The organism is Streptomyces sp. NPDC049813, from assembly GCF_044465085.1.
Lineage (GTDB): Bacteria > Actinomycetota > Actinomycetes > Streptomycetales > Streptomycetaceae > Streptomyces.
In genome coordinates this window covers 346,029-402,756 of record NZ_JBITLI010000005.1, presented here as the reverse complement: position 1 = coordinate 402,756, position 56,728 = coordinate 346,029, and the positions used below count along the sequence as shown (strand labels likewise).

46 protein-coding genes and 3 pseudogenes (2 of these 49 only partly in view) are annotated in these 56,728 nt (G+C 72.4%); 31 read left to right on the top strand and 18 right to left on the bottom strand.

Annotated features, from left to right (window positions below):
* The 4 genes from ACIBW6_RS14445 to ACIBW6_RS14430 form a co-directional block, all read left to right on the top strand.
* On the top strand, positions 1-1,298 hold the 3' portion of the coding sequence (locus tag ACIBW6_RS14445; RefSeq protein ID WP_399059602.1) for a sensor histidine kinase. 97 nt of this gene lie to the left of the window's left edge; 1,298 of the gene's 1,395 nt are visible here — the last part of the coding sequence; its start codon lies off the left edge, out of view; it ends in the stop codon at positions 1,296-1,298.
* Positions 1,299-1,313: 15 nt separating this feature from the next.
* Positions 1,314-1,988 carry a response regulator gene (locus ACIBW6_RS14440; RefSeq protein ID WP_399059601.1) on the top strand — a complete coding sequence of 225 codons (675 nt, stop codon included), beginning with the start codon at positions 1,314-1,316 and terminating at the stop codon, positions 1,986-1,988.
* Between the two features lie 175 nt (positions 1,989-2,163).
* Positions 2,164-3,294 (top strand): alpha/beta hydrolase, encoded by a 1,131-nt coding sequence (locus tag ACIBW6_RS14435; RefSeq protein WP_399059600.1) that lies wholly within the window; start codon positions 2,164-2,166, stop codon positions 3,292-3,294.
* Positions 3,291-4,520 carry an acyltransferase gene (locus ACIBW6_RS14430; protein ID WP_399059599.1) on the top strand — a complete coding sequence of 410 codons (1,230 nt, stop codon included), beginning with the start codon at positions 3,291-3,293 and terminating at the stop codon, positions 4,518-4,520. Before ACIBW6_RS14435 ends, ACIBW6_RS14430 begins: the two co-directional genes overlap by 4 nt.
* 141 nt (positions 4,521-4,661) lie before the next feature.
* Here ACIBW6_RS14430 and ACIBW6_RS14425 read toward each other — a convergent pair whose 3' ends face one another.
* Both ACIBW6_RS14425 and ACIBW6_RS14420 read right to left on the bottom strand, forming a co-directional pair.
* Positions 4,662-5,705: an aldo/keto reductase gene (locus ACIBW6_RS14425; RefSeq protein ID WP_399059598.1), complete on the bottom strand. Its 1,044-nt coding sequence runs from the start codon at positions 5,703-5,705 to the stop codon at positions 4,662-4,664.
* A gap of 64 nt (positions 5,706-5,769) precedes the next feature.
* Positions 5,770-6,310, bottom strand: a pseudogene (locus tag ACIBW6_RS14420) (MerR family transcriptional regulator).
* A 94-nt stretch (positions 6,311-6,404) separates the two neighbouring features.
* On the opposite strand from ACIBW6_RS14420, the gene ACIBW6_RS14415 reads away from it, so the two are divergent.
* Together ACIBW6_RS14415 and ACIBW6_RS14410 are read left to right on the top strand one after the other, a co-directional pair.
* Entirely contained in the window at positions 6,405-6,872 is a 468-nt protein-coding gene (locus ACIBW6_RS14415) for a GNAT family N-acetyltransferase (RefSeq protein WP_399059597.1), read from the top strand.
* A 128-nt stretch (positions 6,873-7,000) separates the two neighbouring features.
* Positions 7,001-7,810, top strand: a complete 810-nt coding sequence (locus ACIBW6_RS14410) for a serine hydrolase domain-containing protein (protein WP_399059596.1) — start codon at positions 7,001-7,003, stop codon at positions 7,808-7,810.
* A gap of 58 nt (positions 7,811-7,868) precedes the next feature.
* On the opposite strand, the gene ACIBW6_RS14405 is transcribed toward ACIBW6_RS14410, so the two are convergent.
* Positions 7,869-8,534, bottom strand: a complete 666-nt coding sequence (locus tag ACIBW6_RS14405; protein ID WP_399059595.1) for a pirin family protein — start codon at positions 8,532-8,534, stop codon at positions 7,869-7,871.
* 27 nt (positions 8,535-8,561) lie between these two features.
* Here ACIBW6_RS14405 and ACIBW6_RS14400 point away from each other — a divergent pair, with 27 nt between their 5' ends.
* From ACIBW6_RS14400 to ACIBW6_RS14380, 5 genes are all read left to right on the top strand, one after another.
* A complete protein-coding gene (locus tag ACIBW6_RS14400) occupies positions 8,562-9,851 on the top strand; it encodes a PucR family transcriptional regulator (protein WP_399059594.1) in 1,290 nt (429 codons plus the stop codon).
* A gap of 89 nt (positions 9,852-9,940) precedes the next feature.
* Positions 9,941-10,855, top strand: coding sequence for an ACP S-malonyltransferase (locus tag ACIBW6_RS14395; protein ID WP_399059593.1), 915 nt, complete (start codon positions 9,941-9,943; stop codon positions 10,853-10,855).
* Between the two features lie 18 nt (positions 10,856-10,873).
* Positions 10,874-11,905 (top strand): ketoacyl-ACP synthase III, encoded by a 1,032-nt coding sequence (locus tag ACIBW6_RS14390; RefSeq protein WP_399059592.1) that lies wholly within the window; start codon positions 10,874-10,876, stop codon positions 11,903-11,905.
* A 99-nt stretch (positions 11,906-12,004) separates the two neighbouring features.
* Entirely contained in the window at positions 12,005-12,253 is a 249-nt protein-coding gene (locus ACIBW6_RS14385) for an acyl carrier protein (RefSeq protein ID WP_399059591.1), read from the top strand.
* An 88-nt stretch (positions 12,254-12,341) separates the two neighbouring features.
* Positions 12,342-13,613, top strand: a complete 1,272-nt coding sequence (locus tag ACIBW6_RS14380; protein ID WP_399059590.1) for a beta-ketoacyl-[acyl-carrier-protein] synthase family protein — start codon at positions 12,342-12,344, stop codon at positions 13,611-13,613.
* Positions 13,614-13,801: 188 nt separating this feature from the next.
* Here ACIBW6_RS14380 and ACIBW6_RS14375 read toward each other — a convergent pair whose 3' ends face one another.
* Entirely contained in the window at positions 13,802-14,296 is a 495-nt protein-coding gene (locus ACIBW6_RS14375; RefSeq protein WP_399059589.1) for a DUF3145 domain-containing protein, read from the bottom strand.
* A gap of 361 nt (positions 14,297-14,657) precedes the next feature.
* On the opposite strand from ACIBW6_RS14375, the gene ACIBW6_RS14370 reads away from it, so the two are divergent.
* On the top strand, positions 14,658-15,578 hold the full coding sequence (locus ACIBW6_RS14370; RefSeq protein WP_399059588.1) for an SGNH/GDSL hydrolase family protein: 921 nt from the start codon (positions 14,658-14,660) through the stop codon (positions 15,576-15,578).
* 31 nt (positions 15,579-15,609) lie between these two features.
* Positions 15,610-16,605 (top strand): aldose epimerase family protein, encoded by a 996-nt coding sequence (locus ACIBW6_RS14365; protein WP_399059587.1) that lies wholly within the window; start codon positions 15,610-15,612, stop codon positions 16,603-16,605.
* Positions 16,606-16,844: 239 nt separating this feature from the next.
* Here the strand turns inward: ACIBW6_RS14365 and ACIBW6_RS14360 are convergent, their stop codons facing one another.
* Complete coding sequence (locus tag ACIBW6_RS14360) at positions 16,845-19,316, bottom strand: beta-glucosidase (protein WP_399059704.1); 2,472 nt, start codon at positions 19,314-19,316, stop codon at positions 16,845-16,847.
* 187 nt (positions 19,317-19,503) lie between these two features.
* On the opposite strand from ACIBW6_RS14360, the gene ACIBW6_RS14355 reads away from it, so the two are divergent.
* A complete protein-coding gene (locus tag ACIBW6_RS14355) occupies positions 19,504-20,100 on the top strand; it encodes a TetR/AcrR family transcriptional regulator (protein WP_399059586.1) in 597 nt (198 codons plus the stop codon).
* Between the two features lie 72 nt (positions 20,101-20,172).
* Here the strand turns inward: ACIBW6_RS14355 and ACIBW6_RS14350 are convergent, their stop codons facing one another.
* The 4 genes from ACIBW6_RS14350 to ACIBW6_RS14335 form a co-directional block, all read right to left on the bottom strand.
* Entirely contained in the window at positions 20,173-20,502 is a 330-nt protein-coding gene (locus ACIBW6_RS14350; protein WP_399059585.1) for a YrdB family protein, read from the bottom strand.
* Positions 20,499-21,437, bottom strand: a complete 939-nt coding sequence (locus ACIBW6_RS14345) for an EI24 domain-containing protein (protein ID WP_399059584.1) — start codon at positions 21,435-21,437, stop codon at positions 20,499-20,501. The genes ACIBW6_RS14350 and ACIBW6_RS14345 overlap by 4 nt, the downstream gene beginning before the upstream one ends.
* 39 nt (positions 21,438-21,476) lie before the next feature.
* Positions 21,477-21,899: an organic hydroperoxide resistance protein gene (locus ACIBW6_RS14340; RefSeq protein ID WP_399059583.1), complete on the bottom strand. Its 423-nt coding sequence runs from the start codon at positions 21,897-21,899 to the stop codon at positions 21,477-21,479.
* 126 nt (positions 21,900-22,025) lie between these two features.
* Positions 22,026-23,051 carry an NADP-dependent oxidoreductase gene (locus tag ACIBW6_RS14335; RefSeq protein ID WP_399059582.1) on the bottom strand — a complete coding sequence of 342 codons (1,026 nt, stop codon included), beginning with the start codon at positions 23,049-23,051 and terminating at the stop codon, positions 22,026-22,028.
* Between the two features lie 162 nt (positions 23,052-23,213).
* On the opposite strand from ACIBW6_RS14335, the gene ACIBW6_RS14330 reads away from it, so the two are divergent.
* The gene (locus tag ACIBW6_RS14330; RefSeq protein WP_399059581.1) at positions 23,214-23,651 is read left to right on the top strand and encodes a MarR family winged helix-turn-helix transcriptional regulator; all 438 of its coding nucleotides are present in this window, start codon (positions 23,214-23,216) and stop codon (positions 23,649-23,651) included.
* A 39-nt stretch (positions 23,652-23,690) separates the two neighbouring features.
* Here the strand turns inward: ACIBW6_RS14330 and ACIBW6_RS14325 are convergent, their stop codons facing one another.
* Positions 23,691-24,368, bottom strand: coding sequence for a hypothetical protein (locus tag ACIBW6_RS14325; RefSeq protein ID WP_399059580.1), 678 nt, complete (start codon positions 24,366-24,368; stop codon positions 23,691-23,693).
* 202 nt (positions 24,369-24,570) lie between these two features.
* On the opposite strand from ACIBW6_RS14325, the gene ACIBW6_RS14320 reads away from it, so the two are divergent.
* From ACIBW6_RS14320 to ACIBW6_RS14280, 9 genes are all read left to right on the top strand, one after another.
* Positions 24,571-25,728 carry a mandelate racemase/muconate lactonizing enzyme family protein gene (locus ACIBW6_RS14320; RefSeq protein ID WP_399059579.1) on the top strand — a complete coding sequence of 386 codons (1,158 nt, stop codon included), beginning with the start codon at positions 24,571-24,573 and terminating at the stop codon, positions 25,726-25,728.
* On the top strand, positions 25,725-26,729 hold the full coding sequence (locus tag ACIBW6_RS14315) for a zinc-binding dehydrogenase (RefSeq protein WP_399059578.1): 1,005 nt from the start codon (positions 25,725-25,727) through the stop codon (positions 26,727-26,729). The genes ACIBW6_RS14320 and ACIBW6_RS14315 overlap by 4 nt, the downstream gene beginning before the upstream one ends.
* 30 nt (positions 26,730-26,759) lie before the next feature.
* On the top strand, positions 26,760-27,746 hold the full coding sequence (locus ACIBW6_RS14310) for a hypothetical protein (protein WP_399059577.1): 987 nt from the start codon (positions 26,760-26,762) through the stop codon (positions 27,744-27,746).
* A 142-nt stretch (positions 27,747-27,888) separates the two neighbouring features.
* Positions 27,889-29,004: a multiple monosaccharide ABC transporter substrate-binding protein gene (gene chvE, locus ACIBW6_RS14305; protein ID WP_399059576.1), complete on the top strand. Its 1,116-nt coding sequence runs from the start codon at positions 27,889-27,891 to the stop codon at positions 29,002-29,004.
* Positions 29,005-29,052: 48 nt separating this feature from the next.
* Positions 29,053-30,615 (top strand): multiple monosaccharide ABC transporter ATP-binding protein, encoded by a 1,563-nt coding sequence (gene mmsA / locus ACIBW6_RS14300; RefSeq protein WP_399059575.1) that lies wholly within the window; start codon positions 29,053-29,055, stop codon positions 30,613-30,615.
* The gene (mmsB, locus tag ACIBW6_RS14295) at positions 30,612-31,856 is read left to right on the top strand and encodes a multiple monosaccharide ABC transporter permease (protein ID WP_399059574.1); all 1,245 of its coding nucleotides are present in this window, start codon (positions 30,612-30,614) and stop codon (positions 31,854-31,856) included. The genes mmsA and mmsB overlap by 4 nt, the downstream gene beginning before the upstream one ends.
* Before the next feature lie 74 nt (positions 31,857-31,930).
* On the top strand, positions 31,931-33,088 hold the full coding sequence (locus ACIBW6_RS14290; RefSeq protein ID WP_399059573.1) for an aldose epimerase family protein: 1,158 nt from the start codon (positions 31,931-31,933) through the stop codon (positions 33,086-33,088).
* A 113-nt stretch (positions 33,089-33,201) separates the two neighbouring features.
* On the top strand, positions 33,202-37,899 hold the full coding sequence (locus ACIBW6_RS14285; RefSeq protein WP_399059572.1) for a DUF6531 domain-containing protein: 4,698 nt from the start codon (positions 33,202-33,204) through the stop codon (positions 37,897-37,899).
* Between the two features lie 8 nt (positions 37,900-37,907).
* A complete protein-coding gene (locus tag ACIBW6_RS14280; protein WP_399059571.1) occupies positions 37,908-38,336 on the top strand; it encodes a hypothetical protein in 429 nt (142 codons plus the stop codon).
* A 54-nt stretch (positions 38,337-38,390) separates the two neighbouring features.
* Here the strand turns inward: ACIBW6_RS14280 and ACIBW6_RS14275 are convergent.
* Positions 38,391-39,054, bottom strand: a pseudogene (locus tag ACIBW6_RS14275) (alpha-L-arabinofuranosidase C-terminal domain-containing protein); the annotation flags it as partial.
* 178 nt (positions 39,055-39,232) lie between these two features.
* Here ACIBW6_RS14275 and ACIBW6_RS14270 point away from each other — a divergent pair.
* The gene (locus ACIBW6_RS14270) at positions 39,233-39,373 is read left to right on the top strand and encodes a hypothetical protein (RefSeq protein ID WP_399059712.1); all 141 of its coding nucleotides are present in this window, start codon (positions 39,233-39,235) and stop codon (positions 39,371-39,373) included.
* 187 nt (positions 39,374-39,560) lie between these two features.
* On the opposite strand, the gene ACIBW6_RS14265 is transcribed toward ACIBW6_RS14270, so the two are convergent.
* On the bottom strand, positions 39,561-40,403 hold the full coding sequence (locus ACIBW6_RS14265; RefSeq protein ID WP_399059570.1) for an SMP-30/gluconolactonase/LRE family protein: 843 nt from the start codon (positions 40,401-40,403) through the stop codon (positions 39,561-39,563).
* A complete protein-coding gene (locus ACIBW6_RS14260; protein WP_399059569.1) occupies positions 40,400-41,173 on the bottom strand; it encodes an IclR family transcriptional regulator in 774 nt (257 codons plus the stop codon). Before ACIBW6_RS14260 ends, ACIBW6_RS14265 begins: the two co-directional genes overlap by 4 nt.
* Positions 41,174-41,338: 165 nt before the next feature.
* Here ACIBW6_RS14260 and ACIBW6_RS14255 point away from each other — a divergent pair, with 165 nt between their 5' ends.
* Complete coding sequence (locus tag ACIBW6_RS14255) at positions 41,339-41,938, top strand: hypothetical protein (RefSeq protein ID WP_399059568.1); 600 nt, start codon at positions 41,339-41,341, stop codon at positions 41,936-41,938.
* Positions 41,939-42,074: 136 nt separating this feature from the next.
* Here ACIBW6_RS14255 and ACIBW6_RS14250 read toward each other — a convergent pair whose 3' ends face one another.
* From ACIBW6_RS14250 to ACIBW6_RS14240, 3 genes are all read right to left on the bottom strand, one after another.
* The gene (locus ACIBW6_RS14250) at positions 42,075-42,947 is read right to left on the bottom strand and encodes a RimK family alpha-L-glutamate ligase (RefSeq protein WP_399059567.1); all 873 of its coding nucleotides are present in this window, start codon (positions 42,945-42,947) and stop codon (positions 42,075-42,077) included.
* Positions 42,948-43,201: 254 nt separating this feature from the next.
* A complete protein-coding gene (locus tag ACIBW6_RS14245; RefSeq protein WP_399059566.1) occupies positions 43,202-43,483 on the bottom strand; it encodes a DUF4190 domain-containing protein in 282 nt (93 codons plus the stop codon).
* Positions 43,484-43,598: 115 nt separating this feature from the next.
* Positions 43,599-44,321 (bottom strand): FadR/GntR family transcriptional regulator, encoded by a 723-nt coding sequence (locus tag ACIBW6_RS14240; protein ID WP_399059565.1) that lies wholly within the window; start codon positions 44,319-44,321, stop codon positions 43,599-43,601.
* A gap of 161 nt (positions 44,322-44,482) precedes the next feature.
* On the opposite strand from ACIBW6_RS14240, the gene ACIBW6_RS14235 reads away from it, so the two are divergent.
* Both ACIBW6_RS14235 and ACIBW6_RS14230 read left to right on the top strand, forming a co-directional pair.
* A complete protein-coding gene (locus ACIBW6_RS14235; protein WP_399059564.1) occupies positions 44,483-45,940 on the top strand; it encodes an acyl-CoA synthetase in 1,458 nt (485 codons plus the stop codon).
* A complete protein-coding gene (locus ACIBW6_RS14230) occupies positions 45,933-47,273 on the top strand; it encodes a carboxyl transferase domain-containing protein (RefSeq protein ID WP_399059563.1) in 1,341 nt (446 codons plus the stop codon). The genes ACIBW6_RS14235 and ACIBW6_RS14230 overlap by 8 nt, the downstream gene beginning before the upstream one ends.
* A 215-nt stretch (positions 47,274-47,488) precedes the next feature.
* Here ACIBW6_RS14230 and ACIBW6_RS14225 read toward each other — a convergent pair whose 3' ends face one another.
* Both ACIBW6_RS14225 and ACIBW6_RS14220 read right to left on the bottom strand, forming a co-directional pair.
* Positions 47,489-48,436: an LLM class flavin-dependent oxidoreductase gene (locus tag ACIBW6_RS14225; protein ID WP_399059562.1), complete on the bottom strand. Its 948-nt coding sequence runs from the start codon at positions 48,434-48,436 to the stop codon at positions 47,489-47,491.
* A gap of 554 nt (positions 48,437-48,990) precedes the next feature.
* Complete coding sequence (locus ACIBW6_RS14220) at positions 48,991-52,686, bottom strand: S8 family serine peptidase (protein ID WP_399059561.1); 3,696 nt, start codon at positions 52,684-52,686, stop codon at positions 48,991-48,993.
* Between the two features lie 337 nt (positions 52,687-53,023).
* On the opposite strand from ACIBW6_RS14220, the pseudogene ACIBW6_RS14215 reads away from it, so the two are divergent.
* The 3 genes and pseudogenes from ACIBW6_RS14215 to ACIBW6_RS14205 all read left to right on the top strand — a co-directional run.
* A pseudogene (locus ACIBW6_RS14215) lies at positions 53,024-54,055 on the top strand (rod shape-determining protein); the annotation flags it as partial.
* A gap of 480 nt (positions 54,056-54,535) precedes the next feature.
* Complete coding sequence (locus ACIBW6_RS14210) at positions 54,536-56,011, top strand: GAF domain-containing protein (protein WP_399059560.1); 1,476 nt, start codon at positions 54,536-54,538, stop codon at positions 56,009-56,011.
* 256 nt (positions 56,012-56,267) lie between these two features.
* Positions 56,268-56,728 carry the beginning of a putative T7SS-secreted protein gene (locus ACIBW6_RS14205; protein WP_399059559.1) on the top strand. It continues 4,234 nt past the right edge of the window, so the window shows 461 of its 4,695 coding nt (coding positions 1-461); it begins with the start codon at positions 56,268-56,270; its stop codon lies beyond the right edge, outside the window.

Sequence of the window (56,728 nt, the reverse complement as noted above, 5' to 3'; positions counted from 1 at the left end):
ATGATCCGCGCCGTACCGGCGACACGCTCACCGCGGTGGCCTCGGCCCTCGCTACCGCCGTGGGCGGTGACCGGTCCGAGCCGCTGCTGGCCCAGGCCCCCAAGCGGTGGATGCGGCTGCTGCCGTATCTCGTGGCCCTGAGCTTCGTCGCCGTCCTCATCCCCGTCACGGCGCAGGTGCTTTCGCACGACTACGGCGTGAACGGCGGCCTGGCCGGAGCCATCGCCGTCGCACAGGCCGCTCCTCTGCTTCTCGCGGTCAGCCGGCCGCTGACCGCCTGGTACCTCACGATCACCGCCGACGTGCTGGGCACGCTCCCTCTGTTCCAGGGCGACGCGCACCATCCCTCGCCGTGGACGCCCATGATCGTCGTGGGTTACGTGGTGCTGTGCATCGTCCTGGCTCTGCGGGAGAACCGGCGCACCCTCATCAGCATCTGGCTGGTCACGGTCGTCGTCAGCATCGTCCTCGGCTCCTTCCGCGACGCCAGCAGCCAGGACACAGGGGTGCTGCTCATCGTGCTGAGCGGCGGAGTCCTGCTGTTGGGGGCCCTGGTGAGGGAGCGGGGCGAGACACAGCGCAAGCTCGTCGAGCAGGAGACGATCAGCGATGCCGAGCGGACCCGCAGGACGCTGCTGGAGGAACGGACGAGGATCGCGCGCGAGTTGCACGACGTGGTGGCCCACCACATGTCGGTGATCACCGTGCAGGCCGAGTCCGCTCCGTACCGGATCCAGGGTCTGACGGAGGAGACTCGTGCGGAGTTCGAGTCGATCGCCGCGGGTGCCCGGGGATCGCTGACGGAGATGCGCCGACTCCTGGCCGTCCTGCGCAGCGAGGGCGCGGAAGGTGACCTGGTGCCCCAGCCCGGTCTCGCGCACCTGGCCCAACTCGTGGAAGCGACGGTGCGCGGCGGTGTGCCGGCCGAACTGTCGTACCCGGAGCTGGCTCTCGTCGGTGAACTGGCCGATCTGTCGCCCGCGGTGGACCTCTCCGCGTACCGCATCGTCCAGGAGGCCCTCGCGAACGTGGTGCGGCACGCCCCCGGTGCGCGGACGCAGATCTCCATCGGCCTGGACGAGGACGCCCTGTTGGTGGTCGTGGTCAACGGACCGGCCGCGGACCCCGTCTCCCCCATCGAGTCCACCGGCACGGGGCACGGTTTGATAGGGATGCGCGAGCGCGTACGGTTGCTCGGCGGCACCCTGGACGTGGGCCCGTTGCCCGCCGGTGGGTTCCGCGTCGCGGCCCGGCTCCCGCTGACCGCACCCGCTTCGCCCACCTCGTCCTCGGCGTAAAGGAACGCACCACGCATGACCATCCGCGTGATCATCGTCGACGACCAGAGCATGGTGCGGGCCGGGTTCGCCGCTCTGCTGTCCGCGCAGAGCGACATCGACGTCGTGGGCGAGGCCCCGGACGGCAGGCAGGGCGTCGAGACCAGCCGGTCGACCCACCCCGACGTGGTCCTCATGGACGTGCGCATGCCCGAGATGGACGGGCTGGCGGCGACACGGGAACTGCTGGACCCGCCGCCCGGCGTGGTGCACCGCCCGAAGGTGCTCATGCTCACCACCTTCGACGTGGACGACTATGTGTACGCGGCGCTGCGAGCGGGCGCGTCCGGCTTCCTGCTCAAGGACGCCCCGCCCGCGGACCTGATCGCGGCGGTGCGGGTCGTCGCCGCCGGCGAGGCCCTGCTCGCGCCGACCGTGACCAAGCGCCTCATCGAGGACTTCGCCCGGACCCACCCTGCGCGCAGGGACCGGTCTCCGCGGCTCAACAGCCTGACGCCGCGCGAGCTAGAGGTCCTGGAGCTGATCGCGCGCGGCCTGTCCAACCAGGAGATCGCGCGGAAGCTGGTGCTCGCCGAGCAGACCGTGAAGACCCATATCGGCCGGGTACTGGCCAAGTTGGGGTTGCGCGACCGCGCGCAAGCGGTGATCTTCGCCTACGAGACCGGTCTCGTCACACCCGGCGGCCAGTGACACCGCCTCCACCCATACGAGATCAGTGAGGTGCGGCGGCAGCCACCCCCTACTGCGGTATGAGATGCGCATACCCAGGTAGCAGCCGCGAGTTGGCTCCGCAGTGTGACGCCTCGGCCGGCGACGGCTTCCTACCTTCCCCTCGTCACAACCGACGGTGGAGGGGAGACAGGCGATGGGCCTGGGTTCTTGGAAACGACGCGGCCGCCGCACGCTGGTCGCTGCCGCACTCACGACGACGATCGTCGCGGGCACGGCAGGCTGGGCCTCGGGCCATCGGCAGAGCCCGCTCACCGGACCACCGCCGGGGACCGCGTCCTGGCGCGCGGACACCACGCTCGGGACACCGCTGCCCGACCCCGCGACTACCGGCCCGCGGCGGATGGCCGCCTTCTTCCGCGGGTTGAGCGCATCGGAGCAGCACACACTGGCCGTCCGCCATCCGTCGGTCGTCGGCAACCTCGACGGGGCGCCCGTCCCGCTGCGCTACGACGCGAACTCCCGGGCGCTGCGCGTCGCGAGGAGCGAGGCCCGCGCCGACGCGCGGGACACCGGACTGACGCCACAGGCGCGCACCACGGCACGTGTCCTGGCCGAGCGCTGCGCCGAGCTGCTCGCGCCCGGCCGACGGATCCTCGCCTTCGACCCGCGCGGGCGGGGTCAAGTGGCGGAGGTGTACGGCGACTTGCGGACGGCTCGGCATCTCTCCGTGATCGTGCCGGGCTCGGACATCGATCTGGGCTCGTTCGATCGGACCTCGGACAGGTACGGGACGCCCACGGGTATGGCGAAGTCCCTGTACAAGGCGGCACGTGGGCGGACGGCGGTGGTGGCCTGGGTCGGCTACACAACCCCGGTCGGCCTCGGCGCGGATGCCGCGACCGGCCGGCTCGCCGAGGCGGGGGCTCCCCGCCTGACCCGCTTCGTTCAGGGCCTCACAGCCACGGGCGTGCCGCAGCCCGCCGTCTTCTGCCACAGCTACGGATCGGTGGTGTGCGGGCTCGCCGCGCCTGGGCTGGCCGCCTCCGACCTCGTCGTCCTCGGCTCCCCCGGAGTGCGCGCGGACCACGTCGCCGACCTCCACACCCGAGCCCGGGTGTGGGCGGCGCGGGACGACAGCGACTGGATCTCCAAGGTGCCGCACGTCGAGTTGTTCGGCCTGGGCCACGGCGCCGATCCCGCCGACCCGTCCTTCGGCGCCCGGCGCGTACCGGCCGAGGACGCCAAGGGCCATACCGGTTACTTCGCGCCCGGCACGGACTCGCTGCGCGCCTTCACCGACATCGCCACCGGAGTCTTGTCATGAACCTCAGCACCCTGCGCTCCTCGACCGCCTCCGCCGTCGCCTCGATCGACGCGAGGACTCCGGTCCACCGCGACCGGGCCATCGACGGGCTGCGCGCCCTGGCCCTGCTCGCCGTCCCGACCGGCCACTGGCTCCTCGGCGGCTTCACCCTGGACGGTGAGGGCGCGCTGCACAACGCGAGTCCGCTCTCCGCGTTCGGCTTCTTCGCGCCCGTGTCATGGGTGTTGCAGATGCTGGGGGTCTTCTTCCTCGTGGGCGGTCACGCCTCCGTCCTCTCGTACCGGAGAGCGCGCGAGGGCGGTACGTCGACGACCCACTGGCTGCGCGGCCGACTGGCCCGCCTCGGCCGACCGGTGCTGGGAGTGACAGCGGTCTGGGCCGCCATGATCCCCGTCTTGTACGCCCTCGGCGTGCCGGGGACCACGGTGCGCACAGGGTGCACGCTGGTGATACAGCCCCTCTGGTTCGTCGGCGTGTACACCGTGATCACCGCGCTCACGCCCTGGTGCATACGAGCGTCTCACCGGTTCGGTGCCTGGGCGGCGGCACCACTGCTCGGCGCGGTCGCCACGGTCGACTTCCTGCGGTACGGGCCGCTCTCCGCCGTGATGCCGTCCTGGCTGAGTCTGCTGAATCTGTTGCCGGGCTGGATGTTCGCCTACCAACTGGGAGTCTGCTGGGGCGAGAAGAGGCTCGGCCGACGGGGCGCGTGGGTCCTGTTCATCGGTGGCACGGCACTGTTCGCGACGCTGCTCCTGGTCTTCCACTATCCGACGTCGATGGTCGGAGTTCCGGGCGAGACACGGACCAACTCGCATCCGCCGTCGCTTCTGGTCCTCGCCCTGGCCGCCGCGCAGAGCGGCGCCGCGATTCTGCTGCGGGACCGCATCAGCCGTCTGCTGCGCCGGCCCGTGCTGTGGGCGCCGGTCGTGGTCATCAATCTGTCCGCGATGACCGTCCTGTGCTGGCACCAGACGGCGATGCTCGCGGCTGCGGTCCCCGCGTCCTTCGCCGGGGAGATACCGGGGCTGACGGCAGGCCCGGACAGTTGGGTCTGGATAGCAGCCCGCGTGGCGTGGCTACCGCTGTTCGGCGCCCTGCTCGTCCTGATAGGGCGCTACGCGCGAGGCTTCGAAGCGCCCTGGAAGCGGGCTACCCGGGGGCGGCGAGCGTTGGCGGGAGTGCTCGCTGCCGGGTTCACGGTGTTCGCCTTGGGGCTGGCGTGAGAGGCCCGGGCCGGCTGTCCTCGGTCCGGGAAACCCCGTGGTCCCTGGCCCCCAGGACGGCGATCGACCGAGGGACCAGGGCGAAGGGAACGCAGGCGGCTGCGGTCAGCAGCCGCCCGAGAGCAGCGGAGGTGCGGCTCGCTACTCGCGACCCGCCGACGTGAAGGCCATGTCGGCGTAGCGGTCGCCCGACACCTGGGAGGCGATGGGTTCGAGGAGCGCCAGTTCCTCGTCGGTGAGGGTGAGGCGGGTGGCGGCGGTGTTCTCCTCGATGCGGTGGCGCTTGCGCGTGCCGGGGATGGGGACGACCGCGAGGCCGAAGGCCTGCGCCTGCCGCTGTACCCAGGCCAGGGCGACCTGGCCGAGGGAGACGCCGTGCGCGTCGGCGACCTGGCGGACGGGTTCGAGAAGGGCGGCGTTCACGGCGGCGTTGTCGCCGGTGAAGCGGGGCTGCTGGCGGCGGAAGTCGTCCTGGGACAGTTCCTTGTCGGCGCTGACGAAGGCACCGGTGAGGAACCCGCGGCCGAGCGGTGAATAGGGGACGAGCGCGACACCGAGCTCGGCGGCGGTCGGCACCACCGACCGCTCGATGTCCCGGCTGAACAGCGACCACTCGGACTGGACGGCCGCGATGGGGTGGACGGCCTGCGCGGCTCGCAGTTCGTCGGCGGTGACCTCGCTGAGGCCGAGGTGCTTGACCTTGCCGGCGGCGACGAGTTCGGCCATCACGCCGACCGTCTCCTCGATGGGCACCTTCGGATCCCGGCGGTGCATGTAGTACAGGTCGACCGAGTCGGTGCCCAGGCGCTGAAGACTGGCGTCGATGCAGGTCCGGATGTAAGCGGGGTCGTTGCGGATGATGCGCTTGGTGGGATCGTCCGGGTCCATGCCGAGGGCGAACTTGGTGGCCAGGACGACCTCGTCCCGGTGCGCCTTGAGGAAAGGAGCCAGGAACTTCTCGTTCTCGCCGGCGGCGTAGGCGTCGGCGGTGTCGTACAGGGTCACGCCGAGTTCCAGGGCGCGCTCCAGGGTGGCCCGCGCCTCGTCGGCGTCGGTCGGACCGTAGGCCCAGCTCATACCCATGCAGCCGAGGCCCTGAATGCCCACGACGGGCCCGTTGTTTCCCAACTCAACAGTGGAGATGCGCTGGTCGTCCGCGTGCGGGGAGCGTTCCGTGCCGGTCATGTGGTCCAGGTCCTTTCAGGTGCCGCGGTCATGCCTGCCGTCGTCGTGTCCCCCGGCGTCGGCATCACTGGGCACCCGCATAGAAGTTGATCTTGTGGTCGAGTACGGCCAGGGTGTCCTGGAGTTCGGCCATCCGGTGCAGGACGTCGCGGCGGGTCGACTCAAGAAGCTCGCGGCGCTCCTCGAAGGTCTGCTCCCCGAGCCGGACGAGTTCGGCGTAGCGCACCATGTGGGCTCACCGGCATGCCGGTGAGCCGCAGCTTGCCGACGAAGGCGAGCCAGTCCAGGTCACGGTTGGTGTAGCGGCGCTGGCCGGTGTGCGAGCGGTCGACGTCCGGCATGAGGCCGATCCGTTCGTACCAGCGCAGGGTGTGCGCGGTCAGTCCGGTGAAGGCGACGACCTCACTGATCGTGTACCGGTCCTGGCCCGCCGGACGCGGATGGGCGCTCGGCGTCGTGGCGCAGGCGTCGACCTTGGTCCGGTCGGTCTGGGTCCGGTCGGCCGCGGGCCCGTCGGTCCGGGCCCGGTCTGCCGCGGTCGGGACTGCCGTGGTCGGGGCTGCCTTGGTCGGGGTGGGTGCGGGCGGGGTCTCCATCACCGTCATGACACCCACGCTAGAACCTTGGAGTGCGCTCCAAGCAAGCGGTTACGAGAATTGCCGGCGACAGCCGCCCAGTACGCGCATTAGCGTGCGGATCATGTCTCTCGTCCGCCGTGCCGTCCCCGAGGACGCCGAAGAGCTGGTCAGACTCCGCAAGATCATGCTCGACTCGATGAGCCCCAGTGCCGATGTGAGCTGGCAGCCGCCCACGATCGCGGCGCTGCGCGCCCACCTCGCCGACCCCGGAGGCGAGCTGACGGCCTTCGTCGTCGACGCGCCGGCAGCCGGAGGCGGTCTCGCGGCCTGCGCCTCCGGTGCGATCCATCGGGGTCTGGGCAGTCCGGGGAACCCGTCCGGGACCTCCGGGCACATCTTCAATGTGTGCACTGATCCGGCGCACCGGCGCCGGGGCTACTCGCGCGCCTGCATGGAGGCGCTCCTGACCTGGTTCCAGGAGCGGGAGGTGCACCGGCTCGACCTGCACGCGTCGGTGGAGGGCGAGCCGCTCTACACCTCACTGGGGTTCGCCCGCACCCCTTCCCCGGCGATGCGGCTCACGTTCTGAGGTGCGCCCGCGCTCCGGCGGACACCGAAGGGACCCGCCTGCCGGGCCTGCCGACCTGGACCGGCAACGACCTACCGCTCCCGGGGCCCGCCGGAGGGGAGCCACGCGCAGGCTCTAGGCTCGGAGGCATGCAGAGCCTCGCATTGATCGAGAACTGGCCCGTGCCGACCGCCGCCGCAGCCGTCGTCCGGGCGGACGGCACGGTACTGGGCACGCACGGTCCCACGGCCCACCGCTTCCCGCTCGCCTCGGTCACGAAGCCGCTCGCGGCCTACGCGGCTCTCGTGGCGTACGAGGAAGGGGCGATCGAGCTCGACGAGCCGGCCGGTCCGGCGGGCTCGACGGTGCGCCACCTGCTGGCACACACCAGTGGGCTCGCCTTCGACGAGCACCGCACGACCTCGGAGCCGGGCGCGCGGCGGCTGTACTCGAACGCGGGCTTCGAGGTGCTCGGGGACCACATCGAGAAGGCGACGGACATCGCGTTCGGGGAGTACCTGCGCCAGGCCGTGCTCGAACCGCTCGGGATGACGGCCACCACGCTGGACGGCTCGCCGGCCAAGGACGGGGTGTCGTCGGTGGACGACCTGGTGCGGTTCGCCGCGGAGGTCCAGGCACCGAGGCTGCTCGATCCGCGGACGGTGGCCGAGGTGATGACGGTGCAATATCCGGGGACGAAGGGCGTGCTGCCGGGGTACGGGCACCAGAGCCCGAACGACTGGGGGCTCGGGTTCGAGATCAGGGACCACAAGTCGCCGCACTGGACGGGAAGTTCGTCGTCCCCGCGGACCTTCGGGCACTTCGGTCAGTCGGGCACGTTCCTGTGGATCGATCCGGATGCCGCAGTGGCCTGCGTGGCGCTCGCGGATCGGGCGTTCGGGCCGTGGGCGGCCGAGGCGTGGCCGCCGTTCACGGACGCGGTGCTCGCGGAACTCTGACCGGGCCGAGGGGCAGGAGACGGACGCCGGCGCGCCCGGGCCGCCCGATCCCACCCCCTCAGCCGCCCATCTCCCACACCAGCAGCTCCGCGGCGGTGGACGCCAGCACCTCCGGGCCGCCCGACTCCGTGATCCGGGCGGCGTCGCCCGGCTCCAGCTCCGTGCCCTGCAGGCACACAGCGCCCTGGACGACGTGCAGGTAGACGTGGGGAGCGGACGGCAGTTCCGTGCGCTCGCCGGCGGCCAGCCGTCGCACATGGAGCAGGGCGCCCGCCTCCGGGACGTCGTACGGGGTGGAGTCGGCGATGCCGTGCACCACTTCGTAGGCGGGGTCGCCGCCCGGGTCGCGCGGGGCCAGCCACATCTGGATGAAAGTGAGGGGTTCGGTGCCGTCGTTGCGTTCGACGTGACGGACGCCGCCGGCGGAGCTGAGGCGCTGGACGTCGCCGGGTCGCACGACCGTCTCGTGCCCCGTGGAGTCGCGGTGGGTGAGTTCTCCGGTCACGACCCAGGTGACGATCTCGGTGTGGCTGTGGGGGTGCTCGTCGAAGCCGGCGCCGGGAGCGAGACGTTCCTCGTTGCAGGCGAGGACGGCGCCGAAGCGCAGGTTGTCCGGGTCGTAGTGCGGGCCGAAGGAGAACGCGTGCAAGGAGTGGATCCCGGCCTCGGGCTCGCCTCCCGGATAGCGGTCGCCGGAGCGACGGACATCGATCACGCCCTCCACGGTAGCCGCCGCCGTCGGCGCCGCGTCATGGTCGCGTCGGACCCTCCACTCCGCCGAGCCGTCCCGGTAAGGCAGTCTTGTCCCGTGCCCCAATCGGAATCAGCGAAGTCTTCAGCGAACCAACCAGCGGACCGCCGACCGGACGCCCCCGCGGCCCCCCACCCGCACGAGGCGACCCTGAAGCGCCTGGAGAAGTCATCCGGGGCGCTCGCCGCGCAGGCGATCACGCGCATGGACGAGACGCTGTCCTGGTACCGGGCCATGCCGCCGGAGAACCGGTCGTGGATCGGGCTGGTGGCGCAGGCGGGCATCGCCGCGTTCACGGAGTGGTTCCGGCGTCCGGACGCCCCGCAGGCCATTTCGACGGACGTCTTCGGCACCGCGCCGCGCGAGCTGACGCGGGCGATCACGCTGCGCCAGACCGTGGAGATGGTGCGCACGACGATCGAGGTCATGGAGTCGGCCATCGACGAGGTGGCCGCACCTGGCGACGAGAGCGTGCTGCGCGAGGCGCTCCTGGTGTACGCGCGGGAGATCGCGTTCGCGACCGCCCAGGTGTACGCGCAAGCGGCCGAGGCGCGGGGGGCGTGGGACGCGCGGCTGGAGTCCCTCGTGGTGAACGCCGTGCTCTCGGGCGAGGCCGACGAGGGGGCCATCAGCCGGGCCGCGGCGCTCGGCTGGAACTCTCCGGAGCATGTGTGCGTGGTGCTCGGGACCGCGCCCGACGGGGACAGCGAGCTGACCGTGGAGGCGATCCGGCGGGCCTCGCGCCACGCCAAGCTGCAGGTGCTGACCGGGGTGCTGGGCGACCGGCTGGTGGTGATCGCGGGGGGCAGCGACAACCCGCTGGCGGTGGCGAAGTCGCTGATCGGCCCGTTCGCGGCGGGCGCCGTGGTCGCCGGCCCCGTGGTGCCGGACCTGCTGGCCGCCACCCGGTCCGCGCAGGCCGCGGCCGCCGGGCTCAAGGCGTGCGGTGCCTGGCAGGACGCTCCCCGTCCGGTACTGGCGGACGATCTGCTTCCGGAGCGCGCGATCGCCGGCGACCCCTCCGCGCGGGAGCAGTTGGTGGAGGAGATCTACAGACCGTTGGAGGAGGCGGGCTCGGCGCTGCTGGAGACGCTCAGCGTCTATCTGGAGCAGGCGAGCAGCCTGGAGGGCGCGGCGCGGATGCTCTTCGTGCACCCGAACACCGTCCGCTACCGGCTCCGACGTGTGACCGACGTCACCGGCTGGTCGCCGTCCGACGTCCGCTCGGCGTTCACCCTGCGGATCGCGCTCATCCTGGGACGTCTGGTCGACGCGGATCCCCAGTCATAGGCTTTTGTCGGGGGTCTACAATTCCCCCTGCGGTTCTTCGTCCCTGTCCCCACGGGCGGCCCGTACCGTCCACAAGAGAGAGTGTGAGAGTGCTCGTACTCGTCGCTCCCGGCCAAGGCGCTCAGACGCCCGGCTTCCTGACTCCCTGGCTCGACCTTCCCGGCGCGGCGGACCGCCTCGCCGTGTGGTCCGACGCCATCGGACTCGACCTTGCCCACTACGGCACGCAGGCCGACGCGGACGCGATCCGCGACACGGCCGTGGCCCAGCCGCTGCTCGTCGCGGCCGGACTCCTTTCGACGACCGCGCTCGGCGATGTCACGCCGGGTGCGGTGGCGGGGCACAGCGTCGGCGAGATCACCGCGGCGGCGTTCGCCGGGGTGCTCGACGACACCGCCGCCCTCTCGCTCGTGCGCAAGCGCGGTCTGGCCATGGCCGAGGCCGCCGCGATCACGCGGACCGGCATGTCGGCGCTGCTCGGCGGCGACCCCGCGGTCACCGTGGAGCACCTGCGCAAGCTGGGCCTGACCCCGGCGAACATGAACGGGGCGGGCCAGATCGTGGCCGCCGGCACCCTGGAGGAGCTGGCCGCGCTCGAGGCCGACAAGCCCGAGGGTGTGCGCCGCGTGGTGCCGCTGAAGGTGGCGGGTGCGTTCCACACCCGGCACATGGGCCCGGCGGTGGCGGCGCTGGCGGAGGCCGCGAAGGAGCTGTCCCCGGCCGACCCCACGGTCACGTACGTCTCGAACAAGGACGGCGGAACGGTCGCGACCGGCGACGAGGTGCTGTCCCGCCTGGTCGGTCAGGTCGAGAACCCGGTCCGCTGGGACCTGTGCATGGAGACGTTCCAGGAGCTCGGCGTGACCGCGCTGATCGAGGTGTGCCCGGGCGGCACCCTCACCGGCATCGCCAAGCGTGCTCTGCCCGGCGTCAAGACCCTCGCCCTGAAGACCCCCGACGACCTCGACGCGGCCCGCGCCCTGATCGCCGAGCACACGGCCTGAGAAGGAGATCCGAGCAGCATGTCGAAGATCAAGCCGAGCAAGGGTGCCCCGTACGCGCGCATCCTCGGTGTCGGCGGGTACCGGCCGACGCGGGTCGTGCCGAACGAGGTGATCCTCGAGAAGATCGACTCGTCCGACGAGTGGATCCGGTCGCGTTCCGGTATCTCCACCCGGCACTGGGCGAGCGACGAAGAGACCGTGTCGATGATGTCCGTCGAGGCGTCCGGCAAGGCCATCGCCGACGCGGGCATCAGGGCCGAGCAGATCGGCGCCGTGGTCGTGTCGACCGTCTCGCACTTCGCGCAGACCCCGGCTATCGCCACGGAGATCGCGGACAAGCTGGGCACGGAGAAGGCGGCGGCGTTCGACATCTCCGCCGGCTGCGCCGGGTTCGGTTACGGCCTGACGCTGGCCAAGGGCATGATCGTCGAGGGCAGCGCGGAGTACGTGCTGGTCATCGGCGTGGAGCGGCTCTCGGACCTGACCGACCTGGAGGACCGGGCGACGGCCTTCCTCTTCGGTGACGGTGCGGGTGCCGTGGTCGTCGGCCCGTCCCAGGAGCCCGCGATCGGCCCCACGGTGTGGGGTTCCGAGGGCGACAAGGCCGGGACGATCAAGCAGACCGTGCCGTGGGACAAGTTCCATGTGGGCGACGTCTCACAGCTGCCCCTGGACTCCGCGGGCAACGTCAAGTTCCCTGCGATCACGCAGGAGGGCCAGGCGGTGTTCCGCTGGGCCGTGTTCGAGATGGCGAAGGTCGCCCAGCAGGCGCTGGACGCGGCCGGGATCAGCCCGGACGACCTGGATGTCTTCATTCCGCACCAGGCCAACGAGCGGATCATCGACTCGATGGTGAAGACTCTCAAACTGCCGGAGCACGTCACGGTCGCCCGTGACGTGCGCACCACCGGCAACACTTCGGCCGCCTCGATTCCGCTCGCGATGGAGCGGCTCCTGGCGACCGGCGAGGCGAAGAGCGGCGACACCGCGCTCGTCATCGGCTTCGGGGCGGGTCTCGTGTACGCCGCCACGGTCGTTACCCTCCCCTAGGCATCACGTGCGGATCACCCGGTCCGCACAGCTGTGACCGACCCGCCGCTGTCGCTGCGGGCGCCACACCCTCTGGAAACACACCGAAGGAGCGCCAACATGGCCGCCACCGAGAAGGAGATCGTCGACGGTCTCGCGGAGATCGTGAACGAGATCGCCGGCATCCCCACCGAGGACGTCCAGCTGGACAAGTCCTTCACCGACGACCTGGACGTCGACTCGCTGTCCATGGTCGAGGTCGTCGTCGCCGCCGAAGAGCGCTTCGACGTCAAGATCCCGGACGACGACGTCAAGAACCTCAAGACCGTCGGCGACGCCACGAAGTACATCCTCGACCACCAGAACTGAGCCACGCGTCTCAGTCCGTAGGTCAGTCGCTCCGCCACCCGGCGGTGGCGCCGCTGAATCCCTCGCATCCGTTGGAGAAAGAATTCCTGTGAGCCCGACCAATCGCACCGTGGTCGTCACCGGTATCGGCGCAACCTCACCGCTGGGTGGCGACGCGACATCCACCTGGGAGGGCCTGGTCGCCGGACGTTCCGGTGTCAAGCCCCTCGAACAGGAGTGGGCCGCCGACCAGGCGGTCCGCATCGCGGCGTCGGCTGCCGTGGACCCGAGCGAGGTCATTCCTCGCCCGCAGGCCCGCAAGCTGGACCGTTCCGCGCAGTTCGCGCTGATCGCCGCCAGGGAAGCCTGGGCCGACGCCGGTTTCACCGACAAGGCGGGCGACGACCCGTCGGTCGCGCCGGAGCGGCTGGGCGCGGTCATCGCGTCCGGCATCGGCGGCGTGACCACGCTCCTCGACCAGTACGACGTGCTGAAGGAGAAGGGCGTCCGCCGCGTCTCCCCGCACACCGTGCCGATGCTGATGCCCAACGGCCCGTCCGCCAACGTGGGCCTGGCGGTGAACGCCCGGGCGGGCGTGCACACGCCGGTCTCCGCCTGCGCGTCGGGCGCTGAGGCCATCGGCTACGGCATCGAGATGATCCGCACCGGCCGCGCGGACGTCGTCGTCTGCGGTGGCACGGAGGCGGCCATCCACCCGCTGCCCATCGCCGCGTTCGGCAACATGATGGCGATGTCCAAGAACAACGACGACCCCGAGGGCGCCTCGCGTCCGTACGACACCGCCCGGGACGGCTTCGTCCTCGGTGAGGGTGCCGGTGTCGTCGTCCTGGAGTCCGCCGAGCACGCCGCCGCCCGCGGCGCCCGGGTCTACGCGGAGGCGGTCGGCCAGGGCATCTCCGCCGACGGCCACGACATCGTGCAGCCAGAGCCGGAGGGCCGCGGCATCACGCAGGCCCTGCAGAACCTGTTGGACAGCACCGACCTGGACCCGGCCGAGATCGTCCACGTCAACGCGCACGCGACGTCGACGCCGGCCGGTGACGTGGCCGAGCTGAAGGCGCTGCGCCGGGTCTTCGGTGACGACACCGACCACATCGCGGTCTCCGCGACGAAGTCGATGACCGGGCACCTGCTCGGTGGCGCCGGTGGCGTCGAGACGGTGGCTTCGGTGCTGGCCCTGTACCACCGCGTGGCTCCGCCGACCATCAACGTGGAGAACCTGGACCCCGAGGCCGAGGCGGCCGCGGACATCGTCCGCGGTGAGGCGCGCAAGCTGCCCGTCGAGGGCCGCATCGCCGCGCTGAACGACTCGTTCGGCTTCGGCGGCCACAACGTGGTTCTGGCGTTCCGCACGATCTGACCCGGACGCGCCGTCCGTCCTGGACGGCGCACCCTCCGACGCGCCGGGCGCCGCCCGGAACACCACCCGGACGGGTCAATCGCGTCGCGCGTGGACGGGGTCGGCGCCCCAGGAACGAACGACGGGCCCGCCCGGGACGACCCGGGCGGGCCCGCTGTCGTAAACCGCGGGGTCGGGGCCGGCGCGGGTCACACCACCTGGTGGAGCCAGCGGACGGGGGCGCCTTCGCCGGCGTAGCGGAACGGCTCCAGTTCGTCGTCCCAGGGCTTGCCGAGGAGCCGGGCCACCTCGGACTCCAGGTCGGTCTCGCCGCCCGCGGAGCGGGCCAGTGCGGCGCGCAGCCGGTCCTCGGGGATGAGGATGTCGCCGTGCATACCGGTGACGGCGTGGAAGATGCCGAGTTCGGGGGTGGCGCTGTAGCGCTCGCCCTCGGCGCCGGCGCAGGGTTCGGCCGTCACCTCGAAGCGGAGCAGCTGCCAGCCGCGCAGCGCGGAGGCCAGCTTGGCGGCCGTGCCCGCCTCGCCGCGCCAGGAGAACTCGGATCTCCAAGTGCCCGGCGCCGCGGGCTGTCTGATCCAGTCGAGGCTGACGCGTACGCCGAGCACGCCCGCGACCGCCCATTCGACGTGCGGGCACAGCGCGCGCGGGGCGGAGTGCACGTACAGAACTCCACGTGTCGTCACCGGACCTCCAGTGTGGGTCGAGGTTCGCCTTCCCCAGCGGCCTCGCGCCCGTGCCGAGCCTTCTTCCCTCAGCGCCCGGACCGACGAGGTCGAGACAAAAAGGGACACATCTGACGTGTTGTAACTTAGCGGAACCGGTACAGCGGGGTCTCACTGGGTCGACCGGGGACCCCGGGGCGAGGCTATCGCGCAGCGGTGCAAGGAGTGTGACGTACTGTCGGTCCCGGGACACACAAACGCCGACCTTTCACCCGGCGGGGCGCAACCCCGGTCCCGCGTACGGCATCAATAGGGACAGATGCCGAGCCGGGGCCGGTGCGGGCGACGCGAGAGAGACAGCGAGCGACCGAGGGGACCACAGATGCGGAAGCGACACCAGGGGTCGGCTCTTTCCCGGGCTGCGCTCGCCTCCGTGACGGCGGCCGCACTCGGTGTCACGGCGCTCACCGCCTGTGACGCCTCCGGGGGCAACTCCCCGGGGCCCGGCGGGTCGACCGCGTCCGCGAAGCCGTCGCCGAAGCCGACGCCGCGGTGGGACACGCGTCCGGATTCCGTCGCCGCGGTGGGTGATTCGATCACCCGGGGGTTCGACGCGTGCAGCGTGCTGTCGGACTGCCCCGAGGTGTCGTGGGCGACGGGGTCCGACGCGCAGGTCAAGAGCCTGGCCGTGCGGCTGCTCGGCAAAAGCCGGGCCAAGACGCACAGTTGGAACCACGCGCAGACCGGGGCGCGCATGGCGGAGCTGCCCGCGCAGATGCGGCGGGCCGGGAGCGACCGGCCGGAGCTGGTGACGGTGATGGCCGGGGCGAACGACGCCTGCCGGCCGACGGCCGACGCCATGACCCCGGTCGCCGCCTTCCGGGCCGACTTCGAGGAGGCGCTGCGGCAGTTGCGGCGGACGGCGCCCAAGGCGCAGGTGTACGTGATGAGCGTGCCGGACCTGAAGCGGCTGTGGTCCGCGGGCCGGACCAACGCGCTGGGCAAGCAGGTGTGGAAGCTGGGGATCTGCGCGTCGATGCTGGCCGATCCGGACGCCATGGACGCCGCGGCGACCCAGCGGCGCGACGCGGTGCAGGAGCGCGTGGAGGCGTACAACGACGTGTTGAGGGACGTGTGCGCGAAGGACCGGTTGTGCCGGTCGGACGGGGGCGCGGTGTTCGGGTACCGGTTCGACGGGGACCAGTTGAGCAAGTGGGACTGGTTCCATCCCAGCAGGAACGGGCAGGCGCGGCTGGCGGCGCTGGCCTATCGCGGGGTGACGGCGAAGGAGCCGCTCGTCTGAAGGGCGAGGGAGCGGGCGTAGGGTCTCGATCATGCGCAGCGAACTCTTCGACGCCCTTCCCGACGGCACCGACGTCCACCGCTGGACCCTGGAACGGGACGGAGTGCGGGTCCGCGTCCTGACGTACGGGGGCGTCCTGCAGTCGGTCGAGGTGCCCGACCGTGAGGGGGCGCGGGCCGACATCGTGCTGGGCTTCCCCGACCTGGCCACGTACCTGGCGCGCCCCGAGCCCTATTTGGGGGCCGTGGTCGGCCGGTACGCGAACCGGATCGCGGGCGGCCGCTTCCCGCTCGACGAGCGGGTCTACCACCTGGCGCAGAACAACGGGGCGAACTCGCTGCACGGCGGTGAGCGCGGTTTCGACAAGCGGGTGTGGGACGCGGCGGCGGTCGGGGAGCACGCGCTGCGGCTGAGCCGCGTCTCCCCGCACGGCGAGGAGGGCTTCCCCGGCCGGTTGACCGTCTCGGTGACGTACGCGCTGGAGGAGGGCGGGGTGCTGCGGGTCTCCTACGAGGCAGAGACCGACGCCCCGACCATCGTCAACCTCACCAATCACAGCTACTGGAACCTGGGCGGTGCGGGGTCCGGGAACGCGGCGGGCAGTCACGAACTGCGGATCGACGCGGGGCTGGTGACGGCCGTGGACGAGGCGCTGATCCCGGCGGGTGATCCGGTGGCGGTCGACGGGACCCGCTTCGACTTCCGCCGGATCCGGAAGGTGGGGGCCGGGTACGACCACAACTTCGTGCTGGACAAGGGGGTCACGGCGACGGCCGAGGAGATCGCCGAGCTGCACGATCCGGCGTCGGGCCGGGTGTTGACGATCGCCACGACCGAGCCGGGGCTGCAGCTGTACACCGCGGACGGGTTCGACGAGTCGCTGCCGTTCGCGCCGGGGGACGGGATCGCGCTGGAGACCCAGCACTTCCCGGACTCACCGAACCGGCCGGACTTCCCGTCCACCGTGCTGCGACCGGGCGAGGTGTACCGGTCGCAGACGGCGTACGGGTTCGGTGTCCGCGGCTAGGCGGGCTTTACGGGGTCGGCGTCCGCGGCTAGGCGGGCTTTACGGGGTCGGCGTCCGCAGCTAGACGGGGTTCACGGGGTCGGCGTCCGCGGTCAGGCGGGGTTCACGGGTCCAGCGCCGCGCCGTCGTCCGCGCCGGTCGTCACTCGGCGAGGTCGTCACTCGGTGAGGCCGTCACTCGGCGAGGCCGTCCTTCAGCGAGGCCGTCGTCGCGGGCCGGTCCTCAGGCGATGCCGGTCCTCAGGCGATGAGGGTCTCGCTGACGCGGGTGTCCGTGAGGGAGCGGCCCGCGGTCAGTTCGTAGGTGCCGGGGCGGCGCGTCCAGGCGTGTGCCGTCTCGTCCCAGATCTCGAAGGCGCGGCGCGGGAGTTCGACGACGGCCTCGACGCTCTCGCCGGGGGCGGCCGTGACGCTCGCGAAGCCGGCCAGCCAGCGGGCCGGGCGGGCCGGGTCGGGTTCGGCCGGGGCGAGGTAGAGCTGGACGGTCTCGCGGCCGGGGCGGGCGCCGCTGTTGCGGACGCGGACGGTGGCGGTGGTGCCGGTGACGTCGAGGGACTCGTAGGTCCACTCGGTGTAGCCGAGGCCGTGGCCGAACGGGTAGGCGGGCGTGGCCCCGGCCCGGTCCCAGGCGCGGTAGCCGATGAAGACGTCCTCGGTGTAGTCGAGCCGCCCGTCCGTCGGCGTCACCTGGGTGACGGGGGCGTCGGCGAGCGCGCCCCAGGTGGTGGGCAGCCGGCCGCCCGGCTCCTCGGCGCCCAGCAGGACGTCGGCGAGCGCGGCGCCACCCTCCTGGCCGGGGAACCAGCCGAGCAGCACGGCCGCGACCTCCTCGCGCCACGGCAACTCCACCGGGGAGCCGGAGTTGACGACCACGACGGTGTTCGGGTTGGCGGCGGCGACGGCTCGGACGAGGTCGTCCTGGCGGCCGGGCAGGCGCAGGTCGGCACGGTCGAAGCCCTCGGACTCGACGCGTTCGGTGGTGGCGACCACGACGACGGCGGCCTCGGCGTCCCGGGCGGCCTCGACCGCTTCGGCGATCAGGGCGTCGGCGTCGCGGCGCGGTTCGAGGTGGGTGAGGCTGAAGATCACGGCGGGGAGCGGCATGGCGAGGGACGTGTCGAGCGGGTGGAGCAGGGAGACCTCGACGGGTTCGCCCTCGGTCAGCGTCGCCGTGCCGCGTTCCAGCGGGGCGCCGAAGAAGGCCTCGAAGGGGTCGGTCTCGTTGCCCATGGGCTGTACGCCGTCGTAGAGGACAGTGCCGTCGACGGTGAGGGTGAAGGCGCCGAGCCCGCGGGTGCCGAAGGCGTGGTCGCCGCTCACGCGCGGGGTGAAGGTGCCCTTGATCTCGATGCTGTGCAGCGTCTCGTAGGTGACACCGGCGGGCAGGTCGTCGCCCATCCACTGGAGGTGGCCGCTGGGCAGCGAGCCTTCGCCGAGGACGGTGCCGTCGGCGTCGCGGCAGACCGCTCGCAGGGCGAACCCCTGATCGGCGGCGGCGAGTTCGTCGCTCGGGTCGGCGCCGACGGTGTGGCTGACGGATTCCGCCGCCGCGCGCAGGCCGTCGAGCGGGGAGACGACGTGGTCGGGGAAGACGGTGGCGGAGCCGCCGCCGAGGATGCGGGCGTCGCGGGCGGCGGCGCCGATGAGGGCGATCCGCGCGTCCCCGCGCAGCGGCAGGACGCCGGTGTTGCGGACGAGGACGAAGGCGCGGCGGGCGATCTCGCGGGCCAGGGCCGCGCCGTCGGTGTCGGCCGGGAGCGCCCGCGCGGGCACCACCGGCTCCGCGCCGTCGAGGGCGCCGACGCGGGCGGCGAGCCGCAGGACGTTGCGCACGGCCTCGTCGACCTCGCTCTCGGTGGCCTCCCCGGCCCGGACGGCGGCGGCGAGGGCGGGCCCGTAAACCGTCTGCGGGCCGGGCATGGCGATGTCGAGGCCGCCGCGCAGGGCGCCGGTGGTGGAGCGGGCGGCGAGCCAGTCCGAGACGTTGACGCCGTCGAAGCCCCATTCGCCGCGCAGGACCTCCTCGACGAGGTGGCGGTGCTCGGTCATCGTCGTGCCGTTGACCGTGTTGTAGGCGGTCATGACGCCCCACGGGCGGGCGTCGCGGACGATGGTCTCGAAGGGGGCGAGGTACAGCTCGCGCAGGGCGCGCGCGGAGACGCGGTTGTCGACGGTGAAGCGGTCGGTCTCGGCGTCGTTGGCGACGAAGTGCTTGACGGTGGTGCCGACGCCGCCGGACTGGACGCCCTGGACGTAGCCGGTGCCGATGGCGCCGGTGAGCAGCGGGTCCTCGCTGTACGCCTCGAAGTGGCGGCCGCCGAGCGGGGAGCGGTGCAGGTTCACGGTCGGGGCGAGCAGGACGTGGACGCCTTTGCGGCGGGCCTCCTGGGCGAGCAGGGCGCCCGCCCGGCGCGCGAGCGCGGGGTCCCAGGTCGCGGCGAGCGCCGTCGGCGACGGCAGGGCGATCGAGGGGTCGTCGGCGGTCCAGCGCACGCCCCGGACGCCGATGGGGCCGTCGGACATGACGAGCGAGGCCAGCCCGATCTCGGGGAGCGCGGGCAGTGACCACATGTCCTGGCCCGCGAGCAGCCGCGCCTTGGCGTCGAGGTCGAGCTTGCCGAGCGCGGCCTCGACCACCGCCTCGCGGGCCGCGTCCTCGCCACCACCGGCTCCGCCGCCGCTAAAACCGTCTGCGTCTGCCTGGGTCGTCATACCGGCTCTCCTCATCGCGGTCATCGCGGTCAGCGCGGTCAGCGCGGTCAGCGCGGTCAGCGCGGTCAGCGCGGTCAGCGCGGTCAGCGGGTCCGTCAACAGCACCTCCCATCCTGCACCCGACCCTTGTAGCGCGGTAGGTTTCGTTACCCTGCCGTAATCATGCGTATCCGGAAGGCCCCGTGCGATGTCGTACGGTGACGGCATGAGCAGCACCAGAACCGCCCGGAGCGAGGAGCGCAGGGCAGCGATCCTGCGGTCCGCGTTCGAGGTGATCGCCGAGCGCGGGTACCGCGGGGCGAGCCTCGCGGCCGTCGCCGAGCGCGTGGGCCTGACCCAGCAGGGGCTGCTGCACCACTTCCCGACGAAGGAGGCGCTGCTCGTCGCGGTGCTCGCGGACCGCGACCAGTGGGACGCGGTACCGAACTCGCAGTGGCGGCTCGACCTGCTCGGCTCGCTGGTCGAGTACAACGCGATGCGGCCGGGGATCGTGCAGACCTTCGCGGCGCTGCTCGGGGAGTCCGTCACCGAGGGGCATCCGGCGCGCGGGTTCTTCACCGATCGCTACGCCGACGTGCGCGCGTCGATGGCGGAGGTGCTGCGCGCCGAGTACGGGGAGCGGCTGCCGGGCGGGCTGACCCCGGAGCGGGCCGCGCCGCTGCTCGTCGCCGTGATGGACGGCCTGCAGTACCAGTGGCTGCTCGATCCGGAGTCGGTGGACATGCCCGGCGCGTTCCGCGACTTCCTGGCGCTGCTCGGCGAGCCGGCACCACCGGAGGACTGACCGCCGCCCCGGCCGCGCCTACTGGCCCCGCCGGTTCTACTGGCCCCGCCGGCTCTACTGGCCCCGCCGGCCCTACTGGTTCCAGTGGACCGCGAGCGCCTTGCTCAGCGCACAGACCACCGCCAGAACCGCCGCCCAGACATACGCACCGGACAGGACCAGGGCCGCGACCCCCGCGCCGAACCAGACGGTCTCGAAGGCGACGCGGGTCGCGCCCCGGGTCTTGTGGGCGGCCTTCTGCGAACCGAAGAGGGCCCAGGTCGTGATCATGGCGGCCAGCCCGAGCAGTCCGTAGAGCCAGGCCAGCGGCGCGGCCACGTCGCGGGTGAAGCCGTAGGCGCCTACGGCCGCCAGGGCGGCCAGCTCTATGAGGAAGAGGACGCCCAGGTTCGCTGTCTTCATGCGGTCAACCCCCGCCGGGTCCCGGGCGCCCCATGACCGTCGGGCCCCGGGCGCGGGCCACCATCCCCGTAACCGTCGGGCCCCGGGCGCAGGCCGCCATCCCCGTAACCGTCGGATCCCGGACGCGGGCCGCCATCCCCGCAACCGTCGGATCCCGGGCGCGGGTCGTCCGTGGTCGGCCGGCCGGGACCCCGCGCCCCCGCCGCCTCCATGTCACGCACCATCAACGTCGCTCCCGCCACCGCTCCCGGCATCAGGAACACCGCCACCACCGGGACCAGGAACGCCACCGCGAGGGGCGCCCCGAAGCCCCACGCGAGGCCCTTGCGCGAGCGCAACAGGGCGAGGCGGTCCCGGAGTTGGACCCCGCGCCGCTGCAGGGCCACGGCGGTCAGCTCCTCGGAGAGGAAGAAGCCCGTCACGAAGAAGCCGAGGACCGGGACGACCGTCTGGCCGACGAAGGGCAGGAAGCCGAGCGCGAAGAGCAGGATGCCCCACAGGCAGGCCCGGACGAGGATGCGCAGGCTGTCGCGGGCGGAGATCCACAGCTCGCGCCAGAGCGGCAGGCCGGACTCCGGGGCGTGCCCGCCCTCGGCGAGGTCGACGCGCTCGGAGAGGGACTCGTAGAACGGCTGGCCGATCAGGAGCGTGACGGCGGTGAAGGTCAGCACCGCCAGGAGCAGGGCCAGGGCGAACAGGACAGCGGTCAGCAGGCCGCGGAAGAGCCCCTGCCAGGGGGACGACCAGTCGTCCGCGAAGGGGGTCGCCCAGCCGACGAAGTCGGCGCCCCATATGGCCAGGCAGACCAGGGCGGCCGCGTACAGGACGAGGGTGATGAGGCCGGGCAGCAGGCTCCAGCCGTACTGTCTGCCGTGCCGGGCGACCCAGCGCTGCCCCTTCATCAAATAGCCGAAGCCCGCCCCGAGATCACGCATGGCGCTCACCTTACGGGACGGGCCGGGGCCGTTCGACGGTCAGACCGAGAGCGTGACCGTGATGTTGCCGCGGGTCGCCTTCGAGTACGGGCAGACCTGGTGGGCCTTCTCGACGAGGGACGTGGCGGTGGCCGCGTCCGCGTTCGGGATGGTCGCCGAGATCTCGACGATCAGGCCGAAGCCGTCGTCGTTCTTGCCGATGCCGACCTTCGCGGTGACGGTCGAACCGGCGATGTCGATGCCCTCCTGGCGGGCCACGACGGCCAGGGCGCCCTGGAAGCAGGCGCTGTAGCCGGCCGCGAAGAGCTGCTCCGGGTTGGTGCCCGCGCCCGAACCACCCTGCTCCTTGGGCGGGTTGACGACGACGTCGAGCTTGCCGTCGTCGGTGGAGACGCGGCCGTCGCGGCCGTTCTCGGCGGTGGCTACGGCGGTGTAGACGACGTCGTCCTGCGTGATGGCCATACCCGTACTCCCTCATTCCAATATGCGGAAAGTTGCATCCGTCTGATGGAAACAGCGTAGCGAATGCCACCGGGAACGAAAGTGGCCCCCGTCACAGAACCGGGGGCCACCATGGAGCGCGGGCGTTCAGAGCTTGACGACCATCTTGCCCGTGTTGTCGCCGCGCAGGACGCCGAGGAAGGCCTCCAGGTTGTTCTCGATGCCCTCGACGACCGTCTCGCGGTACTTCAGCTCGCCGGAGCGGACCCAGGCGCCGACCTCCTGGACGAACTGCGGCTGCAGATCGTAGTGGTCGCCGACGAGGAAGCCCTCGATGCGGCCGCGGGTCTGGATGAGCCGGGAGAGGTTGCGCGGGCCGGGGGCCGGCTCGGTGTTGTTGTAGACGGAGATCGCGCCGCAGATGGCGATCCGGCCGTCGCGGTTGAGGCGTGCGATGGCCGCCTCCAGGTGGTCGCCGCCGACGTTGTCGAAGTACGTGTCGATGCCGTCCGGGGCCGCTTCCTTCAGCAGCTCGTGGACGTTGCCCGACTTGTAGTTGAAGGCCGCGTCGAAGCCGTACTCCTCCAGGAGCAGCTTGACCTTCTCGTCGGAGCCGGCCGAGCCGATGACGCGCGAGGCACCCTTGAGCTTGGCGATCTGGCCGACCTGGCCGCCGACCGCGCCCGCGGCACCCGAGACGAAGACGCTGTCGCCCTCCTTGAAGGAGAGCGTGCGCAGCAGGCCCGCGTACGCGGTGAGGCCCGTCATGCCGAGCACGCCGAGGTACGTCGACAGCGGCGCGGCCTCGGGGTCGACCTTCACGGCCTGCTTCGCGTCGAACGTCGCGTACTCGCGCCAGCCGAAGAAGTGCAGGACGTGGTCGCCGACCGCGACGCCCTCGTCGTTCGAGGCGATGACCTCGCCGACGGCGCCGGCCTGCATGGCCTTGCCCAGCTCATAGGGGGCCACGTACGACTTCGCGGCGCTCATCCGGCCGCGCATGTACGGGTCGACCGACACGTAGCGGTTCCTGACCAGGACCTGGCCGGGGCCCGGCTCGACGACCGGGGCCTCGCGCAGCTCGAAGTCCGTGGGCTCGGGCCAGCCGACGGGACGGCTGATCAGGGCCCACTCGCGGCCGGTGGCGGGGATCTGGGGGGTCTCGGCGGGCATGCGCTGGATCCTTCGTCGCATAGGGGAGGCGGTTCGGCGGTACGGATGAGGTACACCGCCGCGGGCGACGCGTGCGCCGCGGGGACGGCAAGTACTTCAGTACCTGAAACAACCATGCTCCTGAATATTTCATGATGTCAAGTAACTGGGTACCCTGGATCCATGACCGCCACCCGTCCGCGCCGCACCGATCCGCTCACTCGCGAAGTCGTCGAGCTGATCGGCGCCGTCGTCGCGCGCTACCACCAGGAGTACGAGGAGGCGGCCGCGCGGCACGGGCTGACCGGGGCGCAGGCCCGGGTGCTCGGCCTGCTCGCGCTCGACCCCCTGCCGATGCGGCAGATCGCCCAGCGCCTGAAGTGCGAGCCGTCGAACGTCACGGGGATCGTGGACCGGCTGGAGGCGCGCGGGCTCGTGGAGCGGCGGCCCTCGCCCGGCGACCGGCGCGTGAAGCTGGCCGCGGCCACCGAGGAGGGCGCGCGCGTCGCGGGGAGCCTGCGGGACTCCCTGGACTTCGCCCGGGAGCCGCTGAACGGGCTCGACCGGGAACAGCGCCTCGCGCTGCGGGACATGCTGCGGACGATGGTCGGGGCGCAGTGACCCCGCGCCGGTGACGTCCGGCCGCCAGGGGCTGTCCCCCTACCTGCACCACCACAGGAAGCGGTCGCACGTCTCCGTCGGGCTCGGCTCGGGGGTCGGGGACGCGGTCGTCGGGCGCGGGTCGGCGCTGGTCGGCCGGGCGCTCGTCGGGGAGCCCGGGGCCGAACCGGTGCGGGTCGTGGGCGCGTCGACCGGCCGCTGACCGCCGCCCGTGGCCTCCGCGGACGGGGAGCCGCTGTGTTGCGCCGCGCTCGGGGACGCCGAGGCCGACGGGTCCTGCGGGGACGCCTCGGCACCGGGCGAGCGGGACGCGCCGGCGGCCGGGGCCTCCTCGTCGGCGCGCGGGACGTCGGAGACCGGCGAGGTGGCGTCCGCGCCCGCCTCCGGGACCGCGGCGGCGGTGTCCGGCGCCGCCTGCGCGTCGCCGCCGCCGGAGGACTCGGTACCCAGTTCGGCGAGGCTGAGGCCGCCCGCCGCGAGGGCGAGGCCGGCCGTGACGAGCAGGATGCGTCCGCGGCGCCTGCGGTGCGCCCTGCGGGGACGGCGTCTGCTGCGCGGGCGGGTGGACTCGCCGTCGTGCTCCGTCTCCGGCTCGTCGGCCGACTCGTGCGCGGCGAGCGCCTCTGCGTAGGCGCGCACGGCCTCGGCGGGGGTGCCGCAGCCGGGGCAGGCCAGGGCGCCGTTGAGGTGCCTGCGGCACGGGTGGCAGTAGTCCATGACGTAGGGAGGCTAGGCGCCCGGCCGGTAACGGAGAAAGCCGGTGCTGTGAATCTTCTGTGCGGAACAGCGTGTTCCGGCCGGCGGAGTGCTCCGGAGAACCTCTGTCCGGACCATTGACACCCCCCTGCGGCCGTCCTTACTGTCACGCCAGCATTTCGAACGAGTGACGAAATATCGAACGGCACAGGGGGCAACTGCCTTGCGCATCACGGGAATCAGCACGCATGTGGTCGGGACGCCCTGGCGGAACCTGACCTACGTCCAGGTGCACACCGACGAGGGCATCACCGGCGTCGGCGAGACCCGCATGCTGGGCCACACCGACGCGCTCGTCGGCTACTTGAACGAGGCGCTGGCCAACCACATCGTGGGGTCGGACCCGTTCGCCGTCGAGGACCTCGTGCGGCGCATGAAGTACGGCGACTACGGGCGGGCCGGCGAGATCGTCATGTCCGGCATCGCCGTGGTGGAGATGGCCTGTTGGGACATCAAGGGCAAGGCGCTCGGCGTTCCGGTGTGGCAGCTGCTCGGCGGCAAGGTCACCGACAAGGTCAAGGCGTACGCGAACGGCTGGTACACCACCGAGCGGACCCCGGAGGCCTACCACAAGGCCGCGCGGGCGGTCATGGAGCGCGGGTACAAGGCGCTGAAGATCGACCCGTTCGGCACCGGGCACTACGAGCTGGACCACCAGCAGTCCCTGTACGCCGTCTCGTTGATCGAGGCCGTACGGGACGCGATCGGGCCGGACGCCGAGCTGATGCTGGAGATGCACGGCCGCTTCTCCCCCGCCACGGCGATCCGGCTGGCGAACGAGCTGGCGCCGTTCAAGCCCGCCTGGCTGGAGGAGCCGGTGCCGCCGGAGAACCTCAAGGCGCTGGAGAAGGTCGCCGCCAAGGTCGACATCCCGATGGCGACCGGCGAGCGCATCCACGACCGCATCGAGTTCCGGGAGCTGTTCGAGAGCCAGGCCGTCGACATCCTCCAGCCGGACGTCGGCCACCTCGGCGGCATCTGGGAGACGCGCAAGCTGGCCGCGACCGCCGAGACCCACTACATGCTGGTCGCCCCGCACAACGTGGGCGGCCCCGTGCTCACCGCCGCCTCCCTCCAGGTCGGGTTCACCTCCCCCAACTTCAAGATCCTGGAGCACTTCAACGACTTCGCCGACGCGGAGATCAAGAAGGTCGTCACGGGCGCCCCGCAGGTCGTGGACGGCTACTTCGAGCTGTCGCACGCGCCCGGGCTCGGCGTCGAGCTGGACGTCGACGCGGCGGCCGAGTTCCCGCAGCAGCAGGCCCGGTTCGACCTGTGGGCCGAGGGCTGGGAGAAGCGCGCGCCGAAGGGGTCCCGGTGAGCTCCGCCGTCGTCGTCGACGGCCCCGGCCGGCACCGCCTCGTGCCGCACGAGCCCGCGGCGCCCGGCCCCGGCGAGGCCCGGGTGCGGGTGCACGCCGTGGGGATCTGCGGCAGCGACCGCGAGGTCTACCAGGGCAACCGGCCCGAGGGGTACGTCCGGTACCCGCTGACGCCCGGCCACGAGTGGTCCGGGGTCGTCGAGACCGTGGGCGAGGGCGTGCCGGACGGGCTCGTCGGCCGCAAGGTCGTCGGCGAGGGCTTCCGCAACTGCCAGGTGTGCGACCGCTGCCACGCCGGTGAGACGACGCTGTGCGCCGCCGGGTACGAGGAGACGGGCTTCACGCAGCCGGGGGCGATGGCCGCGACGCTGGTGCTCCCCGCCCGGCTGCTGCACGTCCTGCCCGACGACGCCGACCTGAGCGCCGCCGCCCTCCTGGAGCCGGCCGCGTGCGTCGCCGCCGCGGCGCTCAAGGCCGGGGCGCGGCCCGGGGAGCGGGTCGCGGTGGTGGGCACCGGGACGCTCGGGATGTTCGCCGTGCAGTTCCTCGCCGCGCACTCCCCCGCCGCGCTGCTCGTCGTCGGCACCCGGGACGAACGGGCCGCGCTCTCGCGGCAGTTCGGGGCGACGGACTTCCGGCTGCGCACCGACCCGCTGCCCGCGGACATCGATGTCGTGATCGAGACCGCCGGTTCGGCGTCGGCCGCCCGGACCGCCGCGTCCCTGCTGCGGCGGGGCGGGCGGCTGGTGCTCACCGGCATCCCCGCGGCGGGCGCCGAGGGGCTGGACCCCACGGATCTCGTCGTGCGCCAGCTGGAGGTGCGGACCGTCTTCGGGGCCGCTCCCGACGCGTGGGCGCACGCGGTGCGGGCGTTCGGCGCCGGGCTGCTCGATCCCGCGCCGCTGGTGACGCACGAATGGCCGCTCGAACGGTTCGCGGACGCCCTCGCGTTGGTGGGGTCCGGGGATCCGAAGGTCGGAAAGGTCCTGCTGCGGCCGTAGCCCCGCCGCCGCTCGCCGGCTCCGACCCCGATGTACGCAGCTGAACGCAAAGGAACTCGCGTGACCGACTCACCCCGCCGACCCGGCGAACCCGCCCTCTCCTCCCTCGGGCTGAGCGCGCCCGCCCCGGACCCGGCGGACGCCTCCCCGCACGCCTTCCCGGACGGCGGGACGTGGCGCGTGGAGATCCCCTCCGTCGAGGGCCCCGAGGCCGTCGGCGTCGTCCTGAAGGAGGCCTCGCGGCTCGACGTCCCCGTCCACCGGATCAGCCAGGGCAGCGGCGTGTGGATGCTGCGCGACGCCGAGATCCTGGAGATGGTCGAGGCGACCGCCGAGCGCGACATCGAGCTGTGCCTGTTCACCGGGCCGCGCGGCACCTGGGACACCGGCGCCTCCGTGCGCACCGACTCGCGCGGCGCCGGACTGCGCGCCCGCGGCCACGACGCGGTCGCCGGCTGCGTCGAGGACGCCGTACGGGCGGCGGAGCTGGGCGCGAAGTGCCTGCTCGTCGCCGACGAGGGCGTGCTGTGGACGCTGCACAGGGCGCGCGCCGACGGCGTCCTGCCGGCCGACACCACGCTGAAGGTCTCCGCGCTCATCGGACCCGTCAACCCGGCCTCGTACGCCGTGTACGAGCGGCTCGGCGCCGACTCGCTGAACGTGCCGTCCGACCTGACCCTCGCGCACCTCACCGAGATCCGCCGCCTCTCGGCGGCGCCGATGGACATGTACGTCGAGGCCCCCGACGACCTCGGCGGCTACATCCGCATGTACGAGATCGCCGAACTGGTGCGCCGTGGCGCGCCGTTGTACCTGAAGTTCGGCCTCGCCAAGGCGCCCGCCATCTATCCGTACGGCACCCATCTGCGGGACGTCACGCTCGACACCGCCCGGGAACGGGTGCGGCGGGGCCGGCTCGCGCTCGACCTGCTCGATCGGCACGGGGCCGGCGGCGGCATGTCGCCGCTCGGCTCCCGGCTGCCGGGTGAACTCCGCCGCTTCAGCACGGCCCAATAACGTTCTGGACACGCAACTTCACAGAACACGACAGAGCCGCGCACAATCCAACGCACTTTGGTTCTCGGTCAACAGCCGCTCTCCAGCGGTGACTTCAGGCCCTCCGACCGGGCTCCGCTCTCACACATCAAGGATGATGACCATGCGAAACCGCCGAGCCGCCCTGGCCGCGATAGCCGCGACCGCCTCCCTCGCGCTCACCCTGACCGCCTGCGGCCAGGACAGCGAGGGCGGCAAGGACGAGGGCAAGAAGGGCGCCGAGGGCTCCACGGTCGGCATCGCGATGCCGACGAAGTCCTCGGAGCGCTGGATCGCCGACGGCAACAACGTCGTGAAGTCCCTGAAGGCCAAGGGGTACAAGACCCAGCTGGTCTTCGGCGAGGACGACCCCGACCAGCAGGTCTCGCAGATCGAGAACATGATCACGCAGGGCGTCTCCGCGCTCATCGTGGCCGCGATCGACAACAAGTCGCTCAGCTCGGTGCTCCAGCAGGCCGCCGACGCCGACATCCCGGTCATCGCCTACGACCGGCTCATCCTCGACACCAAGGACGTCAGCTACTACGCGACGTTCGACAACGAGAAGGTCGGCGAGCTGCAGGCCGGTTCGCTGGTCGACAAGCTCGGCCTGGAGAGCGGCAAGAAGGGCCCCTTCAACGTCGAGCTCTTCGCCGGCTCCAACGACGACAACAACACCAAGTACTTCTTCAACGGCGCGATGAAGGTGCTCCAGCCCTACATCGACAAGAAGCAGCTCGTCGTCAAGTCCGGCCAGACCAAGCTCAACCAGGTCACCACGCTGCGCTGGGACGGCGCCACCGCCCAGAAGCGCATGGACGACATCCTGACCTCCACGTACAAGGGCAGCACGCGCGTGGACGCGGTCCTCTCGCCCTACGACGGCATCTCCATCGGCATCCTGTCGGCGCTGAAGTCGGACGGCTACGGCTCGGGCTCCAAGCCGCTGCCGGCTGTCTCCGGCCAGGACGCCGAGGTCGCCTCGGTGAAGTCGATCGTCGCGGGCCAGCAGTACTCGACCGTCTACAAGGACACCCGCGAGCTGGCCAAGGTCGCGGTGACCATGGTCGACGACGTGCTGCACGACAAGAAGCCCGCGGTCAACGACACCAAGACGTATGACAACGGCGCGAAGGTCGTCCCCTCGTACCTGCTGAAGCCGGTCCTGGTCACCAAGGACAACTACGAGAAGGAGCTCGTCACCAGTGGCTACTACTCCAAGGCCGACCTCGGTCAGTAGGCAGCCCGGTCCGCACTCGCTCCGAACCACTAGCTGAAGGGCACGACCATGGCGGGACCCGTCCTGGAAATGCGCTCGATCGTCAAGACCTTCCCCGGTGTGAAAGCGCTCTCGGACGTCAACCTGACGGTACATCAGGGTGAGGTCCACGCCATCTGCGGGGAGAACGGCGCCGGCAAGTCCACGCTGATGAAGGTCCTCTCGGGCCTGCATCCGCACGGCAGCTACGAGGGGGAGATCCTCTTCGAAGGCGAGCCCTGCCAGTTCAAGGACATCAACGCGTCCGAGAAGCGGGGCATCGTCATCATCCACCAGGAGCTGGCGCTCGTTCCCTACTTGTCGATCGCCGAGAACATGTTCCTCGGCAACGAGCACGCCACGCGCGGGCTCATCGACTGGCGGGAGACCCTGATGCACGCCACCCGGCAGCTGCGCCGGGTGGGCCTGGCGGAGAACCCCAACACCCGGATCAGCGACATCGGCGTCGGCAAGCAGCAGCTCGTGGAGATCGCCAAGGCGCTCGCCAAGGACGTGAAGCTGCTGATCCTGGACGAGCCGACCGCGTCGCTGAACGACGAGGACTCCGGCAAACTCCTCGATCTGATCCTGGAGTTGAAGGGCCAGGGCATCACCTCGATCATCATCTCGCACAAGCTGAACGAGATCCGCCGCGTCGCCGACTCCGTGACGATCCTGCGGGACGGCCGCACCATCGAGACCCTCGACGTGCACGCCGAGGAGACCTCGGAGGACCGGATCATCTCCGGGATGGTCGGCCGCGACCTGGAGCACCGCTTCCCCGAGCGCACCCCGCACCGGGCCGAGGAGGGCGCGGCACCGGCCCTGGAGATCCGCAACTGGACCGTGCACCACCCCCTGGACCGCGAGCGCAAGGTCGTGGACGACGTCTCCCTGCACGTACGGCGCGGGGAGATCGTCGGCATCGCGGGGCTGATGGGCGCTGGCCGCACCGAACTCGCGATGAACGTCTTCGGGCGGACCTACGGCCGGTACGCGGCCGGCATCGTGCTCAAGGACGGCGCGGAGATCCGCACGAAGACGGTCGCGGAGGCCGTCGGGCACGGCATCGCCTACGCGACCGAGGACCGCAAGCACTACGGCCTCAACCTCCTCGACACCATCAACCGCAACATCTCCCTCGCGGCGCTGCGCAAGGTCTCCAGGCGCGGTGTGGTCGACGAGCACGGGGAGCGGCAGGTCGCCGAGGAGTACCGCACGTCGATGAACATCAAGGCCCCGACGGTCTTCGAACCGGTGGGCAAGCTGTCGGGCGGCAACCAGCAGAAGGTCGTCCTCAGCAAGTGGATCTTCGCCGGGCCCGAGGTGCTGATCCTCGACGAGCCGACCCGCGGGATCGACGTCGGCGCCAAGTACGAGATCTACACGGTCATCGACAGGCTCGCGGCCCAGGGCAAGGCGGTGGTGTTCATCTCCTCCGAGCTGCCCGAGCTGCTCGGGATGTGCGACCGCATCTACACGATGAGCGCGGGCCGGCTGACCGGTGAGGTCACCCGCGCGGAGGCGACGCAGGAGTCCCTGATGCGCCTGATGACCAAGGACAAGAACGGGACAGAAGAGGTAACGCGATGAGCACGGACGTGATGGACAAGTCCCCGGCCCCCGCGCCGCCGGGCAAGGACGGAGCCACCGGGCAGGGCGGGCTGCTGCGTCTCGTGCTCGACGGGCTGCGCCGCAACATGCGCCAGTACGGCATGCTGATCGCGCTCGGCCTGCTCGTGGCCGTCTTCGCCGTCTGGACGGACGGCGACCTGATCCTGCCGCGCAACGTCTCCAACCTGGTGCTGCAGAACAGCTACATCCTGATCCTCGCGATCGGCATGATGCTGGTCATCATCGCCGGCCACATCGACCTGTCGGTGGGGTCCCTGACCGCCTTCGTCGGGTCGACGGCCGCCGTCCTCATGGTCAGCCACGACATGCCCTGGCAACTCGCGGCGGTGATCTGCCTCGCGATGGGCGGCGCCGCGGGATGCATCCAGGGCTGGCTGATCGCGTACGGCGGCATACCGTCCTTCATCGTGACCCTGGCGGGCATGCTGGTGTGGCGCGGGCTCACGGAGATCCTGCTGAAGGGGCAGACCCTCGGCCCGTTCCCGGAGGGCCTCGGCAAGCTCGGCAACGGCTTCCTGCCCGAGGTCGGCCCGAACACCAACTACCACAACCTCACCCTGCTGCTCGGCGTCGTGCTCGCCGCGGCCGTGGTCGTGCAGGAGCTGCGGGACCGGCGCCGCCAGCAGGAGTTCGCGCTGGAGCTGCCGCCGTTCAACCTGTTCCTGCTGAAGCTGGTCGCGATCGTCGCCGCCATCGCCGTGGTGACGATGCTGCTCGCCAGCTACAAGGGCGCCCCGATCGTCCTGCTCATCCTCGGTGTCCTGGTCGTCGGCTACGGCTACCTGATGCGCAACTCGATCTTCGGCCGGCACATCTACGCCATCGGCGGCAACCTCCCCGCGGCCAAGCTCTCCGGCGTGAAGGACAAGAAGGTCTCCTTCTACGTCTTCCTGAACATGGGCGTCCTCGCGGCCCTGGCCGGCCTGGTCGTGGCCGCACGCCTCAACGCGGCCTCGCCGAAGGCCGGTCTCAACTTCGAGCTGGAGGCGATCGCCGCGTCCTTCATCGGCGGCGCCTCCATGAGCGGCGGTGTCGGCACCGTCCTCGGCGCGATCATCGGTGGCCTCGTCCTCGGTGTGCTGAACAACGGCATGAACCTGCTCGGCGTCGGCTCCGACTGGCAGTCGGTGATCAAGGGCCTCGCCCTGCTCGCCGCGGTCGGTTTCGACGTGTGGAACAAGCGCCGCGCGGGTTCCTGACGGCACCCGCTCCACACATGGCACGTCGCACGTCGCACGTCATCAGGCACCACTCCCCGCACTAGGAGCGTCAGATGGACACGACCAGACGTACGGTGCTCGCGGTGACCGCCGCCGCGGGCATCGCCGCCACCACCACGCTCGGCGGCGGCACCGCCCAGGCCGCCTCGCGTGGAAAGCCGACGAAGGAGCCGTTCGGCAGGCTCGCCGACGGTACGAGGATCTACCGCTGGTCCCTGTCGAACGGCACCACCCGCCTGAAGGTCCTGTCCTACGGCGGCATCGTGCAGTCCCTCGAACTCCCGGACCGGCGCGGTCGGTACGCGAACGTCTCCCTCGGCTACGACCACATCGAGGGCTACGTCACCGGGACGACCTTCTTCGGCGCGACCATCGGCCGGTACGGCAACCGCATCGCGAACGGCCGCTTCACCCTCGACGGCAAGACCCACCAGCTCTCCGTGAACGACGGCGCCAACTCGCTGCACGGCGGCGCGAAGGGCTTCAACACGCGGGTGTGGGACGTCGAGCCGTTCACGGCCGGCTCCGACGTCGGCCTGCACCTGCACTACACGTCGATCGACGGCGAGATGGGCTACCCCGGCACGCTCAAGGTGACGGTCACGTACACGCTCACCGCGCGCGGCGACTGGCGCATCGACTACAAGGCGACGACGGACAAAGCGACCGTCGTCAACCTCACCAACCACACCTACTACAACCTTGCGGGAGAGGGCAGCGGCGGCATCTACGACCACGAACTCACCCTCGCCGCGTCCCGCTACACGCCCACGGACACCGGGCTGATCCCGACGGGTGAGCTGGCGAAGGTGGCGGGCACCCCCTTCGACTTCCGCCGCCCGAAGCCGATCGGCGACGACATCCGCGTCGCTCACCCGCAGCTCGTCACGGCGAAGGGCTTCGACCACAACTGGGTCCTCGACAAGGGCAGCACGGCCCGCCCGGTGCCCTTCGCGACCCTGCGCGACCCGGGCTCGGGCCGCACGCTGCGGATCGCCACGGACCAGCCCGGAGTGCAGTTCTACTCGGGCAACTTCCTCGACGGCACGCTCGTCGGCCCGTCCGGGCGCACCTACCGCCAGAGCGACGGACTCTGCCTGGAGACCCAGCACTTCCCGGACTCCCCGAACCAGCCCGCGTTCCCCTCGACGGTGCTGCGCCCCGGTGAGACGTACCGTACGACGACGGTGCACTCCTTCGGCGCCTCCTGAGCCACACCGCGGGTCCGTCTCCGCAACCGGAGCCCCGCGGGGGAACGTCCGCCCCAGTAGGGTTCGAACGCGGATGCGGCGACGGGACCGCTCAGGCACGGGGGGCACGGGGGATGGGCTACACGATTCCGGGTTGGCTCGATGACGTCCTGGACTTCATCGGGATCAACTTTCCGAACGTGGACGAGGACGACTACCGCGAAATGGCGACCGCCATGCGGGAGTTCGCGGAGCAGTTCGAGGGACACGGCGGCGACGCGCACAAAGCGGTGACGCGCATCCTGTCCTCGTCCGAGGGCTGGGCCGTGGACTCGTTCGAGAAGCACTGGAACCAGGTGAAGGCCAGCCACCTGGAGAAACTGCCGGAACTTGCCCGGCTGTTCGCGGACGCCTGCGACGTGCTCGCCGACATCATCTTCGGGATGAAGACCAAGGCCGAGATCGAACTCGGTGCCATGGCCGCGTCGGTGGGCATCTCGGCCGGTCTTGCCGTGGTGACCGGCGGTCTGTCCGCGCTGATCGGCGCGGGTGAGGTCGCGGCGATGCGGCAGGTGGTCAAGCGGATCATCGACGAGGCGGTGGACCGGATCGTCGACGAGGTCCTCGCCAAGATCACGGAGCCGATCAACGCCAAGCTGGAGGCGATGGTCGAGGACATGGTGCTCGACCTCGCCGAAGGCGCCTTCTCGATGCCGTCCGGCGACGGCAGCGGCGGTGGCGGGCACGGCGGCAAGGGCGGGATGCACATCGCCTCGGCCGGCGGCGCCGGAGGGGCCGGAGGGGCCGGAGGGGCCGACCTCCAGCTGGCTTCCGCCGGCGGCGGGGGCAAGCGCACCAAGATCGACCACATCGAGTTCGAGGACGGCGCGGGCAAGGTCTCCAAGCACGGCGGCGAGCTGCACCTGGCCTCCTCCACGTCCCTGGGCAAGGCGCGCAGTGCGTTCGGCCGCAGCAAGGGCCGCGACCCCTTCACCCAGGCATTCGACAGCGTGCTGCACGGTGCGCTCAAAGGCTCCGAGAAGGCGCTCGGCAAGGTCGCCCAACACATCACGGAGACCGTGCCGGACCGCGCCAAGGCCACCTCCCGGCTGCACAAGGGCAACGACCACGACGTCCGGGACAAGGTCGAGGCCATCATCGGGGGCAAGAAGGACGGGGGTGGCAAGGGCGGTGACGGCCACAGCGGTTCCGGGTCCGCTCCCACGATCGACGCGGCCCGGAAGAACGATCCCGACCTGGTGGACCGGGCCAAGGACGCCCGTGCGTTCAAGGACAAGGAGTTCTGCGGGGATCCGATCGACATGGCCAGTGGGCAGATGGCCATGGCGCAGACGGACGTCGACCTGCCCGGCATCCTGCCCCTGACGCTGCGCCGCACCCACCTGAGCGGCTACGCCCACGGCATCAGTTTCGGTCCCTCCTGGGCCTCCACTCTCGACGAACGTCTGGAAAGGGACCCGGCGGAGGGTGTCTGGTGGCGCCGCGAGGACGGCTCCAGCCTGTACTACCCGCGCACCCCGGACATCGTCGGCGACCGGGTCGACCCGGCCGCGGGTGAACGACTCGCGCTGACGTACCTGTCCCAGGGCACCTCGTACGTCCTGGTGGTGCACGATCCCCGGACCGGCCTGACCCGTCACTTCGAACCCGCGGAGGAGCGCGAGGGCACATGGTGGCTGACCCGGGTCGAGGACCGCAACCACCATCACATCACCATCGAGCGGGACGAGCACGACGCCCTGACGGACGTCGCCCACTCCGGCGGCTACCACCTGACCCTGACCACGGCCCCCGGCACCCACCGGGTCACCGCCGTGCACGCCCGCACCGAGGACGGCCCGCTGTGCCTGCGTGGCTTCTCCTACGACGCCGGGTCCGGTGATCTCGTGGAGGTCCGCAACGCCGCGGACGCCCCGACCCGTTTCAGCTATGACGACGCCCACCGCGTCACGGGCTGGCGCGACAGCAACGACACCAAGTTCGCCTACGTCCACGACAGCGCGGGCCGAGTCGTCGCCACCCGGGGCAGCGACGATTTCCTGAACTCCCGCATCAGCTACGCCGACCCCCACGAAGACGGCACGACCACCGCTTCCTACACCGACTCCCTCGGCCACACCACCGTCTACCGTGCCAACCCGCACGGCCAGGTCATCGCGATCACCGACCCGCTGGGGAACACGACCACGCGGACCTGGGACCTGCGCGACCGGCTCCTCAGCTGCACCGACGCGCTGGGACACACCACGGTCCACAGCTACGACGACGAGGGCAACCTGGTCGCCGCGGTGCGCGCGGACGGAGGCGAGACGACCGCCCGGTACGGCCTGTTCGGGAGGCCCACCGAGATCACCACATCGGACGGCGGTGTCACGCGGCACACCTATGACGACCGCGGCAACCACACGTCCGTCACCACTCCGGCGGGCCTGACCACCCACTTCGGACACGACGAGGCGGGCCGCCTCACCTCGGTCACCGACCCGATGGGCGAAGTCACCACCGTCCGCTGCGATGCGGCCGGGCTGCCCGTCGAGATCACCGATCCACTCGGGGCGACGACCCGCCAGACCCACGATCCGCTCGGTCGTCCGGTCACCCGCACCGACGCCACCGGTGTGACGGTCCGCATGGAATGGACGCCCGACGGCCACCTCGCCCGGCGGGTCCTGGCCGACGGCGCCGTCGAGTCCTGGACGTACGACGGCGAGGGCAACTGCACCACCTACACGGATGAGCTCGGCGGCGAGACCAGGTACGAGTACACCCACTTCGACCTGCCGGCCTCGCGTACCACACCTGACGGCGTACGACTGGAATTCACGCACGACACCGAGCTGCGCCTCACCGGAGTCCTGAACCCCCAGGGTGCGACCTGGACATACACCCATGACGCAGCAGGCAGGCTGGCCGCGGAGACCGACTTCGACGGCCGCACGATGCGTTACCGCCACGACGCCGCAGGCCGCCTGACGGCCCGCACGAACGCGCTCGCGCAGACCACCGCGTTCGAGCGGGACGCGATGGGCAGGATCCTGCGCAAGGACGCGGACGGTCGGGTCACCACGTACGCCTACGACACCGGCGGGCGGCTCACCGGTGCCACCGGCCCTCAGGGCACCCGGCTGTCCCATGTGCGCGACTCCGCCGGGCGGCTGCGCACCGAGAACGTCGACGGTCGCGAGCTCACCTACACCTACGACCGTGCGGGGCGTCGCTCCGGCCGCACCACCCCGATGGGCGCGACCACCACCTGGACCTACGACGCGGCGGGCCGTCACAGCGGCATGACCGCGGCCGGCCGCTCGATCGACATCACCTACGACGCGGCGGGACGAGAACGCACCCGGAACGTCGGCGACTTCCTGGCGCTGGACCACCACTACGACTCGCTCGGCCGGCTCACCTCCCAGGCCGCCGTCGCCCGGGACGGCCGCACGCTCCAACACCGCTCCTACACCTACCGCGCCGACGGCCGGTTGTCCTCGGTTGACGACACGCTGTCCGGATCCAGGCAGTTCGAGATGGATGCGGTCGGCCGGATCACCGCGGTCCGCGCCGACCGATGGAGCGAGACGTACGCCTACGACGCCGCGGGCAACCAGACGACAGCCCACTGGCCCGCCTCGCACCCCGGGCACGAGGCCACCGGCACGCGGGTCTACGAGGGCGACCGGATCACGCGCGCCGGTAACGTCCGTTACGAGCACGACGCCCTCGGACGAGTGATCCTGCGGCAGAAGACACGGCTGTCCCGGAGGCCGGACACCTGGCGCTACGAGTGGGACGCCGACGACCGGTTGACCCAGGTCACCACCCCGGACGGCACCCGCTGGCAGTACACCTACGATCCGCTGGGCCGCCGTACGGCGAAACTGCGCCTGGCGGCCGACGGCGAGACCGTCGTCGAACGCGTCGACTTCACGTGGGACGGCACAACGCTGTGCGAACAGACGACCCGGGCCCGCGGGGCGGCCCATCCCGTCACCCTGACCTGGGACCACCAGGGCCTGCGACCGGTCACCCAGACCGAGCGCATCACGGCGGCCGACGCTCCGCAGGACGTGGTCGACTCGCGGTTCTTCGCGATCGTCACCGACTTCGTCGGCGCCCCCCGTGAACTGGTCGACGAAGAGGGCCGCATCGCCTGGCGCACGCGCACCGCCGTGTGGGGCACCACCAGCTGGAACACCGACGCGGACGCCTACACCCCGCTCCGCTTCCCGGGCCAGTACAGCGACCCGGAGACGGGCCTGCACTACAACTACTTCCGCCACTACGACCCGGAGACCGCCCGGTATGTCACCAGTGACCCCCTGGGCCTCGCACCGGCACCGAACACCCGGACGTACGTCACGAACCCGCACCACCAGGCCGACCCGCTCGGCCTCGCGCCGGCTTGCGGAGAGCGGGAGTTCTACACCGTGCAGAACCCGGAGGACGCCGCCCGGCTCAGGCGGGACGGCACCCCGTGGCCGGCCGCCGACCACCGCGCCCATCTGGGTCCCGGCGTGTACTCGTGGAGTTCACGTGAGGAGGCCGAGCGCTACGCGCAGCTCCTGCGCGACCGGCGCGGCGCCGAGGTGGAGATCATGCCGTTCCGCGTGAGTGAGGCGGATCTGTCCGCCATGCGCCAGACCCACGTGGGCGACATGTCGAGCGAGGCCGAGATGGAAGACTTCATCGACCGCCACAGCATCATGTACGGGCGCGGCGAACCGCACGACTACGACTACATCACCCGTCCCACGAACATGGGGACGGAGAACTACTTCCACTCCCGCGTCTTCGACCGGCTGAGATTTCTCTGAGGACACCCATGACGTACACGCACCTGTACAAGAAGCGCATCGGCCCGTGGGGGCTCGTCGCGCGGATCTCGTTGGATGTCGCGGCCATGGACGAGGCGCCGTCCGGTGCGCGGCGGGTGGAGGGCGGTGCGGCGGTCTGGTGGGTGCCGCCGCGGGGGATGGTCGCGGAGGACGAACGCTGGATGGCGTTCGGTCTCGGGCTCGTCGCCGGGCAGCTCGACGCGGTGCGCGGCGGGTCTCCCGCTCTGGTGGTCACGGTCGTCGAGTGGGACGTGCCGATGCTGACGGACTACCAGGAGGAGGTCGCCGCGGCAGCTGTCATCGCCTGCCTCCAGGAGGGATTCGGCATCGAGGGGGTCGCCACCGGTCTCGCCTTCGACCGGGAGCGGAACCGCTACACGTTCACCTGGGGCGGGCAGCAGGAGCGACGGGCGTGACGCCTGTCGGCCCCGCAGCGGCGGGGCCGCCTGGTGCCCGGTTCGGCTCGCGGTCTACGCCGGCCGGATCACGTTCCACGACAGCGGCTCCAGCGTCGCGCTGAGCGTGCCCGCCTCCAGTGTCGTGCCGGTGCCCGCGTGCGGGGTCACCCGGTCCGGGTCGGTGCGGGTGTTGCGGGCGTCCGGATCGGCGTCGGCGAGGACCGAGTGCTCACAGGTCCGCGGTGCCGTGCCGCTCCGTGTCGTAGGTGGGGCCCGAGACGCGGACGTCCAGGACCTCGCCGCGGCCGTACCGGCCGGCCTGCGCGTAGCGAGCCGAAGACGACCGCGTCGGTGACCGAGTAGACGTCCTCCAGGATGCGGGGGGCCTCGGGCCAGTCCAGGGCCGCGACCTGGGACTCGGTGCGCGACATGTACCAGACGTTCCACTCGTCGAAGGAGAGGTTGATCTTCTTCGTGGACTTGAGGCGGGCGCCGACATGGTCGCAGGTCGCCACGGCGTGCTCGATGAAGGACTCCATGTCGACCGCGGAGGCGAGGAAGGAGTCCCGGTCGCCGTCGTGCTCCTCGTAGTAGGCGTGCAGCGATATGTAGTCGACCAGGTCGTAGGTCTCGGCCAGGACGGTCGCCTCACATGCGGCGAACGTCTCCTGGACCGGCCCGAGCTGCCGCAGGCGACCAGTTCGACGTCCTTGTCGATCTGGCGCATGGCGCGGGCGCCGTTGAGGAACTGTTCGCCGTCGGCGGCGCCCGCGATCGCGTACCCGTCTGTGACGTGCCGGCGCAGGAACTCCAGGACCTGGGTGGCTCTGCCGGTGTCGAAGGTGACCTCGGTGCGGGTGGCGTCGAAGTAGGCGCCGCCGAGCTGGGCGTAGAAAGCGACGAAGAACCACCACATGAAGTTCTGGTCGTTGGCGTGCAAGCCGAGGGTCTGCAACCCCTTCCTCGTAGCCCGCCTCGCCGCCTTCAACGCGCCGAACCACTCGTCCACCGAGGCCACCGAGGCCACCGAGGCTTCCGGGGCGCGGGTTACGTGAGGGGGGCAGGGCGCCTAGCTGCCGGGGGTTCCTGTCCCCTCAGGGGCGCCCGATGAGGTGGCGCACGAAGTGCGCATCACAGGGGCGCGGGGAACCGCGCGAGAAGCCCCACGCCGGGAAAGCCGACGAACCGCCCAGGGGCGCGGGGAACTGCGCTCGCACCTACCCGGCGCGCCCCAGCCGGCGTTCAGAATCCAAACGCCGGTTGGGGAAGGCCGCACCCCGCCCCCGGCAGCACCAGCAGCGAACCCTCCAGCGGCGACGGCGAGTCGAGACCCACCCGGGCCGACGAGACGTACAGGTCGCTCAGCCCGGCGCCGCCGAACGCGCAGGCGGTGGGCCGCCGCACGGGCAGCCGGACAGTACGGTCCAGCACCCCGGACGGCGTGTAGCGCCGCACCGCCGCCCCGTCCCACAACGCCACCCACACACACCCGTCCGCGTCGACGGTGAGCCCGTCGGGGTACCCCGCCCTCTCCTCGACGGTGACGAACTCGCGCCGCCCATGGACCCGTTCGCCCGCCACGTCGAAGACGTCGATGCGCCGCGTGGCCGTGTCGACGTAGTACATGAGCGATCCGTCGGGGCTCCAGCCCGTGCCGTTGGAGACGGTGACGTCGTCGAGGACCTCCGTCGCCGCCCCGTCGGGCGCGAGCCGGATCAGGTTGCCGCCGCCGGGTGTCTCGTCGTACGCCATGGACCCCGCCCACAGCGCACCGTCCGGCGCGACGGCCGCGTCGTTCCCCCGCCGCCCGGCCACCGGCTCGCGGTGCAGCCAGCTGAAGGCCCCGTCCGGCGCGTAACGCCCCACGCCGTCCCGGAGGTTGACGACCAGCCCGCCGTCGGCGCCCGGCTTGGCGGCGCCCACGTGCTGCTCGGTGGCGAGCACCGTGCGCCGCCCGCCGGCCGGCTCGTAGGTGTGGACACGGGAGCCGAGGATGTCCACCCAGATCAGCCGGCCCGTGGCCGCGTCCCAGGTGGGCCCCTCCCCCAGCCGTGCCGCCTCCGGCACCGCCACCTCGGCCCTCACGCCGCACCCCGGTGGCCGAGGCGCTCCGACAGGTCGGCCGCGCCCTTCACGGCGAGGCCCGCCAGCTCCTCCTGGCGGGCCTCGCTCCAGCGGATCATCGGCACGGAGATGGAGAGCGCGGCGACGACCCGGTTGGTGCGGTCGCGCACGGGCGCCGCGACGCACGACACGTCCGGGTTCGACTCCCGGCTCTCGACGGCGACCCCGCGCCGCCGGATACCGGCCAGATGCGTGTGAAGGGCGGCCGGGTCCGTGATGCTGTTCTCCGTCATGCCGGCCAGCTCGGCGCCGGCCGGGATGCGGGCGGCCAGCTCGGACTCCGGCAGTGAGGCGAGGAGCATCTTGCCGACGGAGGTGCAGTGCGCGGGCAGCCGGCGGCCCGCCGCGGAGACCATGCGCACGGCGTGCGTGGAGTCGACCTTGGCGATGTAGATGACGTCGGCGCCCTCCAGGATCGCCACGTGGACCGTCTCGTCACAGGTCTCGGCGACGGTGCGCGCCACCTGCTGGCCCTCGGCGGCGAGGTCGAGCTGCTCCGCGTACCGGCTGCCGAGCTGGTAGGGGCGCACGCCGAGGCGGTAGCGGCCGGGCTGGGACGGGACCTGCACGACGTACGCCCGGGCGGCGAGCGTGGTGAGCAGCTCGTGGACCGTGGTGCGGGGCAGCTGTAGCTTGCGGACGATGTCGGGGGCGGACAGTGTGCCGTCCCCGTCCAGGAAGAGCTCAAGTATGTCCAGAGCCCGGGTCACTGCGGGTACGAGGCGTCCCACGACCGGCCCCCTTCCCTGTTCGATATTTCAACAGACGGTCGGCATGACGAACGTAGGCTACGCACAGCCCCGTTGACCGGGCAATGGGGTCAGGAGAGGCCCGGGCTTTCGCCGTCGGCCCGCGGCGCCCGGAGCGGGGCCGCAGCCGTGCGCGACCATGGAGGCATGCCCCGCTCCCGCCCCGCCGGACCAGCCGAACCCTTCACGCCGCTCCACTTCCAGCTGGTGCTGCTGCGCCGCATGGCCGACCACAACCCGGAGCTGGTGGAGAGCGCCCGCGCGGACCTCGGCGTGAGCGTGGCCGACATGCGGGAGGCGAACCGCCGCTGGCAGGCGATGCTGCACGCGCGCGGCGGCCGTTCGGCGCTCTCCCGGTACCGCGCGATCCTCGGCGCCCCGGAGCGCACGCTGCTCCGCAGGATCGGTGACCTGGAGTGCGAGGCGCTGCTGTGGCCGGTGCCGCTCTGGCCCGGCCTGCGCTTCGAGGTCCTGCTCTCTCCGACGGGCGCGGTCTGGAACGAGTGGCTGATCCGCGCGCCCGGCACCCCCGCCCCGCCCCTGCGCGCCCTCGCCGATCTGACGCCCTGGTCCTGCACGGTGGACGAGGCGGCCCGCGCCTTCGCCCCCGCGCGCCCGCTGGAGGGCTCGGCGCCGACGCGCTGGGGCCTGGAGTTCGCGGCCCCGGACGAGAGCGGCGCCCGGCGGCTGGTGCGGGCGGAGTTCACCTGGGGCCTGCTCCAGCGCTGGACGACCCCGGACCCCTGACCTGCCCGGCCCCGCAGAACCCTGGCCTCCTGACGAGCCCGGCCGCGCAGAACCCCGGCCTCCTGACCTGCCCGGTCCCCCAGAACCCCGGCCTCGTGACAGGCCCAGACGCGCTCACCGATCCCTCCCTCAGGGCTCAGGCCGCCTTCAGGATCGCCTCGGCGACGGCCCGCACCGACCCGGGATGCACCGCGTTCAGGAACAGGTTCGGCTCGACAAGCTCCAGCTCCATCACGCAGGGCCGCCCGTCCGGACCGTCGACCAGGTCCACCCTCGCGTACAGCAGCTGCTCCGCCCCGCCCGGCACGACGGCCAACGCGGCCTGCGCCACCGCGTGTTCGGCCGCGCTCGGCTCCCACGGTTCGAGCCCCGGGTGGGCGACCTTGCGCTCGTCGAAGGCGACGCCGGGGGCGAGCACGGCGCCCTTGCGGATGGAGTGCAGGTAGGAGCCCCCGTAGAAGAGCACGGCCCGTTCCCCGCTCACGTCGATCCCCGCGACGTAGGGCTGCACCATGGCGGTCAGCCCCTCGGCGTGCATCCGGGCCAGGTGGCGCAGGGCGTCCTCCCGCTCGGCCGGGGTGTAGCGGGCGGCATACCGGGAGCCCGCGCCGGACGTCGGCTTGATCACGTACTCGCCGTCGGCGGGCAGTTCCGCGGCCTCGCCCGGCGCGACGTACGCCGTCGGCACGGTGGGTACGCCCGCGCGGGCCAGGTCGCCGAGGTAGCGCTTGTCGGTGCTCCAGCGGAGCACGTCGACGGGGTTGGCGAGCCGGGTGCGGGCCGAGCAGCGTGCGGCCCAGTCCAGGAACTCCGCGCGCCGCCAGCTGTAGTCCCAGGTGGAGCGGATGACGACGAGGTCGAACGCCGCCCAGTCGACCGCGGGATCGTCCCACTGCGTGACGGTGGCCTCGGCCCCCGCGCTCGCTATCTCCGCGGCGAGCAGCGGCAGGTCGCGGTCCTCACTGATGTGCGGGGCCGGCCGGCAGGTGACGAGGGCGATGCGGGGCATACGGGCTTGCTCCTCCAGGGACGGCGCACCGGCCGGTCGCGCGCGGCGGGGCCGGCGCACGGCGGAACTGCGGTCGTGCGCGGTCCTCGCGAGGCTAACGCGCGGACCGGGGCCGACCGCGACCGGCCTCGTCCCCCCCGCACGGCGCGCACCCCGCCCCCGTACGGCAAAACACGTCGGCGGGGGAATGCGCGCACTATCCGCGCGCATTCCCCCGCCGACGTGAAATTCCCGCCCGCCCGTCCTGTCAGGCGTCAGCCACCGACGTACCAGCTGAATCCGCCATTGGCCGCGACAATCATCATGACGATGAAGAGGACCACGTCGATGATGCCGAGGATGAGCCCGGCCTTCGCCATTCCGCCGCCACCGGCCGCCTTCTGGCGCAGCGCCATCGCGCCGAAGATGATCGCCAGCGGGCCCAGGACGAAGCTCAGGAAGAACAGACCGACGATGCCGCAGACAAGTCCGGCTATCGCGAGCCCGTTCGTCCGGGAACCGGAGGAAGCAGCGGAACGACTACCGTAAGCCGACATGGTCCACACCCCTTGCAGGTCGCTTTTCTGGACTTCGTTACGCACCTCCGGGTGCCCCGGAATTCCGCGCGCAGTCGGCCGACTATTCGAAAAATAAGCGGAATTGGAGATTCGCTCAGGCCTCGGTGGCGTCCGGGTCCCACTCCAGGAGCCGCACCTTGGCCACCGACCGGACGTGCCGGCGCATCGCCGCGGCCGCGCCGCGCCCCTGCCCGGCCTCGATCGCGCCCAGGATCGCCCGGTGCTGCGCGAGCGAGCGGCCCGGCCGGCGCGGCTGGCGCAGCGACTCGGTGCGGGACTCCGCGACGGGCGCGTCGATCTGCCGCATGAACTCCGCGAGCAGAGCGCTGTGCGCGGCCGCGGTCACCGCCGCGTGGAAGAGCCGGTCCCCCTCGATGCCGAGCCCACCCGCCGCGATGTCCCGCGCCATGGTGTCGAGGGCGGCGCGCAGGGCGGCCAGGTCGGCGTCGGTGCGGCGCTCGGCCGCCAGCTCGGCCAGCTTCGTCTCCAGCGCCTCCCGCGCCTCCAGCACGTCGGGCAGCCGCTTCTTGCGGGCGACGAGGCTCTCGACCGGCTCGACCACGACGTCGTCGAGGCTGTCGCGCATCAGGTACGTACCGCCGCCGTGCCGCGCCTCCACCAGGCCCTGCACCTCCAGGACGACGATGGCCTGCTTGACCGAGGCCCGGCTCACCCCGAGCCGCGCCGCCAGGTCCCGCTCGGTCGGCAGCCGGTCGCCGGTGCGCAGGCCGCCCTCGGCGACGTACGTCCGCAGCCGGTCGAGCACCTGCTCGTACAGGCGCGGGCGGGCCGTCATCGGCCGCAGTGCGTCGGTCATGGCGGCCCTTCCTCACCCGGTCCGTGGCGCGTCGTGTGCCCGGCAGGGTACGTCCGTGGCGCGTCGTGTGCCCGGCAGCGTACGTCCTTGACGTGGACGGCTGCCAGACGGCACGCTCGGATTGGCTCAGCCACTGAACCAATGCGATCAGGAGCGTCCACGTGTCCCGACTCCTCCCGGCCCTGGCCGGTCCCCCAGACAGGCCGGCGCTGCGGTTCGGCGACCGCGCCCTGACCTATGGCGAACTGGCCGCGGTCGCCGCCCCGTTGGCGGGCCGGCTGTCCGGCACGGCCCGGGTCGCCGTCTGGGCGACGCCGACCCTGGAGACGGCGGTCGGCGTGGTCGCCGCGCTGCTCGCGGGGGCCGCCGCCGTCCCGGTCAACCCGAAGTCGGGCGCGGCCGAGCTGGGCCACATCGTGGCGGACAGCGCCCCCGACGCGGTACTGGCGGCGCCGGAGGCCGAACTCCCGCCCGCGCTGGCCGCGTTGCGGCGGATCGACGTCACCGTCGCGGCAGCGCCGGGGCCGCCCGCCGCACTCCCGGACGAGCCCGCCGACCCCGGCGCCCCGGCCTTCGTCGTCTACACCTCCGGCACCACCGGCCCGCCCAAGGGCGCCGTGCTGCCGCGCCGGGCCGTCTCCGCGACCCTCGACGCGCTCCGTGACGCCTGGGGGTGGACGGAGCGGGACACCCTGGTGCACGGGCTGCCGCTGTTCCACGTCCACGGTCTGATCCTGGGGATCGTCGGCCCGCTGCGCCAGGGCGGCGCGGTGCGCCACTTGGGGCGGTTCGACCCGCAGGGCGTGACGCGCGAGCTGGCGTCCGGCGCCACGATGCTCTTCGGCGTGCCCACGATGTACCACCGCATCGCCGAGGCGCTCCCCACCGACCCGGCGCTCGCCGCGGCGCTCGGCGCGGCCCGGCTGCTGGTCTCCGGCTCGGCGGCGCTCCCGGTCCACGACCACGAGCGGATCACCGCGGCGACCGGGCAGCGCGTCGTCGAGCGGTACGGCATGACCGAGACCCTGATGAACACGAGCGTGCGCGCGGACGGCGAGCCCCGCCCCGGCACGGTGGGCTTGCCGCTGCCCGGGGTGGAGCTGCGCCTGACGGAGGAGGACGGCACGACCGAGGTGCCCGCCGGCGAGCCCGGGGCGGTCGGCGAGATCCAGGTCCGCGGGCCGAACCTGTTCCTGGAGTACCTGAACCGGCCCGACGCCACGGCGGCGGCGTTCGCGCCCGGTGGCTGGTTCCGCACCGGCGACATGGCGGTGCGCGACCCCGACGGCTCCGTCCGCATCATCGGGCGCAAGGCCACCGACCTCATCAAGAGCGGCGGTCACAAGATCGGCGCGGGCGAGATCGAGAACGCGCTCCTGGAGCACCCCGGCGTCAAGGAGGCCGCCGTCACCGGCGCGCCCGACGCCGACCTCGGCGAGCGGGTGGTCGCCTGGATCGTGCCGGACGACGCGGCCGACCCGCCGGACGCCGGAGCCCTCGCCGACCACGTCGCCGCGCGCCTGGCCCCGCACAAGCGGCCCCGCACCGTCCGCTACCTCGACGCGCTGCCCCGCAACGACATGGGCAAGATCCTGAAGCGGGCGCTCCCCGATGGCTGACGGCACGGGCGCCCGCGACGTCCTGGACGCGCTCTGCGACCCCGGCACCTTCCGCGGCCTGCCGCTCCCGCCCCCGCCGGAGCGCCCCGACCCGCTGGGCTGGCCCGACTACGCGGGCGCGCGTCAGCGGGCGGCCGCCAGGACCGGCGAGTCGGAGTCCGTCGTCACCGGCACCGCCGCGGTCGGCGGCACCACCACCGTGGTCATCGCCTTCGAGTTCGGCTACCTGGGCGGCTCCCTCGGCCAGGAGACGGGCGACCGCATCGAGGCGGCCCACGCGTACGCCCGCGCGCACCGCCTGCCGGTGGTCCCGGTGGTCGCCACCGGCGGCAGCCGCATGCAGGAGGGCATGATCGCGCTGACCCAGCTCCAGCGCGTGGCCCGGCAGTCGGCGCTGACCCGGGCCGCGGGCCTGCCGCAGATCGCCGTGGTGCGCGATCCGACGACCGGCGGCGGCTGGGCCACCCTGGGCGCGGGCGCCGACCTGACGCTCGCCCTGCCGGACGCGCAGATCGGGTTCGCGGGCTCGCGCGTCCGCCCGCCGGACGCGGACCCGGCGGCGTACACCGCGCAGGCGCAGCTGCGGGCGGGCGCCGTCGACGCGGTCGTGCCGCCCGGAGAGCTGCGCGCCGCGCTGGGCCGCAGGCTGCGGCTGCTGACCCGGCCGTCCGAGGCGCCCGCGCCGGTCCCGTACGCGCTCGGCCGCACCGACCTGCCGGCCACCGGGTGGGAGGCGGTCCAGCGGGCCCGCGCCCCGCGACGGCCGCGCGCCGGGGCCTACTTGGACGCCTACTTCACCTACCGGGAGGAGCTGCGCGGAGACCGGGCGGGCGGGGTCGACGACGGCATGCTCTGCGGATTCGGGGAGCGCGAGGGGCGGACGCTCGCGTACGCGGCCCAGTGCGGGACGGCGACCACCCCGGCCGGGTACCGCACGGCGACCCGGCTGCTGCGGCTCGCGGGCCGGCTCGGCATCCCGGTGCTCACCCTCGTCGACACCCCGGGGGCGGCGAGCGGGGACGCGGCCGAGCGGGCGGGCGCGGGCCCGGCCATCGCCGAGCTGTTCCTGGCGCTCGCCGAGGCGCCGGTGCCGGTCACCACGCTCGTCGTGGGCGAGGGCGGCTCGGGCGGCGCACTGGCGCTGGCGGCGCCGGGCCGCACCTGGGTGGCCCCGGACGCGTACTTCTCGGTGATCGCGCCGGAGCTGGCCGCGGCGATCCTCAAGCGCCCCGCGGACCGGGCGCCGCAGACCGCCGACCAACTCGGGCTGCGGCCGCAGGACTTGGTGGAGCTCGGCGTCGTCCGCGGGATCGCGGAGCCGCCTCCGGCATGATCGGGAAACGAACAGGCGAGCAGGTGTTCCCGCGAACAGGTGATCGTGGCGCCAGAAATTGCATGAGGCACGGATGACCAACGATGCTTACGGGGCGCAAGCAACGGGCTGCAGACCGTAGTTGACGCGCACCCGGCCCCTGTCCCATACAGGGCCGGGGTGTTGGTCCCACACACATGCACCATCGCAAGGAGAACGCATCACCATGAACCTGCTCACCGACATCCTCGCCGGTCTCGTCCACTTCGTCGGCTGGCTGGTGTAACGGCGTCGGACGCCGACGCGGCGCCGCCTTCCCCGGTCCCACGGGGAGGCGGCGCCGTCGCATGTCCGCGTACCCCTTCAGCCGCGAGCAACTCCCCTAGCCGCGGCAGGACTTCCCCTGCCACCCGCAGGGCGTCGTCCGGGTCCGGGCCCCCTGAGAGCACGAACTCGTCGACGCCCGAGCGACAGTAGGCGTGCAGGTGCCGGGCGGCCGCGTCATGGTCCTGTCCGACGACGGGCACCCGCAGGGCGCAGCGCAGGGCCGGGTTGCGGCCGCGCAGCCGGGCGACCCGCGCCGCGACGGCCTCCGGGGGCTCGGCCGGCCCGCTCCCCATGAGGTGCACGTCCGCGCGGCGGGCGGCCAGGTTCTCGGCGGTGCCGGAGACCCCGCCCAGGTAGAGCGGCACCGGATGCTCGACGGCGGGGCCGGTCAGCCGCGCGCCCTCGACCTGCACGTGCCGCCCCTGGAAGTCGACCCGCCCGCCGTCCAGCAGCCTGCGCAGGACGGCCATCACCTCGTCGGTGCGGCCGTAGCGCTGGTCGTGGGTCGGCCGGTCGCCGCCCGGCGGCGGTTCCGCGGCCTCCCCGCCCGTGGCCGTGATGATGTGCAGACGCAGCCGTCCGCCGGTGAACCGGCGGAAGGCGTCGGCCTGTTGGGCCAGCAGCGTCGGGCTGACGGCCCCCGCCCTGACCCCCACCAGGAACCCGATGCGCTCGGTCCGCCCGGCCAGGACCGACGCGAGGTGCCAGGGGTCGGCGCGGCCGGGCGCTGCCGGGGTGCACAGCGAGGTGAATCCGGCCTGTTCGGCGGCGCGCGCGACGCGGACGGGCCGGCCGGCGCCGGCCCGGTCCTCTCCGTCGGCCAGGGACCAGTGGAACAGCGGGTGGTTCTCGGGCATGGGCACCTCGGGCCTGTGACGGGGTGGCAAGGGCGGGGGCGCACCCCGGGCGGCGACGACAGGGGTGCGGGCGGCGCGTCAAATACCGTCGGAGTAGCGGGCGTTCGGCACGGCGGCCCAATGGCCCGGTGGCCGGCCCAGGTTCCGCGGCAGCGCGCGAAGGGACGCGGACCGTCAGGAGCCGGGACGGCCGCGGACCTGCAACAGCCCGGGCGGCCACGGTTCTTCAGCAGCCGGGACGAGCGCGGACCTTGAACAGCCGGAGCCGCCAAGGCCCTTCAGCAGCCGGGGCGACCTCGGTCTTTCAGCGGCCGGACGGACGGCGACGCGCGGAGGCCCGACAGAGCATCGTCGCGACACGCAGCAGATCCACGTGTCGGCGCGAGACGAGGGCGGGGGCCATACCCGCATCCTGTCCGGGCCGCCGTCGCCGCCACAAGCCGTAGTCCGCATCCCGGACGAGCGCGTATCACCCCTTGACACGCCGCGGCCCGGCGCGGAACCGCTCCGCGCCGGGCCGGGCCCGCGGTCTCCCTGCTCAGCAGGGGTGACGGCTACCTGACGCCCACCGCCCTGATGATCTCCTGGGTGACGGAACCGCCCCGGTCGTCCTTGGCGGAGGCGCGCAGCGACACGTACCGCGCGCCGCGCGGCACGTCCAGGCCGCCCTTCCAGGAGGCTCCCCGGCCGCTCAGCGCCACCTGCTTCCAGCTCGCGCCGTCGTCGTAGGAGACCTCCAGCCTGCCGCCGCCGATGGTGCCGGTGCCGGACGCGTCCTTGACGTACTCGCCGAAGATCCCGACCGGGACGCGCCGGCCGCCGCGGACGTCACCCGCGAGATCGGTGTCGATGTCGAAGCCGAGGTTGATCAGCGGCAGGTAGGTCCACCGGTCGTCCGGCGTCGCCGCCGACCTGACGGTCCACTCGGCGTGGCCCTTCGTCGACAGTTCCCAGCGCGCGGGGTCGAGCGTGGTGTCCGTGGCGACCGTGTAGGTGTGCTCGGCCGGGTCGGCGTCCCACACGTACACGCCGGAGCTCTTCTTCCGGTCGACCTGCACCCCGTCCACGGCGACGGACGTGTACTGGTCCATGCCGTTCGTCTCGCTGCTCCACGCGTCACCGAAGCCGGTGTGGTCGGGCCCCGAGTCGCCCCAGCCCGGCGTGTTGAACTGCAAGGTGGAGCCGGAGCGCTGCTGGCCCCAGCCGAGGCCGCTGCCCAGCCACGGGTGCCAGACCGGCTTGAACCAGTCCAGCTCCTGGTGCGTACCGCCCCGGTAGGCGACCAGGCCGCTGCGCTGCTCCAGGTCGGTCGGCCCGGTCTGCACGGACTCGTGCCAGGTCTGGCCCGCGCCCGTGGAGACGTAGTCGGTGCGCTCGGCGGGGTAGGCGATCTGCTCCAGGAAGCCGAGGCCGACGGGGAAGGTGTCGGTGATCGAGTAGCGGAACTCGCCGCCGTCCTGCGGCTTCACCGCGTGGAACCGCGCGTCCAGCACGGCCAGGTCGCGCTTGCCGGGCGCGAACCGCAGGCTCCCCTTCGGCACGCCTCCCTCGTGCGCGTCGGTGAGGTCGTACACCCAGGGCGTGTACCGGGTGCCCGTCATCGTGAGGCTGCGGCCCGCCGCGGCGAGCCGGGCGAGCGCGGCGCCGTCGGCCGCGTCGACGGAGGCGATCTGCAGCGGCCGGTCACTGCCGTCCTCCGACCCGAACCAGGCGCTCAGCCGCCCGGCCTCGTCGTCGGTGACGAACAGGGCCCTTGCCCCCGCGTCCTGCGCCGCTCCGGCGAGCTGGTCCGGGGTGAGGGCCGTACCGCGGCGCACCAGCACGGCCTTGCCGCGCACGTCCTTGCCCGCGTAGTCGGCGGGAGCACCCGCGCCCGCGTCGACGACCCGCAGCCGGCTGCGGCCCTCGATGAGCGTGCTGCCCGCCTGCATGGTGGCCTCGCGCACCCCGTCGGCCTGGAGCACGGGCTTGCCGAGCCGCCACACGGTCCGGTACGCGAAGCTGCCGTCGCTCACCTTGTGGGTGGGCGCGGCGAAGACACTGTCGTACGTCACCGGCAGCTGCACGGCGCTCATGTAGTCGGCGCCGTTCGCCTGCCGGTCGGCCTCCATGACGAGTTGCCGGGTCTGCGTGGTGCGTCCGACGTCGGCGGTGATCTCCTTCAACTGCCGCCCGTCGAGCGTGATCTCACGGTCCCGGTCGAGCCTGACCTGCGGGTCGGCGAGGTAGCCGAGCCCGAGCGAGTCCTTGCCGTGGCTGCCGCGCACGTCGAGGTAGGACTCCAGGTAGTACGAGCCGGGCTTGAGCCGCAGCCGCAGCGTGCCGGACTCGCCGACGGTGGCCGGGAACGGGTCGGTGCCCGCCGTGAGCTGCTGCACGCCGAGGGAGGCGGCGCTCGGCGCCCCGGACCGGTCCTTGACGTGGACGGTCAGCGTGTACCGCTCCTCCTCCTTGACGAGTCCGAACGCCGTGTGGGCGACCGGCTTCCCGCCCGCGCTGGCGACGATCCGCCCGCTGGTGTTGCCGACGGGCGCCCGGCCGCCGTCGCCGGTGACGGTGGTGGCCGCGCTGCCGTGCGCGGGGACGTTCAGCGTGGTGTCGGCGAGCGTGGCGACGCCGTCGGCGGCGCCCTGCACGGCCAGGCTCAACTCCACCGGCTCATCGCCGGAGTTGCGGTAGGTGACGGTCCTCGTCACCGGCGTGTTGTCCTCGTACGGCCAGGTGTAGGAGCCGAGGTCGGCGCTGCCGGTGGCGGTGATCCGCGCGCCGATCGCGTCGGGCACGCTCACCCGGCCCGCACCCAGCTCGTAGGCGGAGGCGTCCAGAGTGGTGCTGCTGGACATCAGGGCGTCCTTGAGCTGCGCGCCGGTCCAGTCGGGGTGTTCCTGGGCGAGCAGCGCGGCGACCCCGGCGACGTGCGGCGTCGCCATCGACGTGCCGCTCATCTCGGTGTACGCGCCGTCGCCCGCGGCCAGCGAGGAGCGCGCGGCCAGGATGTCCACGCCCGGCGCGGAGACGTCCGGCTTGAGGGCGTCGTCCCCGAGGCGCGGGCCCTGGCTGGTGAAGTAGGCGGCCCGGTCGGCGGCGTCGACGGCGCCGACGGTCAGCGCGGCGTCGGCGGCGCCCGGCGAGCCGATGGAGCCGGGCGCGCCGGTGTTCCCGGCGGCGATGACGAACAGGGCGCCGGTCTGCGCGGACAGGGAGTTCACGGCGGCGGCCATCGGGTCGGTGCCGTCGCTGGCCTCCTGCGAGCCGAGGCTCATCGAGACGACCTTGGCCTTGATGTCCTTGGCGGCCCACTCCATCCCGGCGATGATCTGCGACTCGGTGCCGGAGCCCTCGTCGCTGAGCACCTTGCCGACGGCGAGCGTGGCGTCCGGCGCGACGCCCTTCTCCTTGCCGTCCGAGGCGGCGCCGGAGCCGCCGACGGTCGACGTCACGTGGGTGCCGTGGCCGTCGCGGTCGGCGACCTCCTCGCCCTCGATGAAGGACTTCGACGCGGTGACCCGGGAGGCGAGGTCGGGGTGGGCGGGGTCGTAGCCGGTGTCGAGGACGGCGACCTTCACGCCCTTGCCGGTGAGCCCCGCCTCCCACGCCTTCGGGGTGCCGATCTGCTCGTTGCTCGCGGCCATGTCGGCCTTGACGAGTCCGTCGAGCCAGACCTTGCCGATGCCGCCGGCGAAGCCCCGCCCCTGCCCGGCGAAGTCACGTCCCTGCCCGGCGGTGGCCGCGTCCCAGAAGGCGCGCCCCTTGTCCGCGTCGAGGGCGGCGCCGCCGATGCTGGGGAGGGCGCGGGTGCGCTCGGCGCCCTTCGGGACGGCCCGGGCGTCGCGGGCAGCCTTGGTTCCGTAGGTCACGATGAGGGGCGTCGCGTCGGCCTTGCCGTCCGCGAGGCCCTGCCGTATCAGCTCACTGACGTCGAACAGGCGCGCGTCGAGGGTGCCCGCGGCCAGGTAGGGCCGGGCCTCGTCGGGCACCACGCGGACGTGGCCGTGCGCCACCTGCGTGCGCACGGCGCCGGTCGCGCCCTTCGCCCGGTCGACGGTGACGGCCTTCTTGCCGCCGCCGAGCTCGGTCACGGTCACCTTGTCGCCGGTCACCAGGGTCACGGTGTGCGCGGCGGCCGCGGCCCCGGTCGCCTTCGGTACGGCCGTGGGGGCGGCCTGCGCGCCACCGGCGGGCAGCAGCGCGAACGCGATGCCGGCCGACAGCAGGGCCGCGCCGCGTCTCGCGCCAGGTCCTCTGGTCATCGTCGCCTCTCTCCGTAGGCCCCGGGTCGGGGGTCACCCGAGTGCTGGGAAGAGTCTCAAGCCGCATCTGTTACAGGTGAGTTGACGGGAGCTGGCGGGAAGCTGCCCTGGCACGTTCCCGCCAGGCGGGCACGGCCATCCCGCACCGGACGCCCAGTCAGGCCGGTGACCACGTACAACTCATGACGAGTCGTCAGACCGCCGCGGTCGAATTCACCTGTCCGGCCCCGCCCCGCCCGGCCCATCCCAGCGCGCGCGCTCCCCCTCCCGCGCACACGATGCCAAGAGGGCCGCAGTCGCGGTCCGCCCACGGTCTGCGCTCTCGGGAGGATCTGCCATGACCGTCAGTCTGGAGCAGCTGGTCCGCTGCCACTTCGCCGTCGACCTGGGTGCCGCCCGCACCCGCGTCTATGTGAAGGGGGTCGGCCTCGTCGTCGACGAGCCGAGCGCGGCGGCGGTCAACACCCGCACCGGCGCCCTGATCGCGGTCGGCGAACTCGCGGAGAAGATGACCGGCCGCACCCCGGCCCACATCCGCGTCGTGCGCCCCGTCTCCGGCGGCTGCGTCGTCGACATCGACATGGCCCAGCGGATGCTGCGCCACCTGATCGGCGACAAGCTCCGGCGCACCCTGCGCCGCAAGCCCCGGCTGCGCGCGGCGGTCTGCACCCCGCACGACATGGACCCGCTGGCCCGGCGCGCCATGATCGAGACCCTGGTCGGGCTCGGCGCGCGCCGCGTCGAGTGCGTCGACACCCTCGTCGCGGCGGCCGTCGGCTGCGGCCTGCCGGTCGAACAGCCGGAAGCCAGCATGATCATCGTGAGCGGCACGGCCACCACGCAGATCGCGGTGCTCTCGATGGGTTCCATCGTGACGGCGATCCGGGTCCCGGTCGGCGGCGACGCCATCGACCACGCGGTCATCCAGCACCTGCGCCAGCAGCACGCGCTGATGCTCCCCTCGCAGACCGTACGGCCCTTGCAGGTCACCCTGAGCGGCAACGGCCTGACCACCCAGGGCCCGGACCGCACCGAGGTCCACGGCCGGGACGCGACGACGGGGCGGGCCCGTTCGGTGCACGTGGAGACGGCGGCGGTCCGCGACGCCATCCACGCCCCGCTCACCGCGGTGCTCGACGGCATCAGCAAGGTGCTGCGCGACTGCCCGCCCGACCTCGTCGCCGACCTCGCGGAGCGCGGCATCATGATGGTCGGCGGCTCGGCCCGGCTCCCCGGTCTCGACGCGATGCTGAGCGAGGCGACCGGCATGCCGGTACGGGCGGCCGAACGCCCCGACGTGTGCGCGGTGCAGGGGCTCGGCACGATGATGGAGGGCAGGATCCAACCGATGGTCCTGGACCCGTCGGCCGCGGCCCTGCGGCCCGAGGCGGAGGCCGGGGCGAAGGCGGAGGCCGGGGCCGAGGCCGGGGCGACGTCCGATGCGCCGGTCGGTATGACGGCCGGTCCGCCGGCTGGGACACCGGCCGGTCCGCAGGCCGGTCCGCCCGCCGCTCCCCCGGCCGGTCCGCCCGCCGCTCCCCCGGCCGGTCCGCCCGCCGGTCCGCCGACCGGTCCGCCCGCCGGTCCGCCCGCCGGTCCGCCGACCGGCTGACCGACACCGACACGGGCACGGGCCCCTTGTACGGGCACGAACGTCCTTGTACGGGCACGGGCGCCCGGCACCCCGTACGGGAACGGGTAGGGCGCCGGCACCAGCACCGCCACCGCCACCGCCACCGGCACTGGCACCGTTACCGGCACCGGCCGCAACCGCGTACGCAACCGCAACCGCAACCGCGTACGCAACCGCGACCCCGAACGCGATCACACAGGAGGGGGCACACCCACGATGACCGCGGCAGCGCGCGAACCCAGCGCCCCCGCCGGGCTCTCCGTCCTCCTCGACGCCGTGCTGGACGTCGGCTCGGAGCTCGAACTGCGCCCCACCCTGCAACAGCTGGTGGACAGCGCCGTCGCCCTGACCGGCGCCCGGCACGGTGTCCTCGCCGTCCTCGACCCGGGCCACGGCGGCCTCGTCGAGGCGGTCGGCACGGGCGCGGCCCCGCCCGGTCTGCCGCCCGACGAGGACCCGGACGCGGTCGTCCACGCCCCGGACACCCTGGCCGTCCCCGTCCACGTCCAGCAGACCGTCTTCGGGCGGCTGCGCCTCACCGGGAAGCCGCCCGCCGCGGGCCCCGGCGGCTTCACCGACGACGACCTGGACCTGGCGCGGATCCTCGCCACCCAGGCGGGCATCGCCATCGGCAACGCCCGGCTGTACGAGACCGCGAAGCAGCGTGAGCGCTGGATCGAGGGCGCCGCCGCGGTGACCACGGCGCTGCTCACCGGCCGCCCCGCGGACGCCCTGACGACCGTCGCGGAGCGGGCGAGGCTGCTCGCCGGAGCCGAGGCCGGGGTGGTCCTGCAGCCCACGGAGGAGGGCGGCATGGAGATCGTGGCGGCCGCCACGACGGACGACCCGGCGACCCTGCTCGGCGCGACGATCCAGCCCGGCAGCGCGGTCCTGGCCCAGCTGCTGACCGGGGAGCCCGTCTTCGTGGCCGATTCGGCGACGGACCCGCGGATGACGACCGAGGTACGCTCCCGCTTCGGCCCGAGCATGATGCTGCCGCTCCAGGCCGCCGGCCGGCTGATCGGCACGCTGGCCCTGCCCCGCGGCCCCGGCGCGCGGCCCTACACCTCCGTCGACCATCTGCTGGCCACGCAGTTCGCCACACAGGCGGCGCTCGCGCTGGTCCTGGCGGAGGCGCAGGCGGGCCGCGAGCGGCTCGCCGTCTTCGAGGACCGCGACCGGATCGCCCGCGACCTGCACGACCTGGTCGTCCAGCGGCTGTTCGCGACGGGCATGATGCTCGAATCGACGCAGCGCCGCACCCGGGCGCCGGACGTGCGGGAGACGCTGACGCACGCGGTGGACGAGCTGGAGTCGACGATCCAGGAGGTGCGCACCACGATCTTCGCCCTCCAGCAACCCCCCGCCGACGCCCCCACCACCTTCCGCGGCAAGGTCCTGCGCGAGACGGCGGGCGCCGCCGCGATCCTCGGCTTCGCCCCCTCGGTCCACTTCACCGGCCCGGTCGAGGCGGCGCTCGACGACACGACCCAGCACCGCCTCCTGACCCGGCTGCGACGCGCCCTGGCGACAGCGTCGCGCCGCACCGGGATCTCCCGCATCGACGTCACCGTCGACACCCGCGCGCCCCTGCCGGACGGCAGCACCGGGGTACGGCTGACAGTGGCGGACGACGGAACCCGGGAAGCAACGGAGGAGACGGCACCGACGACCTGGCACTCCCCGCTGTGAGACCTCACGGCCACCCCGCGCGCCGGGGCCGCTCGACGGAGCCCCGGAAGTAGTCGCGCGACCACACCCGTGACAAAGGTGTGACGCAGGAATGTTGTGGTTCGCGAAGTGGCCTGGTCATGATGGCTGGCATGTCTGAGCACGGGGGTGCGGCGGACGAGCCGCGGAACATCACCAGATCACGCCTCTCCGAAGACGCCGAGGTGAGCGACCCGCCACGTCGGCCGGGCAGCACCAGGGGCGGGGGCGAGTAGCCATGGGACTCCTCGGTGATCTCAAGGACGCGGCCAACTCCGGTCTCGGCAAGCTGGAAGACGGGATCGACGCGGGCAAGAAGCTCGTCGGCGAAGGCGTCGACTGGGGCACGAACAAGATCGGCGACGGGCTGGACTACGTCGGTGCGCACGGTGCCGCCGACGCCGTCGAGGACTGGGGCGACGACGTCGCCTCCGACCTCGGCGCCACCCCCGGCGAGCAGCAACTCGGCCAGACCGAAGAGGCAAACGAGCTCGTCCACGGCAACCCCGACAAGATCCGCGAGTCCGCCAAGCACCTGAAGGACTTCCACACCGCCTTCGACCACGTCAGTTCCGGGATGCGCAAGGTCGACTCCTCCGGCTGGGCGGGCCAGGGCGGCGACGCGTTCCGCAAGAAGTTCGACGTGCACCCGACCAAGTGGGCCCAGGCCGCCGACGCCTGCGACAAGGCCGCCGGCGC

What these genes read in the sequence shown, in the direction of transcription:
- ACIBW6_RS14440 (WP_399059601.1), top strand. Translation starts at nt 1,314, where the DNA reads ATGACCATCCGCGTGATCATCGTCGACGACCAGAGCATGGTGCGGGCC.
- ACIBW6_RS14435 (WP_399059600.1), top strand. Translation starts at nt 2,164, where the DNA reads ATGGGCCTGGGTTCTTGGAAACGACGCGGCCGCCGCACGCTGGTCGCT.
- ACIBW6_RS14430 (WP_399059599.1), top strand. Translation starts at nt 3,291, where the DNA reads ATGAACCTCAGCACCCTGCGCTCCTCGACCGCCTCCGCCGTCGCCTCG.
- ACIBW6_RS14425 (WP_399059598.1), bottom strand. Translation starts at nt 5,705, where the DNA reads ATGACCGGCACGGAACGCTCCCCGCACGCGGACGACCAGCGCATCTCC.
- ACIBW6_RS14415 (WP_399059597.1), top strand. Translation starts at nt 6,405, where the DNA reads ATGTCTCTCGTCCGCCGTGCCGTCCCCGAGGACGCCGAAGAGCTGGTC.
- ACIBW6_RS14410 (WP_399059596.1), top strand. Translation starts at nt 7,001, where the DNA reads ATGCAGAGCCTCGCATTGATCGAGAACTGGCCCGTGCCGACCGCCGCC.
- ACIBW6_RS14400 (WP_399059594.1), top strand. Translation starts at nt 8,562, where the DNA reads ATGGTCGCGTCGGACCCTCCACTCCGCCGAGCCGTCCCGGTAAGGCAG.
- ACIBW6_RS14390 (WP_399059592.1), top strand. Translation starts at nt 10,874, where the DNA reads ATGTCGAAGATCAAGCCGAGCAAGGGTGCCCCGTACGCGCGCATCCTC.
- ACIBW6_RS14385 (WP_399059591.1), top strand. Translation starts at nt 12,005, where the DNA reads ATGGCCGCCACCGAGAAGGAGATCGTCGACGGTCTCGCGGAGATCGTG.
- ACIBW6_RS14370 (WP_399059588.1), top strand. Translation starts at nt 14,658, where the DNA reads ATGCGGAAGCGACACCAGGGGTCGGCTCTTTCCCGGGCTGCGCTCGCC.
- ACIBW6_RS14365 (WP_399059587.1), top strand. Translation starts at nt 15,610, where the DNA reads ATGCGCAGCGAACTCTTCGACGCCCTTCCCGACGGCACCGACGTCCAC.
- ACIBW6_RS14360 (WP_399059704.1), bottom strand. Translation starts at nt 19,316, where the DNA reads ATGACGACCCAGGCAGACGCAGACGGTTTTAGCGGCGGCGGAGCCGGT.
- ACIBW6_RS14355 (WP_399059586.1), top strand. Translation starts at nt 19,504, where the DNA reads ATGTCGTACGGTGACGGCATGAGCAGCACCAGAACCGCCCGGAGCGAG.
- ACIBW6_RS14350 (WP_399059585.1), bottom strand. Translation starts at nt 20,502, where the DNA reads ATGAAGACAGCGAACCTGGGCGTCCTCTTCCTCATAGAGCTGGCCGCC.
- ACIBW6_RS14345 (WP_399059584.1), bottom strand. Translation starts at nt 21,437, where the DNA reads ATGCGTGATCTCGGGGCGGGCTTCGGCTATTTGATGAAGGGGCAGCGC.
- ACIBW6_RS14340 (WP_399059583.1), bottom strand. Translation starts at nt 21,899, where the DNA reads ATGGCCATCACGCAGGACGACGTCGTCTACACCGCCGTAGCCACCGCC.
- ACIBW6_RS14335 (WP_399059582.1), bottom strand. Translation starts at nt 23,051, where the DNA reads ATGCCCGCCGAGACCCCCCAGATCCCCGCCACCGGCCGCGAGTGGGCC.
- ACIBW6_RS14330 (WP_399059581.1), top strand. Translation starts at nt 23,214, where the DNA reads ATGACCGCCACCCGTCCGCGCCGCACCGATCCGCTCACTCGCGAAGTC.
- ACIBW6_RS14325 (WP_399059580.1), bottom strand. Translation starts at nt 24,368, where the DNA reads ATGGACTACTGCCACCCGTGCCGCAGGCACCTCAACGGCGCCCTGGCC.
- ACIBW6_RS14310 (WP_399059577.1), top strand. Translation starts at nt 26,760, where the DNA reads ATGTACGCAGCTGAACGCAAAGGAACTCGCGTGACCGACTCACCCCGC.
- chvE (WP_399059576.1), top strand. Translation starts at nt 27,889, where the DNA reads ATGCGAAACCGCCGAGCCGCCCTGGCCGCGATAGCCGCGACCGCCTCC.
- mmsA (WP_399059575.1), top strand. Translation starts at nt 29,053, where the DNA reads ATGGCGGGACCCGTCCTGGAAATGCGCTCGATCGTCAAGACCTTCCCC.
- mmsB (WP_399059574.1), top strand. Translation starts at nt 30,612, where the DNA reads ATGAGCACGGACGTGATGGACAAGTCCCCGGCCCCCGCGCCGCCGGGC.
- ACIBW6_RS14290 (WP_399059573.1), top strand. Translation starts at nt 31,931, where the DNA reads ATGGACACGACCAGACGTACGGTGCTCGCGGTGACCGCCGCCGCGGGC.
- ACIBW6_RS14285 (WP_399059572.1), top strand. Translation starts at nt 33,202, where the DNA reads ATGGGCTACACGATTCCGGGTTGGCTCGATGACGTCCTGGACTTCATC.
- ACIBW6_RS14280 (WP_399059571.1), top strand. Translation starts at nt 37,908, where the DNA reads ATGACGTACACGCACCTGTACAAGAAGCGCATCGGCCCGTGGGGGCTC.
- ACIBW6_RS14270 (WP_399059712.1), top strand. Translation starts at nt 39,233, where the DNA reads ATGAAGTTCTGGTCGTTGGCGTGCAAGCCGAGGGTCTGCAACCCCTTC.
- ACIBW6_RS14255 (WP_399059568.1), top strand. Translation starts at nt 41,339, where the DNA reads ATGCCCCGCTCCCGCCCCGCCGGACCAGCCGAACCCTTCACGCCGCTC.
- ACIBW6_RS14250 (WP_399059567.1), bottom strand. Translation starts at nt 42,947, where the DNA reads ATGCCCCGCATCGCCCTCGTCACCTGCCGGCCGGCCCCGCACATCAGT.
- ACIBW6_RS14245 (WP_399059566.1), bottom strand. Translation starts at nt 43,483, where the DNA reads ATGTCGGCTTACGGTAGTCGTTCCGCTGCTTCCTCCGGTTCCCGGACG.
- ACIBW6_RS14240 (WP_399059565.1), bottom strand. Translation starts at nt 44,321, where the DNA reads ATGACCGACGCACTGCGGCCGATGACGGCCCGCCCGCGCCTGTACGAG.
- ACIBW6_RS14230 (WP_399059563.1), top strand. Translation starts at nt 45,933, where the DNA reads ATGGCTGACGGCACGGGCGCCCGCGACGTCCTGGACGCGCTCTGCGAC.
- ACIBW6_RS14225 (WP_399059562.1), bottom strand. Translation starts at nt 48,436, where the DNA reads ATGCCCGAGAACCACCCGCTGTTCCACTGGTCCCTGGCCGACGGAGAG.
- ACIBW6_RS14220 (WP_399059561.1), bottom strand. Translation starts at nt 52,686, where the DNA reads ATGACCAGAGGACCTGGCGCGAGACGCGGCGCGGCCCTGCTGTCGGCC.
- ACIBW6_RS14210 (WP_399059560.1), top strand. Translation starts at nt 54,536, where the DNA reads ATGACCGCGGCAGCGCGCGAACCCAGCGCCCCCGCCGGGCTCTCCGTC.